Raw genomic sequence first — 56,781 nt, forward strand, 5'->3', positions numbered from 1 at the left:
CGTCGCCACTTACGAAGGCGCCGCTGCAACGTCCGATACCGACGAGACGATGCGCGCAATCGCGGTGCTGCTGGATCGCACCATCGAGACATTTGCGTTGGTGCGCGCGGCCGCCCCGAAGCGGCCGTTGATCATGAGTGCCGGCGGCTCGGCCTATTTCGATGTCGTCGCGCGGACGCTTGCGCCCGCGGCTCAGGCCGACGGCAACGCCAGTGTGATCCTGCGCTCGGGCGCACTGTTCTTCGCCGATCACGGCATCTATGCGCGCGCCTTCGCGGAAGTCGACCGGCGCGGCGGCCTCCTCATCGACGGCCTGCACCACTCGGCCGTGGAGAGCTTTCGGCCCACGCTGACGCTCTGGGCCGAGGTGCTGTCGCGGCCCGAAGACGGACTTGCGATCGCCGGCTTCGGCATGCGCGATGCCTCGTTCGACCAGGGCCTGCCCGTGCCGTTGCGCGTGTTCCGGGACGGCGTCGAGCAGCAAGGCCTTGCCGCGGCGCTCGCGGTGACCCGCCTCAACGACCAGCACGCGTTCCTCTCGGTCGCATCCGAAGCCGCGCTTGCGGTCGGCGACATCATCGCCTTCGGCATCTCGCATCCCTGCACCTGCCTCGACCGCTGGCGCGTGATCTTCGGCCTCGATGCCGACGGCGTCGTGGCGCGCGCCCTCCCCACCCAGTTCGGCTGAGAGCGGCGCGATGAACTTCCTGCCGCTCTGGCGCTATCAGAACCAGCTCATCGACGGCGCCATCGTCACGCTGGAGCTGACGGTGATCTCGGCGCTCGCCGGGCTCGTGATCGGCATCGCCGGTGCGGTCGCGCTGAAGGGGCGGATCACGTCGCTGCGCTGGCTGGTGCGCGGTTACATCGAGCTGTTCCGCAACACGCCCTCGCTGATCCAGATCTTCATCGTCTTCTTCGTGCTGCCGAACTTCGGCCTGAAGCTGCCCGCCTTCGAGGCCGCGGCCGTCGCGCTGTCGCTCTATTTCGGCGCTTATTCCGTCGAGATCATCCGCGCCGGTCTCGATTCCATTCCGCGCAGCCAGGTCGAGGCCGGCCAGTGCTTGGGGTTGTCGGGCTGGCAGGTGTTTCGCCACATCATCCTGCCGCCGGCGCTGCGCAACGCCTATCCGGCCGTGACCAGCCAGTTCGTGCTTTTGCTGCTCGGCACCTCGCTCGCCTCGCAGGTCGCCGCCGACGAGCTGTTCCACGTCGCCGGCTTCATCGAGAGCCGCACCTATCGCAGCTTCGAGGTCTATGCCGTGATCTGCACGGTCTATTTCGCGATGGCGATGTCGTTCAAGGCGCTGTTCGCCGTGATCGGCCTGGCGGCCTTCCGCTGGCCGCGGCGGCGCTGAGGGGCGAAGCGATGCGATCCTTCTCCCTCATCGATTTCGTCTCGCTGTTCGCGGCGCTGCGCTGGACCGTCACCCTCGTCGTGCTCGCGCTTGCCTTCGGTGCACCGCTTGCGCTCGGGCTTGCGCTCGGCCGCATCAGCCGGTTCGCAGGGCTGCGCTGGGCGATGGCGGCGTGCATCCAGGTGATCCAGAGCGTGCCGCTGCTCGGACTGTTGTTCTTCTTCTATTTCGGCATGCCGGTCTTCCTCGGCATCCAGGTGCCGGCGCTCATCGCCGTGACCGTCGCCTACACGCTCTACACCGCCGCCTTCCTCGGCGAGATCTGGCGCGGTGGCCTGGAGGCCGTAAAGCTGGCGCAATGGGAGGCCGGCGCCTGCCTCGGCCTCTCCGCCTGGCAGCAATTCCGCCACATCATCGCGCCGCAGGCGCTGCGGCTGTCGCTGCCGCCGACCGTCGGCTTTCTGGTGCAGCTCATCAAGGGCACCTCGCTCGCCTCGATCCTCGGCTTCGTCGAGCTCGCCCGCGCCGGACAGGTGGTGAGCGCGGCGACGTTCCAGCCGCTGCTCACCTACGCGCTGGTCGCCGCGATCTATTTCGCGCTGTGCCTGCCGCTCACGCTCTGGTCCCGCTCCCTGGAGGCCCGCCTCGATGGCTCTCGTTGAAATCCGCGACGTGCGCAAGACATTCGGCAAGGTCGAGGTGCTCAAGGGCGTCTCGCTCGACGTCGAGGAAGGCGAGATCGTCACCATCATCGGCCGCTCCGGCTCGGGCAAGTCGACGCTGCTCCGCTGCATCAACGCGCTGGAGAGCGTCGATTCCGGCGAGATCCGGGTCGAGGGCCAGAAGGTCCACGCCAAAATGCCAGACCTGAAGAAATTTCGTCAGCGCGTCGGCATCGTGTTCCAGGCCTTCAATTTGTTTCCGCATCTGAAGGTCGAGCGCAACATCACGCTCGCCCCGCTCCTCACCGGCCGCACCGACAAAGCGAAGGCGCGTGCGCTGGCCGAGGACGTGCTGACCCGCGTCGGGCTCGCCGACAAGATCGACGCCTGGCCCGAGCAGCTCTCCGGCGGCCAGCAGCAGCGCGTCGCCATCGCCCGCTGTCTCGCCATGGCGCCTCACCTCATGCTGTTCGACGAAGTGACCTCGGCGCTCGACCCCGAGCTCGTCGGCGAAGTCCTGAAAGTGATGGAAGCGATGGCGGAACAGGGCATGACCATGATCCTGGTCACCCACGAGATGGGCTTTGCCCGCAACGTCGCCGACCGCATCGTCTTCATGCATCAGGGCCGCGTCTGGGAACAGGGCCCACCGGCAAAACTGTTCGCCAGTCCTGAGACACCCGAGCTCGCAAGCTTCATCGCATCTGCCAAGTGAAAACCGTCCCCTTCAAGGAGAGAGTCATGAGAAAGTTGAAGTCCCTCTTCACCATTGCAGCTGCGGCCCTCGCCGTCCTCGCCGCACCCGGCCTTGCCAAGGCCGACAAGCTCCAGGACGTGCTCGGCGCCGGCAAGATTCGCGTCGGCATTCTCACTGATGCCGCGCCGTGGGGCTTCAAGGACGACAAGGGCGAGATTGCCGGCCTCGATGCCGATCTTGCAAAACTGATCGCCGCCGACATGGGCGTGAAGCTCGAACTGGTGCCGGTGACGGGTGCCGCGCGCATCCCGAGCCTGCTCTCGGACAAGCTCGACATTTTGATCGCCGGTCTCGGCGCCACGCCCGAGCGCGCCCAGCAGGTGATGTTCTCGCAGCCCTATGCGGTGGTGAATCTCGGCGTTTATGGCGCCAAGTCGCTCCCCTCCGCCACCGGCAAGAAGCCCGACAATCTGGAGGGCCGCACGGTTGCCGTCGCGAAAGGCACGACGCTCGACGTCTGGCTCACCGACAACGCGCCGAAGGTGAAGCTGGTGCGCTTCGAGGACACGCCGGCGGCGATTGCGGCCTATCTCGCCGGACAGGCCGACACGTTCGCGGAGAACAGCGCCATTGCGCTGAAGGTGCAGGACCAGAACCCGACCAAGGAGGTTGAGCTGAAATTCCTGATCCGCCAGTCGCCGGCCCATGTCGGCGTCCGCCAGGGCGAGCAGAACCTGCTCAACTGGATCAACACCGACATCTTCTTCAACAAGCTCAACGGCAAGCTCGGCGCACTTCAGCTGAAATGGTTCAAGGAAGAGCAGTCGTTGCCGACGCTGTGAACTCACCCGCGGCTCCCGCGTCATGCGGGAGCCGACCTTCCCGAGGAGAATTGAGATGATCAAGCGTTACGTCGTGGGATCGCGCATGAGCCAGGCCGTCGCCGCCGGCGGCATGGTGCACATCGCAGGCCAGGTTGCGGATGACCGCAAGGCCGGCATCGTGTCGCAGACGGAGCAGGTGCTCGCCAAGATCGACGCGCTGCTCAAGCAGGCCGGCTTCGACCGCTCCAAGCTGATCGCGGTCAACGTCTTCCTGCCGCATATCACCGACTTCGACACCATGAACTCGGTCTATGACGCCTGGATCGATCCGGCCAATCCGCCGGCGCGCGCCTGCGTCGAAGCCCGCCTCGCCGATCCCGATCTGCGCGTCGAGATGACCGCGGTCGCCTTGCTCTAGGCCGCCGCCTTTCTTTCAACCTTCGGCCGGCGCCGGCGACGGCGCGGCCACGAGGCCTCCCATGCACACCGGACTGTTTCACGAGATCGATTTCGAGAAGGACCAGAAATGGTCCGGCCATCTCGGCATTCCCTTCTCGATCGATCGCTCCCCCTACTATCAGCTCAAGATCCCGATCTTCCGGATCAAGAACGGCGCCGGACCGAAGCTGCTCCTGATGGCCGGCAATCACGGCGACGAATATGAGGGCGAGATCACGCTGACGCGGCTGTATCGCCGGCTCGATGCGCGCGCCATCAAGGGCGAGATCACCATCCTGCCCTTCGCCAATTTGCCCGCCGTGATGGCGGCACGGCGCCGCTCGCCGCTCGACGAAGGCAATCTCAACCGCGCCTTCCCGGGCGATGCCGCGGGCACGCCGACCTTCCGCCTGGCGCATTTCCTCGAGCACGAGCTGTTTCCGCGCCACGACGTCGTCTTCGACATCCACTCCGGCGGCACGTCGATGGCGCACGTGCCCTGCGCGCTGATCGAGCGACAGGGTCCGCCAGAAATGTTCGGCCACGCGCTGCGCCTGATGGAAGGGCTCGGGATGCCCTTCGCCTTCGTCGCCGAGAACGGCGCCACGGCGCCGACCTCGATGGCGGCGGCCGCGCGCGCCGGCGCGATCGGGCTCTCCGGTGAATTCGGCGGCGGCGGCACCGTCACGCCGCAGACCATGGCGTTCACCGCGCGCGCGGTCGACCGGCTGCTGCTCGCGCTCGGCCTCGTCCAGGCGCCCGTGCTCGGGCCGCATGCGCCGGTCGAGCGCGCGACCGAACTGCTGGCCCTGCAGAGCCATGCCCAGGCCGTGTTCGCGACGCGCCGTGGCTGGTTCGAGCCCGCTGTCACAGTCGGTGCGCGCGTGAAGGCGGGCGACATCGCTGGCTGGTATCACGACTTCGAGCGCCCCGAGCTTGCCGAAGAGGTGCTGCGCTTCCCCGCCGACGGCATCGTGATCTCGCAGCGCCTGCACACCGACAGCCAGAGCGGCGACTGCCTGGTGCAGGTCGGCCGCGCGCTGTCGCCCGAGGAGGTGATGGCGCGGTGACGTGAACAGGTGTCGCGGCCAACTCGCTGCACCTCTCCCGCTTGCGGGAGAGGTCGGATCGCGAAAGCGATCCGGGTGAGGGCTTTCTCCTCTAGGGGATTTCATCCGTAACATTGGAGAATCCCGACGTGGAGATACCCTCTCCCCAACCCTCCCCCGCAAGCGGGGGAGGGAGCGCACCGCCATCGTAGTTGCAATCCGATCCGATCTCTTCATGCTCTAACCTGACGTCTCTTCAGGGATTCCATGACCGATCCGGCCAAGCCGAGCTATGACGACGTCGTGCGCATTCCGGCGCCGCCCGGCCGCAGCAACGCGACCGGCCGGCCGCCGCGCATCGAGGAAGTCGCCGAGCGCGCCGGCGTCGCGCCGATCACGGTGTCGCGGGTGCTGCGCCACCCCGAGAAGGTCAATCGCAAGACCCGCGAGCGAATCCTCGAGGTGATCGAGGCCACGGGCTATGCCTCCAACCCGCATGCCCGCGCGCTGCGCTCGGGCCGCTCGAACGTGGTCGTCGCCTTCGTCTCCAACATCCTCAGCCAGCAGTTTGGCCTTGCGGTGCGCAGCTTTGCCGCGACGCTCGAGCCGGAGGGTTTCGAGGTGCTGGTCGGCCAGACCTCCTACTCCTATGCCAAGGAGGTCGCGATGATCCAGTCGCTGCGCGGCATCCGCCCCGCGGCGGTGATGTTCACCGGCGTCATCGAGCTCGAGGAGAACCGCACGGCGCTGGCCGAGCTCGGCATTCCCGTGATCGAAACCTGGGCGTTTCCGCGCGATCCCATCGACATGCTGGTCGGCCTGCCCAATGCGGATGCCGGCGCCATGGCGGCCCGCCGGCTGGCGCAGGCGGGACATCGCCGCATCGCCTTCATCGGCCGCAGCAGCGGCCGTGGCGCGCTCCGCCGCGACGGCTTTCGCACCGCCGCCGCACAGCTCGGCCTCACGATCGTTCACGAGATCCTCGTTGGAGAGGTGACGGGCCTCGTCGACGGCCGTGCCGCCTTCACCGCCCTGCTCGAGCGCAGCGGCGACGTTGACGCCGTGTTCTGCGCCAACGACCTGCTCGCGACCGGTGCGCTGATCGAGGCTCGCGCCCGCGGCCTGTCGGTGCCGCGCGATCTGGCCGTGCTCGGCTTTGGTGACAACGACGTCGCCGATCAGATCACGCCCGGCCTCACGACCATTTCGTTCGACGCCGCGGCCGTGGGACGTCTCGCGGGCGAACTGCTTTTGGCGCGGCTCTCTGGCACGCCGCGCGCCGAGCAGCGGCTCGCGGTCGATCTGTTCCTGGTCGAGCGCGGTAGCGTCTGAGCGTTGCGGCTTACGCGACGCTCTTGAGATCCTGCTGGATGGCAGCGAGTAGCGATTGCAGCGCGGCGCTGTTCACCGGCTTGGCCTCGGTGCCGACCGGCTGAACAGAGGCGGGCTGCGCAGCTTTCACCGGGCGCTTCGGGAATGGCGGTGGCGCAGGCCTTGCGGCCGGCATGAAATCGCCCTCATCCTCGGCGTGAACGAACTTGCCATGGATGACGTCGTCGCGACGGCCCATGATGAACATGGTCGCCCAATAGCCGGCGGCCAGGAGGATTACGCAGAAAATACCAATCTCTAACATCGCAGCACCTAAAATATCCGCGATGATTCAATGCCTTCCTCTGGCCGTCAATGAACAGGCGGTCACACCTGCGGCTTTTGCGGGCAGGTGTGACCATTTGGTGACTCTTTCTTAACTATCCCCACCCGGTGTGTGGCCGCGGGGCCACGTGAGTCCCATTCCCTGTCGCGCTAGGCCTTGTCCGGCCCGACCCGGACCAGCTGCTTGCCGAAATTGGCGCCCTTCAGCAGGCCCATGAAGGCGCCGGGGGCACTCTCCAGGCCCTCGGTGACGAACTCCTTGTACTTGACCTTGCCGTCGCGAACCCAGGAGGACATGTCGCGCAGGAAGTCGCCATGGCGGGCGGCGAAGTCTGACACGATGAAGCCACGGAAGGTCAGCCGCTTGGTGAGGGTCGCGCGCATCAGGGACGCAGCCCATTTCGGCGGCTTGGCCTCGGTGTCGTTGTAATGGGCGATCAGGCCGCAGACCGGAACGCGCGCGAACGGGTTGAGCAGCGGGAACACCGCCTCGAACACGGCACCGCCCACATTCTCGAAATAGACGTCGATGCCCTTCGGGCAGGCGTCCCTCAGCCTGGCGGCGAGATCGGGGTCGCGGTGATCGATGCAAGCATCGAAGCCGAGCTCCTTCACCACGTAGTCGCACTTGTCCTTGCCGCCAGCGATGCCGACCGCACGGGCGCCCTTGAGCTTCGCGATCTGCCCCACCGCCGAGCCGACCGCGCCGGACGCACCGGCAACGACGACGGTCTCGCCCGGCTGCGGCTTGCCGATGTCGAGCAGGCCCGTATAGGCGGTCATGCCGGGCATGCCGAGCACGCCGATCGAGGTCGAGATCGGACCGAGCTTGGGATCGACCTTGCTCAGGCCCTTGCCGTTCGAGATCGCGTGCGACTGCCAGCCGGTGCGGGCCCGCACGATCTCGCCGACCGTGAAATCGGGATTGTTGGAAGCCGCGACCTCGCTGACCGCCTCGCCTTCCATCACGCCGCCGACCGGCACCGGAGCTGCATAAGACGGCCCCTCGCTCATGCGCCCGCGCATATAGGGATCGAGCGACAGCCAGATCGTGCGCAGCAGGACTTCGCCCTGCCCTGGTGTCGGCACGGCGAATTCCTCCAGGCGAAAATCAGACGGCTTGGGTTCGCCGACGGGACGCGCGGCGAGAACGATGCGTTTGGCTTGGGCCATTGGCTTCCTCCACTTTTCTGTCATTGCGAGCGAAGCGAAGCAATCCAGCCGCGTCAAGACAAAAGGACTGGATTGCTTCGCTTCGCTCGCAATGACGAGCTTGTGGCAGGTGCCAACCACACACTCGCTGTCATCGTCCGCGAAGGCGGACGATCCAGTACTCCAAGGCGGTTGTGATTGAGTGGAGGGGCCGCGGCGTACTGGATGCCCCGCCTTCGCGGGGCATGACACCGTCATTTGGCACGAGCGAGTGACTAACCCCCGCCCGGATAATTCGGGCTCTCGCGCGTGATGGTGACGTCGTGGACGTGGCTTTCACGCAGGCCCGCGCCGGTGATGCGGACGAACTGGGCCTTGTCGTGCAGCTCCTTCATGTCGCGCGCGCCGACATAGCCCATCGCGGCGCGCAGGCCGCCGGCGAGCTGGTGCATAACGTTGCCGACCGGGCCCTTGTAGGGCACCTGGCCCTCGATGCCTTCAGGCACGAGCTTGAGCGTATCCTTGATGTCCTGCTGGAAGTAGCGGTCGGCCGAGCCGCGCGCCATCGCGCCGACCGAGCCCATGCCGCGATAGGCCTTGTAGGAGCGGCCCTGCCACAGGAACACTTCGCCGGGCGTCTCATCGGTGCCGGCGAGCAGCGAGCCGACCATGGCGATGTCGGCCCCGGCCGCGAGCGCCTTGGCGAGATCACCGGAATATTTGATGCCGCCGTCGGCGATGACGGGGACATCGGCCTTCTTCGCCGCGTCCACCGCATCCATGATCGCGGTGAGCTGGGGCACGCCGACGCCGGCAACGATGCGGGTGGTGCAGATCGAGCCCGGGCCGATGCCGACCTTGATGCAATCCGCGCCTGCGTCGATCAGCGCCTGGGCACCTTCCGTGGTGGCGACGTTCCCGGCAACCACCTGCACCGAGTTCGACAGACGCTTGATGCGGTTCACCGCCTGCAGCACGTGACGGGAATGACCGTGCGCGGTGTCGACGACGACGAGATCGACGCCGGCATCGATCAGCCGCTCGGTGCGCTCGAAGCCGGTGTCGCCGACCGTGGTGGCGGCAGCGACGCGCAGGCGGCCCTGCCCATCCTTGCAGGCGAGCGGATGGGCGACCGCCTTCTCCATGTCCTTCACGGTGATGAGACCGACGCAGCGATATTGATCGTCGACCACCAGCAGCTTCTCGATGCGGTGCTGGTGCAGCATCCGCCGCGCCTCGTCCTGGCTGACATTCTCGCGGACCGTGACGAGCCCTTCATGCGTCATCAGTTCGGAGACTTTTTGCCGGCGGTCGGTGGCAAAGCGCACGTCGCGGTTGGTGAGGATGCCGACCAGCTTGCCGGGCGTGTTCTTGCCGGCGCCGGTGACGACGGGAATGCCGGAGATGCCGTGATCGCTCATCAGCTTGAGCGCGTCGTCGAGCGTGGCGTCGGGGCTGATGGTGAGCGGGTTCACCACCATGCCGGACTCGTAGCGCTTGACCTGCCGCACCTGGGCGGCCTGCCCTTCGGGATCGAAGTTGCGGTGGATGACGCCGAGGCCGCCGGCCTGCGCCATGGCGATCGCCATGCGGGCCTCGGTGACGGTGTCCATGGCCGAGGCCATGATCGGGATGTTGAGCGGGATGGCGCGGGTGACGCGGGAGCGGATGTCGACCTCGCCCGGCATGACGTCCGACAGGCCCGGCTTCAACAGCACGTCGTCGAACGTAAAGGCTTCGCGGATGCCTTGAAGTTGCACCGTGGCCATCTGCCAACTCCTTCCTGCGGCCTTGCCGCAAATGCTAATGGATGAGCGCCGCCCTCGGCGTCCCTTGCGGCAACGCCTTGAGAATCGGAGCCCATCGGTGGGGTTGACGCGGGTCGATAGCACGGCCGCGTGACGAATCAAAGCAATTCGGGCCGCTGGCCAGCCATGCACAGGCTTATTTGGGCCGAAATCGGCGGGCGCAGCCCCATGCGCCAGCCCAACCCTGGCCGTCATTCCGGGGCGCGACGAAGTCGCGAACCCGGAATCCATCCGCCAGCGGTCTCTGCGGCTCAATGGATTCCGGGCTCGCGCCAAGGGGCGCGCCCCGGAATGACGGAGGCTGAGGGTCACACCGTTGTCACGCAGGATTTAGGTGCCATGCGTGGATCCGCAATGGTCGGCGGCGGACGGCGGTGATAAGCCGCAACTCCACCCCTCCTTCAGCTTTCATTAATTTCATGGTCGACAAGCAACGCGTCATTCCGCTGATCGTGGCCACGGCTCTGTTCATGGAGAACATGGATTCCACCGTGATCGCCACCTCGCTGCCGGCGATCGCGGCCGATATCGGCACCAGCCCGCTGACGCTGAAGCTCGCGATCACCTCCTATCTGCTGTCGCTCGCGGTGTTCATCCCGGCGAGCGGCTGGACGGCCGACCGGTTCGGCGCGCGGATGGTGTTCGCCATCGCGGTCGGCGTGTTCATGGTCGGCTCGGTCGGCTGCGCGCTCTCGACCTCGGTCACCGATTTCGTGTTCGCGCGCATTCTGCAAGGCATGGGCGGGGCGATGATGACGCCGGTCGGACGCCTCGTGCTGCTGCGCTCGGTCGACAAGAGCGCGCTGGTCAACGCCATGGCCTGGGTGACGGTCCCTGCCCTGATCGGTCCCGTGATCGGCCCGCCGCTCGGCGGTTTCATCACCACCTATGCGTCCTGGCACTGGATCTTCCTGATCAACATCCCGATCGGCCTGCTCGGCATCTTCATGGCGCTGCGCTTCATTGATCCCATCAAGAGCGAGGCGCAGGAGCCGTTCGATCTCTACGGCATGGTGCTCGCCGGCATCGGCCTTGCCGGCATCGCCTTCGGTCTCTCCGTGGCCGGGCTCAACCTCCTCCCCTGGAGCACGGTGGCCGCGCTGGTCGTGGGCGGTGCGATCGCGATGACGCTCTACGTCATCCACGCGCGGCGGACCGGATCGCCGGTCCTGGACTTCTCGCTGCTGAGGCTGCCGACGCTGCGCGCAGCCGTGTTCGGCGGCTTCCTGTTCCGGCTCGGCATCGGCGCGCTGCCGTTCCTGCTGCCGCTCCTGATGCAGATCGGCTTCGGCCTGTCGCCGTTCCATTCCGGCCTCGTCACCTTTGCCTCCTCGCTCGGGGCCATGGGCATGAAGACGCTGGCGGCGCGGATCATCCGCACGTTCGGCTTCCGCAACCTGATGACGGTGAACGCGATCATCAGCGCGTTCTTTCTCGCCGTCTGCGCGCTGTTCACGGTGACGACGCCGCTGCTCATCATCATGGTCATCCTGGTGGTCGGCGGCTTCTTCCGCTCGCTGGAGTTCACCGCGATCAACACGGTCGCCTATGCCGAGGTCGAGACCGCGCAGATGAGCCGCGCCACCACGCTCGTCAGCGTCAACCAGCAGCTCGCGATCTCGGCGGGCGTCGCCGTCGGCGCGGCCTGTGTCGAGACGACGATGTGGTTCAGCCATGTCAGCGAGCTCAACGCCACCGTGTTCGCGCCCGCCTTCGTCGTGGTCGCGCTGACCTCGGCGGCCTCGAGCTGGTTCTTCTGGCAGATGCCGGCCGATGCCGGCCACGAGATTTCGGGGCGCAAGGCGGTGGAGATCGCGAGCCGCAAGGGTGCCGGCAAGGGCGCAGAGAAGGCCGCGGTCAAGGCAGCGTCCGAGGATACGCAGGACGTGCGGGATCAGCGGCTGGGGTAGTCTCTCCTGCCGTCATTGCGAGCCAAGCGAAGCAATTTAGAATGCCTCTGCGGAGACAGCCTGGATTGCTTCGTCGCAAGAGCTCCTCGCAATGACGGGGTGCGAGGCTACGCCGTTCCCCCGCCGCGAAACCCCGTGGCCAGCACATAGCGCTCCGAGGAATCCTGCCGGCTCGCGGCGGGCTTGACGTGACGCACCGTTGCAAAGTCGCGCTTGAGCTGGGCGAGCAGCTCGGCGTCGGCGCCGCTCTGGAACGTTTTGGCCAGGAACGTGCCGCCGGGCTTGAGCACGTCGCAGGCAAACGCCGCCGCGGTCTCGACCAGGCCGACGATGCGCAGCTGATCGGTCTTGCGGTGGCCGGTGGTGTTGGCGGCCATGTCGGACATCACAACGTCGGCCTTGCCGCCGAGCATCGCGGTGAGCTTCTCGGGCGCGTCGTTGTCCATGAAGTCGAGCTGCGCGAAATCGACGCCGGGAATCTCCGGCATCTCCAACAGATCGATGGCGACGACCTTGCCCTTGCCTTCCGTCGAGCCGACGCGCTTGGCCGCGATCTGGCTCCAGCCGCCGGGTGCCGCGCCGAGATCGACCACGGCCATGCCCGGCTTCAACAGCCGGAACTTGTCGTCCATCTCCAGGAGCTTGAACGCGGCGCGCGAGCGATAGCCCGCGGCCTTGGCTTTCGAGACATAGGGATCGTTGAGCTGCCGCTCCAGCCACAGCTTCGACGACAATTTGCGCTTGCCGCCGGTCTTGACCTGGACGTGCAAGCGGCCGGTGGTGTCCTTGGCCATCTCACCAGCTCCTGAGCGCGCCGTCCTCGCGCATCATCTCGACCAGCATGCCTTCGCGCAGGCCCCGGTCGGCGACGCGCAGGCGCGGCAGCGGAAAGGCGCGGCGGATAGCATCGAGAATGGCGCAGCCGGCGAGCACGAGATCGGCACGCTCGACGCTGATGCAGCTGTTGTTCGCGCGCTCCTCGTAGCTCATGCCGAGCAGCTTGTTGATGGTCGCGGTGATATCGGCATCGTTCATCCAGATGCTATCGATGCGGCGGCGGTCATAGCGCGCCAGATTGAGATGGATCCCGGCCAGCGTCGTCACCGTGCCCGACGTGCCGAGCAGGTGCATGTCGGCGAGATCGCGGCCGTGCTCTTCCGCGAACGGCGCGACGTGGCTTGCGACCTCCTGCTCCATCGCAGCGTAGATCGCCGGCGTAACGTCGCGTCCGCCGAACTGCTCGGCGAGCGTGACCACGCCATAGGGGATCGACATCCAGGCTTTTATGCGCGGCTCCGGGTTTTCCGGGTCGCGCTCGATCCGCACCAGCTCGGTCGAGCCGCCGCCGATGTCGAACAGGATTGCGCCACGTCCCCTGGGGTCGACCAGCGGCGAGCAGCCCAGCACGGCGAGCGTGGCCTCGGTCTCGCGGTCGATCACCTCGAGCTCGATGCCGGTCTCCGCCGCAACGCGGCTGCGAAAACCTTCCGCGTTCGAAGCCGCGCGGCAGGCTTCGGTCGCGATCAGCCGCAGCCGCCGCGCCTTCCGCAAGTTGATCTTGTCCCGGCAGATGCTGAGCGCTGCGATGGCACGCTCGATCGCGGCGTCGCTGATGCAACCTGTCGCCGAGACGCCCTCCCCGAGCCGGATGATGCGCGAGAAGGAATCGACCACGCGAAAGCCGTCCTGGGTCGGACAGGCGATCAGCAGCCTGCAATTGTTGGTGCCGAGGTCCAGCGCCGCATAGACGCCGGTTCCCGGCGCCTGCGCGCCGACGGCCGGATCGGTGGCCAACGCCACCGCCGCCATCGACCCATTCAGCTCACCGTGCGGCCCATGTTGGCTAACATGGCCATCGCGGAGCCGCGTGTGGTCATTCATACAAACTGTCTTTCCGCGGCCGGTGGGGCCGGTCTGGAATTGATTATTCGCCTGAAACATTAGCAGCGCGGCAGGCCTGCGCAACAACGCATCACATGGGACCATGCCCAATCGTGCGTTGTCGTGAACGGGGGTGGTGGGTTATCTCAAGGGAGTCCGGTGCTCCGCTGCCGCGAAAATGCGCAAATGCCGGCTTTTCAGGTCAATTCCATGCAAGAACACACCAAATCGTCCACGCTCGAGAACGCTATTGCACTGCAAAAATATGGCGTCGGGCAACCGGTCCGCCGCAAGGAGGACGACACCCTGGTGCGCGGCAAGGGCCGCTACACCGACGATTTCAACCTGCCTGGCCAGGCCTATGCCGTGGTCGTCCGCTCGACCCATGCCCATGGCATCATCCGCGGCATTGGCCTCGATGCCGCCAAGGCGATGCCGGGCGTGCTGGGCGTGTGGACCGGCAAGGATCTCGATGCCGCCGGTTACGGCCCCTTCACCTGCGGCCTGCCGCTGAAGAGCCGCGACGGCTCGCCCCTGCTCCAGACCAACCGCCAGCCGCTGGCAACCGACAAAGTCCGCTTCGTCGGCGATCCCGTCGCCTTCGTGGTGGCGGAGACGCTGGCGCAGGCGCGCGACGCGGCCGAGGCGGTCGAGCTCGACATCGAGCCGCTGCCGGCGGTGACGGACCCCGAGGAAGCCGCCAAGCCCGGCGCGCCGCAGCTCTACGACCACATCCCGAACAACGTCGCGCTCGACTACCACTATGGCGACATGGACAAGGTCAACGCAGCCTTCGCCAGCGCCGCTCATGTGACCAGGCTCGACATCGAGAACACCCGCGTCGCCGTGGTCTCGATGGAGCCGCGCGTGGGGCTTGCCTCCTACGACAAGAAGACCGAGCGTTACACGCTTCAAGTGCCGACCCAGGGCGTCGCCGGCAACCGCGCCAACCTCGCCAAGAACCTGAAGGTGCCGAACGAGAAGGTGCGCATTCTCACCGCCAATGTCGGCGGCTCCTTCGGCATGAAGAACATCAACTATCCCGAATATATGTGCATCCTGTATGCGGCGAAGGCGCTGGGACGCCCGGTGAAGTGGCTGGACGAGCGCTCCACCAGCTTCCTCTCCGACAGCCATGGCCGCGCGCAGAAGATCCATGCCGAGCTCGCGCTCGATGCCGAGGGCCACTTCCTCGCCGCAAAGCTGTCCGGCTACGGCAATCTCGGCGCCTACATCACCGGCGTCGCGCCGGGCCCGCTTTCGCTCAACACCGGCAAGAACTTCTCCAGCGTCTATCGCACGCCGCTGATGGCGGTCGACATCAAGACGGTGCTCACCAACACCACGCTGATGGGCGCCTATCGCGGTGCCGGCCGGCCCGAGGCGAACTATTACATGGAGCGGCTGATCGACCGCGCCGCCGACGAGATGGGCATCAACCGGCTGACCTTGCGCAAGCGCAACTTCATCAAGCCGGACCAGATCCCGTTCGCGGCCTCCTCCGGCGTCACCTATGACAGCGGCGACTTCCAGGCCGTGTTCAATAAGGCGCTCGAAATCTCAGACCACGAGAACTTCGCCAAGCGCAAGAAGGAGAGCAAGAAGGCCGGCAAGCTCCGCGGCATTGCCGTCGGATCCTATCTCGAGGTCACGGCGCCGCCGAGCCCCGAGCTCGGCAAGATCGTGTTCGATGCTGACGGCACCGTGCAGCTCATCACCGGCACGCTCGATTACGGCCAGGGCCATGCCACGCCGTTCGCGCAGGTGCTGTGCGAGCAGCTCGGCGTCCCCTTCGAGAGCGTGAAGCTCGTGCAGGGCGACAGCGACATCGTCCACACCGGCAACGGCACCGGCGGCTCGCGCTCGATCACTGCGACCGGCCAGGCCATTGTGGGCGCCGCAAAGCTCGTCATCGAGAAAGGCAAGCGCGCCGCCGCACATATGCTGGAAGCGTCCGAGGCCGACATCGAGTTCGCCGATGGCAGCTTCACGATCGCCGGCACCGATCGCAGCATCGACATCATGGAGCTCGCCAAGCGCCTGCATGAGGGCAAGGTGCCGGAAGGCGTGCCTGATACGCTCGATGTCGACCACACCAGCGAACCGGTCGCCTCGGCGTTCCCGAATGGCTGCCACGTCGCCGAGGTCGAGATCGATCCGGACACCGGCGTGGTGCAGATCGTTCGCTATAGCGCGGTCAACGATTTCGGCACGGTAATCAACCCGATGCTGGTCGCGGGCCAGCTCCATGGCGGCGTGGTCCAGGGCATCGGCCAGGCGCTGATGGAGCACATCCGCTACGACGAGAGCGGCCAGCCGATCACGGGCTCGCTGATGGACTACGCCCTGCCGCGTGCCGAGGACGTGCCGAACATGATGGTGGGCGATCACCCGGTGCCCGCCACCACCAATCCGCTCGGCAGCAAGGGCTGCGGCGAAGCCGGCTGCGCCGGCAGTCTCTCGACGGTGGTGAACGCGGTGCTCGACGCGCTGTCGGATTACGGCATCAAGCACATCGACATGCCGCTGACCCCCGAGCGGGTGTGGCGCGCGATCGAGGACGCGAAGGGCAAGGCGGCGTAAGGCCGTCCTTCTTTTCGCAGACGGTCCAGTCGCCGTCTCCACACGCACACTGTCATCGCCCGACTTGATCGGGCGATCCAGTACTCCGAGACGGTAGTAGTTCAACGGATAGGCCGCGGCGTACTGGATGCCCCGGTCAAGCCGGGGCATGACACCGTTTTATGAGGCGACAGCCTCGAACCAAGCGGACACTTAGGCCTAAGCCGCCGCCTGCTCGCGCGGCTGGTAGATTGCGGTGTGCAGGCAGTGGGCGAGCGACGTCGTGCCGTTGGCAACGACGAGCGCTTCCAGCTCGACGAAACGGTGACCCTTCTTCTCGTAGTTCGCAGTGACTTTTGCACGCGCCGTGATCTCGTCGCCGGCGCGCGCGGCGGATAGCAGCTGCATGCGGCTGCCGACGTGGATCCAGGGGCCCAGAATGGTGTTGTCGACGAGGACGCGGTTCATGACCCGCTGGATCAGGCCGGGATGGCCGAGGCTCTCGCGCGCGAAGATCGGATCCTTCTCCCTGACATCCGTGAGATAGTCGGCCGCGTCCTGCCCGGCCCAGCGGCGCGGCGTCGTGCCCAGCCACTTGCCCAGCTCGAACGTCGCAGGACTGACCGGCTTCCGCTCGGCGACAGCGGGGACTTCAACATAGTCGCTCAGCGACACCGCGGGCGCCTCCGCCGGCAGCGACGCCGTCCCCGTGGCGCACAGCTCGGTGCGGCTGAACACCTCGATGGTCAGCAGGCCGTTGTGCTCGGTCGCGTCGACGTCGGCAGTCTCGCCGTCATAGACCGGCTTGATGAAGCGCGCCTCGACCAGCCCACGGGACAGGAAATCGCGGCCCCAGCGCGCGATCGGCACGTGCATCATGTAAGCGAAGACGTCGACGCCCGGGACCAGCCCGCCGGAAAAGCCGAAGCGGCGCGCCACATTGTCGTCGTGCATCTTGTTTTCGGATTGCTTGGCGGTGTTGTAGGCCTCGACGCGGTAGGTTTCGAGCCGGTTCGGCATGGCTTGGCTTTCCCATATTCTTATTGTTTCAGGAGCGATGGTAGGGCCTGAGGAACCAGGGTCAATCCCCTCGCCTTTGCCGCCCGAATGGGGTACCACGCGCGGAATGACCGACACCCCCACCCGCATCTATGTCGACGCCGACGCCTGCCCTGTGAAGGACGAGATCTACCGCGTTGCGATCCGGCACGGCGTGCCCGTGAGCGTGGTCGCGGGCAATTTCATCCGCGTGCCGCAGGATCCCCTGATCGAGCGCATTGCCGCAGGTAGCGGCATGGATGCGGCCGACGACTGGATCGCCGAGCGCGCCAGGCCTGGCGATGTGGTCGTGACCTCGGACATCCCGCTGGCGAGCCGCTGTGTGAAGGCGGGCGCCGACGTAATCGCACCGAACGGAAAGCCGTTCACCGAAGAGTCGATCGGGATGACGCTGGCGGTGCGCAATCTGATGACGGATCTGCGCTCGGCCGGCGAAGTCACCGGCGGCCCGCGCTCGTTCGCGCCGCGCGACCGCTCGGCCTTCCTGTCCGCGCTCGACCAGACGCTGCGGCGGATCGCGCGGCGTCGCACTGATGCGGCCGCAACGAGTCAGGGCTGACGATGGCGCCGCCGCTGATGCAACTCAAAGACATCCGGCTGACCTTCGGCGGCACGCCGCTGCTGTCAGGGATCGAGCTCAATGTCGCGCCATCCGAACGGGTCTGCCTGATCGGCCGCAACGGCTCCGGCAAGTCGACGCTGCTGAAGATCGCGGCCGGCCTGGTCGAGCCCGACTCCGGCACGCGTTTCGTGCAGCCGGGCGCAACAGTGCGCTACCTGCCGCAGGAGCCTGACTTCGGCGCGCACAAGACCACGCTCGCCTATGTCGAGTCCGGGCTCGCGCCCGGCGACGACCAGCACCAGGCGCGCTATCTCCTGGAGCAGCTCGGCCTCACCGGCGAGGAGAACCCGCACAACCTCTCCGGCGGCGAGGCGCGTCGCGCGGCATTGGCCTTCGTACTGGCGCCCTCGCCCGACATTCTGCTGCTGGACGAGCCGACCAACCATCTCGATCTCGCCACCATCGAATGGCTGGAACAGGAGCTCGACAGCCGCCGCAGTGCGCTCGTCATCATCAGCCACGACCGCCGCTTCCTCACCAATCTCTCGCGCTCAACCGCCTGGCTCGACCGCGGCAAGATCAAGCAGATCGACCGCGGCTTTGCCTCGTTCGAGAGCTGGCGCGACGAGGTACTGGCGGAGGAAGAACGCGACCAGCACAAGCTCGACCGCAAGATCGTCGACGAGGAGCACTGGCTGCGCCACGGCGTCTCCGGCCGCCGCAAGCGCAACGTCAAACGCCTTGCCAATCTGCATGCGTTGCGAGCCCAGCGCCGCAACTACCGCGGCACCGCTGGAAACGCCAATCTCGCAGCTAGCGAGGCCGAGCAGTCCGGCAAGCTGGTGATCGAAGCCAAGGGCATCTCCAAAGCTTACGGCGAGCGCAAGATCGTCGAGAATTTCTCGACCCGGATCCAGCGCGGCGACCGGCTCGGCATCATCGGCCCGAACGGCGCCGGCAAGACCACGCTGGTCAATCTGCTCACCGGCGGCGCAGAGCCTGACTCTGGCACCGTACGGTTAGGGGCCAATCTGGAGACAGCCACGCTCGACCAGCACCGCGAAAGCCTCGATCCCAAGTCGACGCTGGCGGAAGCATTGACCGGCGGCCGTGGCGATCAGATCATGGTCGGCGGCAAGCCGAAGCATGTGGTCGGCTACATGAAGGACTTCCTGTTCGGCCAGGAGCAGCGTGGCACGCCCGTGGAAGTACTCTCCGGCGGCGAGCGTGGTCGCCTGATGCTGGCGCGCGCGCTGGCAAAGCCGTCGAACCTGTTGGTGCTGGACGAGCCGACCAACGATCTCGATCTCGAAACGCTCGATGTGCTCGAGGAGATGCTGGGCGACTACGAGGGCACTGTCATCCTGATCAGCCACGACCGCGACTTCCTCGACCGCGTCGTCACCTCCGTGATCGCGCCCGAGGGGAGCGGCAAATGGATCGAATATGCCGGCGGCTACAGCGACATGCTGGCGCAGCGCGGCGCAGATCTCAAGCGCGAGACCGCGAAGCCGCAAGCGCCAGTGGAGAAGAAAGAGGAGCGCGCCGCTGCTCCGGCCGCGTCGGCGCCCAAGCGGAAGCTGAGCTTCAACGAGAAGCACGCGCTCGAAACGCTGCCGAAGAAGATGGAAACGTTGCACGCCGATATTGCAAAATTGCAGCGCGTGCTGGACGATCCCAATCTCTATGCGAAAGATCGGAAGAAATTCGACGATACGTCGGCCGCGATCGCCAAGGCGCACGAAGAGCTGTCTGCCGCCGAAGAGCGCTGGCTCGAACTTGAAATGCTCCGTGAAGAGATCGAGGAGGCATAGCTTGTAGGATGGGTAGAGCGCAGCGAAACCCATCGCGTAACGGGAATTTCTTCTGATGGGTTTCGCTGCGCTCTACCCATCCTACGGGTCCGAAAATAGAGAGATCATATGACCACTCCCCTCGCCGCAAAAATCGCCCGCGAATATGGCACGCCCTGCGCCGTCATCGACATGGACAGGGTCGAGCGCAACATCGCGCGGATCCAGAAAGCCTGCGACGATGCCGGCATCGCCAACCGCCCCCATATCAAGACGCACAAGAACCCGACGATTGCCAAAATGCAGGTCGCGGCCGGCGCCAAGGGCATCACCTGCCAGAAGCTCGGCGAAGCCGAGATCATGGCCAATGCCGGCATCGACGACATCCTGATCAGCTACAATCTCCTCGGCGACGAGAAGATGGCGCGGCTCGGCGCGCTGCAGGCGAAGGCGAACATGACGGTCGCCGCCGACAACTCGACCGTCGTCGCGGGCCTGCCCAAGGCCGCCGCGGTGTCCGGCCGTCCGCTCTCGGTCGTGGTCGAGTGCGACACGGGCCGCAAGCGTGCGGGTGTCGAGACGCCAGCCGAGGCGATCGCGCTGGCGCGCGAGATCGCCGCGTCCAAGGGGCTCCAATTCGCCGGCTTCATGCTCTACCCGACCGAGACCGGCTGGGCTGACGCGCAGAAATTCTATGACGAGGCGCTGGCCGGCGTGCGCGCGCATGGGCTCGATGCCAAAATCGTCTCGACCGGCGGCACCCCGAACCTCGTCAACATCGGCAAGCTCAAGGGCGGCACCGAGCATCGCTTCGGCACCTACATCTACAACGATCGCATGCAGGTCGCCGCGGGTTCGGCGACCTGGGACGACTGCGCGCTGCACATCTATTCGACAGTGGTGAGCCGCGCCGCGCCCGAGCGCGGTATTTTGGACGCCGGCTCGAAGACGCTGACCACGGATACCGGCGGGCTCGACGGTCACGGCCTGATCCTGGAGCATCCCGAGGCGAAGATCGCCAAGTTCGCCGAGGAGCACGGCTTCCTCGATCTCTCCCGCAGCAACACAAGGCCGAATGTCGGCGACGTCGTCCGCATCGTGCCGAACCACGTCTGCGTCGTCGTCAACATGATGGACGAGGTCGTAATGGTCCGCGGCGAGGAGATCATCGGCACGCTGCCGGTCGCGGCGCGGGGGAAGCTGCGGTAGGCGTTCGCGCGCCGTTCCCACGGCCGTCATTGCGAGGAGCTCTTGCGACGAAGCAATCCAGACTACGTCCGAGGAGGGATTCTGGATTGCTTCGCTGCGCTCGCAATGACCGTTGGTTAGTCTAGCGACTGAGCCACTCCAGCACGCCCCTGCCCGCGGCCGCCCCGGTCGCGAACGAAGCCTGCAGCAGATACCCGCCGGTCGGTGCTTCCCAATCGAGCATCTCGCCGGCGGCGAACACTCCGGGCAGCTTGCGCAGCATGAAGTGTGCGTCGAGCTCGTCGAAGGTGATCCCGCCCGCCGTCGAGATCGCCCGATCGATCGGAGCGACGCCGGTGAGCTGAAGCGGAATGGCGTTGACCAGCTGCGCCAGCTCTGCCGGCGAGAACGCGGCCAGCGGGCGGCCGGAGGCGATGGCCGCTTCCTGCATCAGGCCGATGCCGGCCGGCGACAATTGCGCGGCCTTGCGCAGGAAGTTCGCCAGCGATTGCTTGCCGCGCACGCCTGACAACCGCGTGGTCAGCGCCGCGGAGTCGAGGTCGGGCCGCAACGCGATCATCAGCGTCGCCTGCCCGAGATTCAGCACGGCTACGCGCAGCTCGGCCGACAGCGCATAGATCGAGCCGCCTTCGATTCCGCTGCGGGTGATCATGGCTTCTCCGCGCACCGTGTGTGCGCCGATCGTCAGCGCCACGCCCTTGAGCGGCTGGCCCTCGAAGCGGTCGCGGAATACTTTGGACCAAGCGACCGTGAAGCCCGAATTGGCGGGCCGCAGCTTCGAGACGGCAACGCCTCTTGCGGCGAGGACGTCGACCCAGCTTCCGTCCGATCCGAGCCGCGGCCAGCTTGCGCCGCCGAGGGCGAGCAGCGTGGCGTTCGCTTCGATGGCGGAGACGCCTTTCGGCGTCTGAAAGATCAGCCGCCCCTCGCGGTCCCAGCCGATCCAGCGATGGCGAAAAGCGAAGCGGACACCGGCCTCATCGAGCCGCCGCAGCCAGGCGCGCAGCAAGGGCGAAGCCTTGAAGGCCCTTGGAAACACGCGTCCGCTGCTGCCGACGAAGGTCGGCTCGCCCAGCGCTTCACACCAGGCCCGGAGCGCATCGGGTGAAAACGCGTCGATCGCCGCTTGCAGCTTCGCTGCGGCCTCCCGGTAGCGCGCCATGAACTGCGGCAGCGGTTCGCTGTGGGTGAGATTGAGCCCACCCCGGCCCGCCATCAGGAACTTGCGCCCCGCGGACGGCATGGCGTCGTAGACGGTGACGCGGGCGCCGCCTTGCGCCAGCACTCCCGCCGCCATCAGCCCGGCGGGACCTGCGCCGATGACGGCGATGTGGGTGTCGGTCGAGGTCATGGTGAGAGTTTAAAGCAGATTTTCGCGCCTAGCGTCATTCCGGGGCGCGCCACTTGGCGCGAGCCCGGAATCCATCGGACGGCAGAGATGGTGGCGCGATGGATTCCGGGCTCGTCGCTTTGCGACGCCCCGGAATGACAGCGCGCCTAAAGCTTGATCCCCGCCCGCGCCGCGGCCTGCGCGACGTATTTCTGCGTCTGCTCGAACGCGCCCTGCAGCGCCTTGGCCTTCGACATGTCGCTGATCTCGGCGAAATGCGCGGCAATCGCATCGGGCGTCCACTCGCTCTCCGGCAGGTTGATGCCTTCGCTCTCCAAAATCTTGATCACCGCAAACGAGCCGGCACCGGCGCCCATGATGGTGCGGGTCGGTGCGTCCTCGCTCAGCATATACTCGACCGCGGGCGTGATCGCGTTCGGCTTCATCAGCTGCAACGCCTGCGGCGGCAGCAGCTCTTCGGTCATGCGCGTCGCCGCCGTCGGCGAGATGATGTTGACGCGAATGTCGTTCTTGCGACCTTCCTCGGCGAGCACGTTCATCAGGCCAACCATGCCGGTTTTGGCGGCGCCGTAATTGGCCTGGCCGAAATTGCCGTAGAGGCCGGAGGACGACGTCGTCAGCACGATGCGACCGTAATTGCGGTCACGCATGCCGGCCCAGGCCGCCTTGCAGCAATAGAAGGTGCCAACGAGATGCACGTCGAGCACCTTCTGGAAATCGGCGACCTCCATCTTGCCGAACGACTTGTCGCGGAGGATGCCGGCATTGGCGCACAGAAGATCGACGCTGCCCCACTCCCTGGTGGCGCGCTCGACCATGGCGGTGACCTGCTCGAAATTGGAGACGTCGGCGCCGTCGGCCATCGCGGTGCCGCCGGCTTTGCGGATCTCCTCGACCACCGCTTCGGCCGGCGACAGCGAGCCGCCGGTGCCGTCGCGCGCGCCTCCGAAATCGTTGACCACGACCTTGGCGCCGCGGCTGGCCAACCCCAGCGCATGCGCCTTGCCGAGACCATTGCCCGCGCCGGTGACGATGGCGACGCGTCCGTCGAACCTGATTGCCATGAGTGCGTTTCCCAGATGTTAATCGTCATGGCTGGGCTTGCCCCGGCCATCCATCAAAATCGACAGGCTTTTGAGCAGCGATGGGATGCCGGGTCAAGCCCGGCAAAGATCAAGCGAAATAGATCAGGCCGAGCCAGTCGGCGACCAGCGCCGGCTTGTCCTCGCCCTCGATCTCAACCGTGACGTTGGTGCGGGACTGCAATTCGTTCGGCTTGCGGAGCTTGGCTTCCGCCAGCACGAAGCGGCCGCGCACGCGCTTGCCTGACCGCACCGGCGAGATGAAGCGCAGCTTGTCGAAGCCGTAATTCACGCCCATCGTGGTGCCGGCGATGACAGGCATCACCTCGTATGACATGATCGACAGCAGCGACATCGTGAGAAAGCCGTGCGCGATGGTGGTGCCGAAGGCGGTCTCCTTCTTCGCGCGTTCCGGATCGACGTGGATGAACTGGCGATCCTCGATCACGTCGGCATAGGTGTCGATGCGGGGCTGATCGATCAGATGCCATGACGACACGCCGATCTCCTTGCCGACCATGGCCTGATAGGCTTCGAGCGTTACAGGCGGCTTCTTCCAGACTTCGTTCACTTAGGTCTCACTCCGTGTCTTCGCCAGCTCCGGAAAATCCTCCTCACGGAATTCCCGGCCGCGCAAGGGATCGCTCCGATCATCGTCGCGTTCGAGCCGTCGTAGCTGGACGCGGCGAATCTTTCCAGAGATCGTCTTCGGCAGCTCGGTGACGATTTCGAGGCGGCGGATGCGCTTGAACGGCGCCAGACGCGCGTGCAGGTGCTTGAAGATCGACAGCGCGGTCTCCGGCGTCCGCTCCGCGCCCGCGGTCAGCAGCACGAAGGCCTTGGGGATCGCGAGCCGGATCGGGTCCGGGCTCGGCACCACCGCAGCTTCCGCGACCAACTCGTGCTCGAGCAACACGCTCTCCAGCTCGAACGGGCTGATGCGGTAGTCGGAGGATTTGAACACGTCATCGGAACGGCCGACGAAGGTGAGATAGCCGTCCTCATCCGCAAACACCACGTCGCCGCTGCGATAGAGCGCGCCTTCGGCGCCGGACAATTTGCCGTCGTCGCCCTGATAGCCTTGCATCAGGCCCGCGGGGCGGTCGGCGTCCAACACCAGCGTCACCTCGCCCTCTTTCGCCGGGTTGCCGTCGGCATCGCTGATCTGCACGCGATAGCCCGGCAGCGGCCGGCCCATCGAGCCGATCTTGATGGGCTGGCCCGGCGAGTTGCCGGCGAGCGCCGTGGTCTCGGTCTGGCCATAGCCGTCGCGGATGGTGAGGCGCCAGGCGGCCTGCACCTGGTCGATCACCTCAGGATTGAGCGGCTCACCGGCGCCGCAGACCTCGCGAAGCGCCACCTTGAAGGAAGCCAGGTTCTCCTGGATGAACAGCCGCCACACCGTCGGCGGCGCGCACAGCGTGGTGACGCCGCAGCGGCCGATGGTGGCGAGCAGCGCTTTGGCGTCGAAGCGCGGCTGGTTGACCACGAACACGGTCGCACCGGCATTCCACGGCGCGAAGAAGCAGCTCCAGGCATGCTTGGCCCAGCCGGGCGAGGAGATGTTGAGGTGGACGTCGCCGGGCTTCAGCCCGATCCAGTACATCGTCGAGAGATGGCCGACGGGATAGCTGCGCTGGCTGTGCCGGACGAGCTTTGGTTTTGCTGTCGTACCCGAGGTGAAATAGAGCAGCATCGGGTCGTCGGCATTGGTCGGACCATCAGGCGCAAAACTTTCGGAAGCCTTGGCCGCCTCGTCATAGGCAAGCCAACCGTCGGAGGCCGCGCCGACGACGATGCGGACAACATTCTCGGCGCCCAAGCTCGCGAATTTTGCGACCTGGTCCTGCGCCGCGATCACCGCCCTCGCCTTGCCGCGATCGAGCCGGTCGCGCAGCTCGTCGGCGGTCAGCAGCGTCGTGGCGGGAATGACGACCACGCCGAGCTTCATCGCGGCGAGCATGGTCTCCCACAGCGGTACCACGTTGCCGAGCAGCAGCAGGAGATGATCGCCGCGCCTCAGGCCCTGCGCGCGGAGGAAGTTCGCGACCTGGTTGGAGCGACGCGACAGCGCCGCGAAAGACAGCTTTGTCTGCTTGTCCAGGGCGGCGTCGACGATCCAGAGCGCAGGCCGATCCCTGCTGTCCGCATTGGCCGCGAGCTCAGCGTCGAACCAGTCGAGCGCCCAGTTGAAAGGAACCGGATCGGGCCAGCGGAAACCTTTGGCCGCGGCCTCGTAATCCGTGCGGTATTGCAGAAGGAACGCGCGTGCTTCCTGGAATGTGGTCATCAAGCTTTCCCGGCCAAGCTCCTAACGTGCTTGATAATTCCGGAAAAATCCACCCCGCCCTGCCCGGCTGCGTCGAAAGACTGATAGATCTCCTGCGCATGCTTGCCGAGCGGCGTCGCCGCGCCCGCAGCCTTCGCCGCGTCCTGTGCCAGGGTCAGGTCCTTCACCATCAGCGCCGAGGCAAAGCCCGGCTTGTAATCGTTGTTGGCCGGCGAGGTCGGCACCGGGCCGGGCACCGGGCAATAGGTCGTCAGCGACCAGCACTGGCCGGACGAGGTCGAGGCGACGTCGAACAGCGCCTGATGCGAGAGCCCGAGCTTCTCACCGAGCGCAAAGGCCTCGCTCACCGCGATCATGGAAATGCCGAGGATCATGTTGTTGCAGATTTTCGCGGCCTGGCCCGCACCGGCACCGCCGCAATGCACGATCTTCTTGCCCATGTTCTCGAGCACGGGCTTTGCCGCGGCAAATGCCTTCTCCTCGCCGCCGCACATGAAGGTGAGCGTTGCGCCCTTGGCACCGCCGGTGCCGCCGGAGACCGGCGCATCGACCGAGAGCACGCCGTGCTTGGCGGCGAGCGCATGCGCGGCCCGCGCGCTTTCGACGTCGATGGTGGAGCTGTCGATGATCAGCGTCCCCTTGGTCATGACAGGCACGACCTCGTTCCAGACGCCGAGCACGTGCTTGCCCGCGGGAAGCATGGTGACCACGACATCGGCGCCCTTCACCGCGGCGGGCGCGCTGTCGGCAATGCTGGCGCCATCGGCCTTGGCCTGATTGCGCGAGGCTTCGACGAGATCGAATGCCACCACCTTGTGGCCGGCCTTGACGAGGTTGGCCGCCATCGGGCCGCCCATGTTGCCGAGACCGATGAATGCGATCGTGGCCATTGTCGTTTCCTCCGCTGTCGCGTTGTTAATTGAACTTCAATTCGTCCGCGCCGATCTCGGCGAGATAGGGCGCAAGCATCTCCGGCGTCACATCCTCGATCCGAGGCGGCGACCAGGTCGGGTTGCGATCCTTGTCGATCACGGCGGCGCGCACGCCTTCGCGAAAATCATCGCTCCGAAACACCTCCAGTGCGGCGCGGTATTCGCGCACCAGGCACTCTTCCAGGCTCGATCTGCGCGCAAGCCGCAGCAGTTTGAGCGTCACCACCATGCCACGCGGTGATTTTTCGTTCAGCGTCTTCAGCGTGGCCAGCGCGAACTCGGAACCATCGCGCTTCAGCGCAGCGAAAATGTCCTCCATGCGGTCGAAGCCGAACAACGCATCGATGATCGGCTCCCTGGCGGCGACCGGCCCCGCGGTCTCGCCCGTCGCAAAGCCGCTGATGAGCTTGCCGACATCGTCAGCGGTCGCACCAAGACGCAGCTTGGTCAGCGCCTCGCGCAGTTCCGGCAATCGCGCCGCCGCCACGACCCAATCGGCAAACTTCGCATGGATCGCGTCAGGCCCGTTCATGGTCTGGCCGGTCAGCCCGAAATAGGTGCCGATCTCGCCCGGCGCATGCGACAGCAAATAGGTGCCGCCGACATCGGGAAAGAAACCGAGGCCAACCTCGGGCATCGCCAGCTTGGTGCGATCCGTGACGACGCGATGGCTGGCATGCGCGGAGAGCCCGACGCCGCCGCCCATGACGATGCCGTCCATGAAGGCGACATAGGGCTTTGGAAACTTCTTGATCCGGGCATTGAGGATGTACTCCTCCCGCCACAGGATCTTGCCGAGGTCGCCGTTGACCTTGGAGCTCTCCCAGAGCGTGCGGATGTCTCCGCCGGCGCAGAGGCCGCGCTCGCCGGCGCCTTCCAGCAGGATCACGGCAACGGCAGGATCAGCTTCGAAGCGGTCGAGCGCCTTGTCGATGTCGCGAAACATCTCCAGCGTGACGGCGTTGATCGCCTTGGGACGATTGAGCCTGATGATGCCGGCCGCGCCTTCGACGCGCGCGACCAGGTCGCCCTCTTCCGCTCCGCTCATCGCGCGCCCTCGATCAATTTGCGCGCCACGATGAGCCGCATGATTTCATTGGTGCCTTCGAGAATCTGGTGCACGCGTAAGTCGCGCACGATCTTCTCGATACCGTACTCGCTGAGGTAACCGTAGCCGCCGTGAAGCTGCAGCGCATGGTTGGCGACCTCGAACCCGACATCGGTGCCGAAGCGTTTCGCCATGGCGCAGAGCATGGTGGCGTCGGGGTCCTTGCGGTCGAGCGCCGCAGCAGCACGCCACAGGAAGGTGCGCGCGGCCTCGAGCTCGATCGCCATGTCGGCGAGACGGAATTGCAGCGCCTGGAATTCGTCCAGCCGCTTTCCGAACGCCTTGCGCTCCTTCATGTAGGCGCGCGCCTTGTCGAGCGCGGCCTGCGCGCCGCCGAGCGAGCACGCCGTAATGTTGAGACGGCCGCCGTCGAGGCCGGCCATCGCGATCTTGAAGCCGACACCCTCTTCGCTCAGGCGATTGGCCACAGGCACGCGGGCGTTCTCGAATATTACCGCGCGGGTCGGCTGTGCATTCCACCCCATCTTGCGCTCATTGGCGCCGAAGGAGACGCCGGGTGTCTTGCCGTCGATGACGAGGGTCGAGATGCCGCCGGGACCATCGCCGCCCGTCCTGACCATCGCGACCAGAACGTCGGTACCGCCGGCGCCGGAGATGAACTGCTTCTGGCCGTTGAGGACGTAATGATCGCCGTCGCGTACCGCGCGGGTGCGTAAGGCGGCCGCGTCCGAGCCGGCGCCCGGCTCGGTCAGGCAGTAGCTCGCGATCAGCTCCATGGTGCAGAGTTTTGGCAGCCATTGATGGCGCTGCGTGTCGCTGCCGAAGGCATCGATCATCCAACTCGCCATGTTGTGGATGGAGATGAAGGCGGAGGTGGTCGGACAGCCCGTCGCCAGGGCCTCGAAGATCAGCGCCGCGTCGAACCGCGTCATGGCGGAGCCGCCGACATCCTCGCGGATGTAGATGCCGCCCATGCCGAGGGTAGCGGCCTCGCGCATCACGTCGACGGGGAAATGCTTCTCCTCGTCCCAGCGCAGCGCATGCGGCGCGATCTTCTCCGCCGCAAACGCCATCGCCATGTCGCGAAGGACGACCTGATCCTCGTTCAGAGCGAATTGCATGCTGGGCTCCTCACCTTCCTCGTCATTGCGAGGAGCGGAGCGACGAAGCAATCCAGACTGTCTCTGCGGAAAGATTCTGGATTGCTTCGCTGCGCTCGCAATGACGGGCTGGGCTACAGCCTTACTTCATCAGCGGGATCGAGAACTCCGCACCCTCCTTGACGCCGGACGGCCAGCGCGAGGTCACCGTCTTGGTCTTGGTGTAGAAGCGGACCGAATCCGGACCGTGCTGGTTGAGATCGCCGAAGCCCGACTTCTTCCAGCCGCCGAAGGTGTAATAGGCGATCGGCACCGGGATCGGCACGTTGATGCCGACCATGCCGACATTGACCCTGGCCGCGAAGTCGCGCGCGGCATCGCCGTCGCGGGTGAAGATGGCAACGCCGTTGCCGTAGTCGTGGTCGGACGGCAGCGCCAGCGCTTCCTTGTAGTCATGCGCGCGCACGACCGAGAGCACCGGGCCGAAGATCTCTTCCTTGTAGATCCGCATGTCCTTAGTGACGTTGTCGAACAGCGAACCGCCGAGATAGAAGCCGTTCTCGTAGCCCTGCATCTTGAAGCCGCGGCCGTCGACGGCGAGGGTCGCACCTTCCTTGAGGCCGATGTCGATGTAGCCCTTGACCTTCTCGACCGCCTCGCGCGTCACCAGCGGACCGTAATCGGCCGACGGATCGATCGAGGTGCCGATCTTGAGGCTCTCGACACGCGGGACCAGCTTTTCCATCAGGCGGTCGGCGGTGGATTTGCCGACGGGCACCGCGACGGAGACGGCCATGCAGCGCTCGCCGGCCGAGCCGTAGCCCGCGCCGATCAGCGCGTCGACGGCCTGGTCCATGTCGGCGTCGGGCATGATGATGGCGTGGTTCTTGGCGCCGCCGAAGCACTGGCAGCGCTTGCCGGTCTGGGCCGCGCGCTCATAGATGTACTGCGCGATCGGCGTGGAGCCGACGAAGCCGACGGCCTTGATATCGGGATCGTCGAGGATGGCGTCGACCGCTTCCTTGTCACCATTGACGACATTGAGGATGCCGGCCGGCAGGCCCGCCTCGATCATCAGCTCGGCGAGCAGCATCGGCACGCCGGGATCGCGCTCCGACGGCTTCAGGATGAAGGCGTTGCCGCAGGCGATCGCGGGGGCGAACTTCCACATCGGGATCATCGCCGGGAAGTTGAACGGCGTGATGCCGGCGACGACGCCGAGCGGCTGGCGCATCGAATAGATGTCGATGCCGGGACCGGCGCCTTCGGTGTATTCGCCCTTCATCAGATGCGGAATGCCGCAGGCGAATTCCGCGACTTCGAGGCCGCGCTGAATGTCGCCCTTGGCGTCCGGCACGGTCTTGCCATGCTCACGCGCCAGCAGCTCGGCGAGCTTGTCGTAGTCGCGCTGCACCAGCTCGACGAACTTCGACATGACGCGGGCGCGGCGCTGCGGGTTGGTCGCGGCCCATTCCGGCTGCGCGGCGCGCGCGTTCTCGACGGCGGCGCGGACCTCGGCCTTGGACGCCAGCGCGACCTTGGCCTGTACGTCGCCGGTCATCGGCTCGAAGACGTCGGCAGTGCGGCCCGAGGTGCCCTTAACTTCCTTGCCACCGATGAAATGTCCGACTGAACGCATGGAATGATCTCCTTGAGGTCGAGCTTGAACGCTTTGACAAATCCTATCGACCTGCATTTATTGGGATTCAAGTCTGAGATAATGCACCATAGATGTGCGAAAATGCTGGATCAAGGTACCATCGACTGGGACGACTTTCGCTTCGTGCTGGCCATCGTGCGGGGCGGCTCGGTGTCGGCTGCGGCAAAACAGCTGGGGGTCGACCATGCCACCGTCATCCGCCGCGTCGACCGGCTGGAGAAGCACCTCTCGGCCAAGCTGTTTGACCGGCGCAAGACCGGCTATCTCCTCACCGAGGCCGGCCAGCGCGTCGCCGACAGCGCCGAGGCCATGGAATCCACCATCGTCGCCAACCAGGAGCAGGTCGGTGGCTCGGTCGCGCGGCTGACCGGAACGGTGCGGATCGGCGCACCCGACGGGTTCGGCACCGCCTTCCTGGCGCCGCGGCTGGCGCCGTTCGCGGACCGCTATCCCGATCTGGATCTGCAACTTGTGGCCACGGCGCGGCTGTTCAGCCTCTCCAAGCGCGAGGCCGATATCGCCATCAGCCTGACCATGCCGAAGGAAGGCCGCATCGTCGGGCGCAAGCTGCTGGATTACCGTCTCGGCCTCTATGCCGCGCCCACCTATCTCGACCGCTTCCCTGAGATCACCTCGCGGCAGGACCTGACGCAGCACCGCTTCGTCGGCTATATCGAGGAACTCTTGTTCACGCCGGAGCTCGATTATCTGCCGCAGGTGTCGCCGCGGATCTCGGCGCGCTTTCGCAGCGCCAATCTGATCGCGCAGCTCAACGCCACGCTCTCAGGCTTCGGCATCGCCGTGCTGCCCCACTTCATGGCGAGCGATTATCCGCAGCTGGTGGCTGTGCTGCCGGAGGAGATCTCGATCACGCGGACATTCTGGATGCTGATGCACGCCGACAGCAAGGACCTGGCGCGGATCAGGGCCGTGGCGGATTACATCAGCGAGATCGTGGAGCGCGAGCGGGCGTTGTTTGCAGGGCGGTAGCACCGGTCTCGTAGGGTGGGCAAAGCGAAGCGTGCCCACCAAATCTTTGCAATCATGGAAAGAACGTGGGCACGGCGCTTACGCGGCTTTGCCCACCCTACGGCTTCTCGCCTAGTTCTGCTTCTTCTTCAGCGTCGCCGCCCCCTTCGGCTCACGCTTCGCGCCCTCGAGCGCGTGGTCCCGACCCGCCTTCAGCACCTCGTCGGACAATTCGCTCGAGCCGGCGATGCGCGCCAGCAGCATGGTACCGGCCATCGTCGCCAGCGTCGCGATCGCCTGCTTGCGGGCTGCCTTGCGCGGCGCGTTCGGAATGTAGTCGGTCATCAGCTCGATCATCTCGTCGAGCTTGCCGGCGAAAGCCTTTCTGGTCTTCGGGCTCTCACGAGCGATCTCGGCGCCGAGCGAAGGGATCGAACAGCCGTGGCCGGGATTGTCGCGGTGCAGCGCCGAGAGATAGGCCTCGGCGATCAGCGCCAGCCGCTTCTCCGGCGAGGCCTCGCCGGTGAGCTTGCGCCAGTGTTCCATTGAGCGGTCCATGGCGTAGGCAAAGGCTTCGATCACCAGCGCCTCACGAGAGTCGAAATGAGCGTAAAAGCCGCCGTGGGTCAGGCCCGCCTCCTTCATGAGGTCGGCGACGCCGATGCCATGGGCACCCTTCTCCCGCAGCCGCACCGAGGCCTTCTTCACGATGCGGTCGTGGGTTTCCTGCTTGTGTTCCCGGGAATAGCGCATGCGGAGCTCATTGGATGTCGGAGATCATCTCATAACACGCAAATGACGAAATGGGTGCATTAATTCATGTTAAGTTGCTTCCGATCATGGAGAACGTTGCAGTTGCGTGCACCGCGAGGGCCCCCTTGCCGTCCCGGACGAAGCCTTCGGCATAGCTGGTCTGGCGCCCGAGCTTGATGATCTTGCCCTCGGCCGACATCAGCCCCGAGCGAACCGATAGCGCGCGCAGATAGGTCAGCTTCAGATCGAGGGTCACCGAGCTTTGTCCGGCCTCGAGTCGGGTCGAGATGGCACATCCCATGGCGGTATCGAGCAGCGCCGCGGCGGTCGCACCATGCAGAAGACCGATGGTGTTTTCCAGATCCTCCCGCGGCGCCAGTTCCATGACGATCCGGCCCGGCTCGACCACGGCCACGGTGAACCCGATCAGCTTTGCGAAGGGCGGCGGCGGCAGCCGGCCGTCACGGATGCCCAGCATGGCGTCCATGCCCGACAGCCCCATGGCCACCTTGGCGACCGGCGCAGGCACCTGCCAGTCCACCACGCGTTCGCGCCGCTGCTCCGGCGAAAACAGGTCGAGTCGATCATTACCGGTCATGGCAGCCTCTTTAGATGATATTCATCATACTATGCTACGGACTTCACGCTGGCAACTCCGCTGCCCTGCCCGCTTGACAAGCCGGGGGTTTCGGCCCGGAAGTGATCCCGACCGGCGCGCCTTGCGCATGTCCACGAAACCTCGAGACTCCACGATGGAAATGCTCAACAACCACTGCGGCGTGACGCGCGATGCGCGCGGCATCGTTCACGTCGCCATCTGCAACGCCGGCCCGCTCAACATTCTCGGCTCGCCGGTGACCGACGCCGTGCGCGAAGGCCTGCAGCAACTAAGCTCCGACCGCAGCATCCGCGTCGTGGTGCTGCGCGGCCAGAGCGAGAAGAGCCTGATCGGCGGGGCCGACATCAAGGAGATGGCCAAGCTCGACCAGACATCCGCGGAAGCCTTCATCAGCCGCCTGCGCGATCTCTGCGAGGCGGTGCGCCAGTTCCCTGCTCCGGTCATCGCACGCATGCCGGGGTGGTGCCTCGGCGGCGGGCTCGAAGTGGCAGCGGCCTGCGACTTCCGCATCGCCGCGCATGATGCCCATTTCGGCATGCCCGAGGTGCGTGTCGGCATCCCCTCGGTGATTCACGCCGCGCTGTTGCCGCGCCTGATCGGCTGGGCCCGCGCGCGCTGGCTGGTGATGACGGCGGAGAACATAGATGCAGCCACTGCGCTCGCCTGGGGGCTGATCGACAAGGTTGCGCCGGAGGGCGGGCTGGATGCGGAGATCGAGCACCTGGTGAAGGCCTTGCTCGAATGCGGCCCCGAGGCGCTGCGGTCGCAGAAGGCGCTGCTGCGGCAGTGGGAAGAGCTGCTTCTGACCGAGTCGGTGAATTTGAGCGTGAAAGTGTTCGGCGAGTCGTTCCTGACGGATGAGCCAACGCGGTTGATGGGCGCGTTTGTGAACCGGAAGCGGTAAACGCTTCGATACCGGTGTCATGCCCCGCGAAGGCGGGGCATCCAGTACGCCGCGCCTTCTCGGTTCTAACCGCGTCGTCTCTGGAATACTGGATCACCCGCCTTCGCGGGTGATGACAGTGTACGGTCGATTGGTACCTCCCCGATCGAACGATCAAATCTCATCCGACCCACGACATTTTCTCATCCCTGCCGCGGTTGCAATTTTTGCGTCGCATCATATGATGATCGTCATCTTACCTATATTGCCAGGGAGCTCCATCATGGCCGAAGCCGCCGATCCCGTCGTCATCGTCTCCGCCGCACGTACCCCGCTCGGCCGCTTCATGGGCGAATTGTCGCCGCTCCCCGCGCACAAGCTCGGCTCACACGTGATCGGTGCGGCGCTGGAGCGCGCCAGGCTTGCGCCCGAGAAGGTCGACGAGGTCTTCATGGGCTGCGTGCTGCCGGCCGGTCAGGGCCAGGCGCCGGCGCGGCAGGCGGCGCGGAGCGCCGGACTACCGGACGCCACCGGTGCCACCACCGTCAACAAGGTCTGCGGTTCCGGCATGAAAGCGACCATGCTGGCGCACGACATCATCCGCGCCGGCTCGGCCGACATCGTCGTCTCCGGCGGCATGGAGAGCATGAGCAACGCGCCCTACCTGCTCGCCAAGGCGCGCGGCGGCTACCGTGTCGGTCATGACCGCATCATCGACCACATGATGATGGACGGGCTGGAGGACGCCTACGAGACCGGCCGTTCCATGGGCGATTTCGGCGAAGCCACGGCGGAGGCTTACCAGTTCACCCGCAAGGACCAGGACGCCTATGCGATGGAGACGCTGAGCCGCGCCCGCAACGCCGTCGAGGGCGGCGCGTTCAAGGCCGAGATCGCGCCGATCACGCTGACCGAAAAGGCCGGACCGCGCGTGATCGCCAACGACGAGCATCCGCTGAAGGTCGACCCCGCCAAGATCCCCGGATTGAAGCCGGCGTTCCGCGCCAACGGCACCATCACGCCGGCCGCCTCCTCCGCCAATGCCGACGGCGCCGCCGCGCTGGTTCTGACCAAGCGCTCGCTTGCTGACCGGGGCGGCCTGCCCGTTCTCGCCGAGATCAAGGGCCACGCCACCCACAGCCAGGAGCCGCAATGGTTCACCACGGCGCCGATCCCGGCGATCCGCAAGCTGCTCGACAAGGTCGGCTGGGCTGCGTCCGATGTCGACCTGTTCGAGATCAACGAGGCGTTCGCCGTGGTGGCGATGGCGGCGCAGCGCGATCTCGGCATTCCCCGCGAGAAGCTCAACATCAACGGCGGCGCCTGCGCGCTGGGCCACCCGATCGGCGCCACCGGGGCGCGGCTGATCGTGACGCTGCTGCATGCGCTGGAGGCCAACAACCTCAAGCGCGGTATCGCGGCGCTGTGCATTGGCGGCGGCGAAGCCACCGCAATCGCAGTCGAACGGTCAGCGCGCTGACACCAATGTCCGAAATTGAGGGAAGTCTGGCATTTTAGACTTTCCTTGTTTGTGCCAGATTGCAACGATGATGCGGGTCTCTCTGGGGCCCGCCAACCAAATTGAGGCCCGATGATCTCGAACTGGCTCGCGGCAGCACTGTCCCGCCGCAATATCCATTACGGCTGGGTGATGGTCGGCGTGACCTTCCTTGCCGCGCTGATCAGCGCCGGCACGGTGGGTGCGCCCGGCGTGTTCATCGTGCCCCTGCAGAAGGAGTTCGGCTGGAGCACGGCGGAGATTTCCTCCGCGCTGTCGATCCGCTTCATCCTGTTCGGGCTGATGGCGCCGTTCGCGGCCGCCCTGCTCAACCGCTATGGCCTGCGCAACGTCACGCTGGCCGCTCAGCTGATCGTGGTCTCGGCGCTCGTGCTCTCGCTCGGCATGACCGAGGTCTGGCAGCTCATTGCTCTCTGGGGCGTGGTGATCGGGATCGGCACCGGCATGACGGCCTTGGTGCTCGGCGCGACCATCGCCACGCGCTGGTTCGCGGCCAGGCGCGGCCTCGTCGTCGGCATCATGACCGCGAGCGTCGCCACCGGCCAGCTCGTGTTCCTGCCGCTGCTCGCAAGCCTCACCGAACGTTTCGGCTGGCGGCTCGCGCTCGGCTTCGTCTGTATCATGCTCGGCGTATCCGCCCTGGCCGTGCTGCTCGCGATGCGCGACCGCCCCAGCGACGTCGGGCTGCGGCCGTTCGGCGATGAGGGCACCGAGCCGCTGCCCGCACCGCCGGTCAGCCACGGCTCGATCACGGGCGTTGCGCTCGGCACGCTGCGCGACGCCTCGACGTCGATGGCGTTCTGGATCCTGTTCGCAACCTTCTTCGTCTGCGGCGCCTCCACCAACGGCCTCGTGCAAGTGCACCTGATCCCGATGTGCCTCGATTTCGGCATCCCACAGGTGCAGGCGGCGAGCCTACTCGCAGCGATGGGCATCTTCGACTTCTTCGGCACGATCATGTCGGGCTGGCTGTCGGACCGTTACGACAATCGCTGGCTCCTGTTCTGGTACTACGGCCTGCGCGGGCTCTCGCTGATCTTCCTGCCGTTCAGCGATTTCTCGTTCTACGGCCTCTCGGTCTTCGCGATGTTCTATGGTCTCGACTGGATCGCGACGGTGCCGCCGACGGTGCGGCTCACCGCGCAAAAGTTCGGGCCCGAGCGCGCCAATCTGGTGTTCGGCTGGATCTTCGCCGGCCATCAGCTCGGCGCCGGCACCGCGGCGTTCGGTGCAGGCTTCTCGCGCACGGTCTACCAGAGCTACCTGCCCGCCTTCTTCATCGCCGGTGCGCTCTGCGTGTTCGCGGCCTTGATCGTGCTGGCGCTGTCGCGGCAGCCGAAGCTGCAGCCGGCGACGGCCTGAAGCCGGCTGACGACCGATCGTGATGGTGACGCCGGACCCGGCGGCGTCACCGTCCGCAAGACGCGCCCGGCCACATTCCCGTTAGACTCCTCACGCCAAACGTGGACAATGCCCTCTGCACGTCACGTGCGCAGTGCACACCAAGATGCGCCAGAGGAAACAAATGCCGGCTGCCTTCCCGTCGTCCCCACCCGTGATCCCAACCGCGCCTTTAACGGCCGAGATGCGCGATGCGTTGCGCGCGATCGTCGGCGAGAAGGGCCTGATCGAGAACGAGCACGGCAAGCAGCCGTTCGTGACGGATTGGCGGGGATTGCTGGTCGGCAGCGCCGGCGCCGTCGTTCGCCCCGGGAGCACCGAGGAGGTCTCGAAAGTGGTGCAGCTGTGCCATGAGCATGGCATCGCGATCGTGCCGCAGGGCGGCAACACCGGCCTCATGGGCGGGGCGACGCCCTGGCCTGCGCACACCGGCATCGTGCTGTCGCTCGGCCGCATGAATCGTGTGCTGGAGGTCGATCCCGTCGGCTATTCGATGACGGTCGAGGCCGGCTGCGTGTTGCAGACGCTTCAGGAGACCGCAAGCCAGCACGACCGCTTCCTGCCGCTCAGCCTCGGTGCCCAGGGCTCCTGCATGATCGGCGGCAATCTCTCCACCAACGCCGGCGGCGTGCAGGTGCTGCGCTACGGCAATGCCCGCAATCTCGTGCTGGGGCTCGAGGTCGTGCTGCCGAGCGGCGAGGTCTGGGACGGATTGCGCGCGCTCAAGAAGGACAACACCGGCTACGACCTCAAGCATCTGTTCATGGGCGCCGAGGGGACGCTGGGCATCATCACCAAGGCTGTGCTCAAGCTGTGGCCGGCGCCCAAGGACGTCTGCACGGCGTGGCTGGCGGTCCGCGATCCCCGCGCGGCGCTGGAGATCCTGTCGGAGGCGCACGCGGCGTCCGAGGACAATGTCGGCTCCTGCGAGCTGCTCAGCCGGGCCGCCATCGACCTTTCCCTGCGCCACATTCCCGGCACGCAGGATCCGCTGAAGGCGGACACGCCCTGGTATCTGCTGCTGGAATGGTCGTCGGCGCGCCCGCGCCAGGACGGTACCGAGGGCATGTCCGGCAAGATGGAGCAGTTTCTCGCCGATCAACTCGAAGCCGGCCGCGTGCTGGATGCGACGATCGCGCACACATTCGCTCAATCGCGCAACATGTGGCGCATCCGCGAAGCCATGGCGGAGGCCTCCCGCGCCGAAGGACCGGGGATCAGTTTCGACGTGTCGGTTGCGATCTCCAGGATTCCGGAGTTCATCGACAAGGGCCTCAGGGCCGTGCTCGACATTCTCCCGACCATCCGGCCCTATCCGCTCGGGCACATCGGCGACGGCAATCTGCACTTTTCGTTCATGGGGCCGAAGGGCATGGACCAGCAGACGCTGAACCAATACACGGCCGCCATCACGCGGGCCGTGAACGATCTCGTCACCTCCATGGGCGGCTCGATCTCGGCGGAGCACGGCATCGGGATCGACAAGCTCGACGAGCTCAGCCACTACCGCTCCAAGACCGAGCTCGACATCATGCGCAGCATCAAACGCGCGCTCGATCCTGAGAACATCATGAATCCCGGCAAAGTGCTCCGGCTGTGATCGACTGCGAGGCCGGCGCCAACGATTGGTTCGGCGTTGGCGGGTCGCAAAGATGTTGCGACCCGCCCGCGATTCCTAGAATGCTATCCGCTGCCCTCAAGCCACCGAGCCGCCGCGCGGATTGACAACCGTATACCCTCGCAACGAGCGCGCGTGGATCCGCGTCGTGCGCCCGCCCGAGTTGGCGTCATAGGCCATCCAGACGTCGCCTCCGAGGTGCTGCTCAAGGACGAAAACGTGTCCTCGTCGCGCAGCAACCATTCCCGGTGCGGGTGATGTCCTGGGAAAGCGGAGCCAGTTGGACGCAAGATTCAATTCCGGCACGATGCGCCCAAACACGCGCAGAGCCGCGCCGCAGCCGCAGAACGAGGAAGGGCAACCGGCCGGACGGCCACCGACGACGCGAGCGCCGTGAGCGCCGGAGACCGTCGCCGGCGTGGTCGTGCCCCCAGCATCCGTCACTGTCAGTTGCGCGGAGCGGTACGCTTGCAGCGTGGAGCTGGAAACCGGCGAAGATCCGGAAGCCAGTGAGGGCCTGGAAGCCCGCTCGCGTCGCGTCTGCGAATACGAGAAGTCGCAGGGCATGGTGACGTTGCATTCAGGAGCTTGATGAGTTCGATAAGGGCGCGCTTCCGAAGCGACAGAACCCAAGGCAACGAAGACGCACGCAGAAAATACTCGCTTGAACATTGCAGGACTCCAAATGAGAGACCCTGCCCCGGGCAACGAGAAACCAATAACAGTTTGGCTGAAATGGGCCTAAACAGCGGCTGAAAGTGGCTGCGCTTGCGCGCAACAACTGCAAGATTTCATAGCCTACACGTAGCGCTGGAGATGATTAACTCGCAGCGCACGAATGCTCGATCAGCGCGTCAAGCTCGCGACATGCAACCAATTCGGATCAATGCTACGGCCTGATCGTCATGTTCTCCGGCGGCCCTGGCCTTCGCAGCGGCTCCGCCAGCCGGGCGAACTCGCACAGGAGCGAGCGCGTCTTCCTGGGATCGATGATCTCCTCGACCCAGAATTTTTCGGCCGAGCGGAACGGCGAGCGGAGCTTGTTGAGGCGCTCCTCGATCTCCTTCAGCTTGGCCGCCTTGTCGTCCGCCGCGTCGATGTCGGCGCGGTAGGCGGCTTCGATGCCACCTTCGAGCGGGAGCGAGCCCCAATAGGCCGACGGCCAGGCGTAGCGGATCGAGAAGCGGTCGGCCGGCTGATGCACGACGCCGGCAACGCCGAAGGCATTGCGCAGGATCACGGTGCACCAGGGCACGGTGGTCTGGTTCACCGCGGCCATGGCGCGCACGCCGTGGCGGATGGTGGCCGCCTTCTCCGCATCGAGACCGATCATGAAGCCGGGGCAGTCCATGAGATAGACGATCGGCAGGTGGAAGGTCTCGGCGAAGTCGACCCAGCGCACCACCTTCTGGCAGGCATCCGCCGTCCAGGAGCCGCCATAGTGGAAGCTGTCGCTGGCGAGCAGCAGCACCGCCCGGCCCTCGAGCCGCGCGAGACCGACAATGATCGGCTTGCCGAAGTTCTTCCCGACCTCGAAGAACGAGCCCTTGTCGACGACGGACTCGATGATGGGTCGCATCTTGTAGACCTGCTTGCGGTTGCGCGGCACCGCGTTCATCAGCGCTTCGTCGCCACGCTCGGGGTTGTCGGTGCAGGGCAAGGTCGGCGGCAGCTCGTAGACCGACGACGGCAGATAGGACAGGAAACGCCGCGCGCAGGCGAACGCTTCTTCTTCCGTGTCGACGGCGTGATCGATCGCGCCGGCGCGGGTCTGGATGTCGGCGCCGCCGAGCTCCTCCTTGGTAAGATCCTGTCCCAGCGCCTTCACCACCGGCGGCCCCGCGACGAACATCGCGGACTTCCGTGTCATGATGGAATAGTGGCTGGCGGCAAGTCGCGCGGCACCCAGGCCCGCGACCGAGCCGAGGCCGAGCGCGACCACCGGCACGCGCGAGAGGTTCTCCGTCGTGAAGCGATACCAGCGCGTGCCGCCAATGCCGCCCGGCAGATTGGCCGCGCCCTTGGTCTCGATGGTCTTGACCGAGCCGCCGCCGCCGGAGCCCTCGATGATGCGGACGATGGGCAAGCGGAAATCGTGCGCCATCTCCTCCGCCATGAGCGGCTTGGCCGAGATCGACGCATCGGCCGAGCCGCCGCGCACGGTGAAATCGTCGCCGACCACGACCACAGTGCGGCCGTCGACGCGCGCGCGGCCGAACACGCAATTGGCCGGCGTGAGCTTCTTCAGATCGCCGCTGGAATCGTACTCGCCGATACCGGAGACGGCACCGATCTCGTGAAAGCTGCCTTTGTCGATCAGCTTGTCGATACGCTCCCGAACAGTCAGCCGGCCCTGGTCATGCTGTCGCTTGACCTTGTCAACGCCGCCCATCTCCCGCGCGAAGGCTTCGCGCCGGGCGAGCTCGTCGAGTTCCGGCTTCCAGTTCATTCACTCCCTCCGAATGGATCGGCTTGTTATTGTTGTGCACGGCCATGGCGACCGGCTTACGCGAGATACGGTTGTTGAAGGCGTCGCCTTCCGCCCCTTCCATCAGGCTGCCGAGCGAGCGGCCAAGCTGGAGCATCAGCGGCGCGACTTCGTCGTGCAGACGATGCTCGTCATACATCGCCGACAGAAGACCGATCGTGATGACGACGAAGGTCTGGTACTGCGGCGACCAGATCGGCACCGCGAGGCCGTTGATGTGCGGGCTCCAGAGGCCGCAGGCCACGACATAGCCGCGCTCACGCAGCATCTGCCGGTTGCCCTCGATGCGGGGCTTGAGAATCTTGGCAGCCTCGGGGGCTTCGCGCTCCATGTCTGCGACGAAGGCATCGCCGACTTCCGGCGCCAGGGCCGCGGTGTAGGCCGCGCCCGCGGCGGTCGAGGCCATCGAGATGCGGCTGCCGGTGCCTTCGTGCAAGCCGAGCGCGGTCGGCGAACGCGCGAATTGGAGATAGACGAGATGGAAGCGGTCGGGGACGACGAATCCGACCGTGCCCGGCAGCTGCTCGGCGACTTCCTGCAGCCGCTGGCGAATCATGCTGCGCAGCTGCGCGCCCTTCATCATCGATGCGCTCATCGCCACCGCGCTCGGGCCGATGCGATACTTCTGATCGCGCGGCAGATACACGAGCTGACCCATGCGGGTCAGCGTGTGCGTCAGCCGCGATACCGTCGAGCGCGGCAGACCGCAGCGATTTGAAATCTCGAGATTGCCGAGTCGCGCCTCGTGGCCCTCGAAGCATCGCAACACGTCGAACGCGCGCGACACCACCTGGATCACATCACCCTCACCGGCTTCACCAGCGAGTGCACCTTGCCTGCTCAACCGCTCCGAACGTCGTCCCATGATCCCTACCGTTATGTTCCGCTCTGCGGAATTAAATTCCACTTGCAGACGACGCTACCTCAGGCATTTTGCGACGACAACAAAAAGGCGATGGCATGCCAGAAATTAAGATCGTCACGGAGGTCGCGGGACGCATCTGCGCAACTCCCGTGCAAGTTGGAGGAACCGTCGCGGATGGCGATGACGTTGTGGTGGTCGAAGCGATGAAGATGGAGATCCCGGTGCCCTCGCCCGCGAACGGCACGATCACATCGCTTCTGGTCAAGGTCGACGACGTCGTTGCCGAGGGACAGGCGATCGCGATCGTCGCGAGTTGAGTGTTTCATCCGTTTGTTTCCGCGACGATCTGTCAGCTGCATTCCTGCGTGCGCCGTACGGCGTTGCCATCGCTTGATCGCGGTGACATGATCGGTTTCAAACAAAACCTTGTTTCAAACAAAGAATGAAAATCCTCGCGCCAAAGCGAGGATCATTGGAGGGAAACATGCTTCGTGGGCTGCTCGTGCTCGCACCTGCCTTGGCGGCGGGCATTTCTTTTGCGTCTACACGCTATTCGTTTGCCGAAGACACCAAGCTGCCGGCGACATTGACGTTCACCGCCTATGACACCGGCACCGCCGGCTTCAACATCGCGGTCGGTGTCGGCAAGATGATGAAGGACAAATACGGCACCGACGTGCGCGTGCTGCCCGCAGGCAACGACGTTGCCCGCCTCGCGCCGCTGCGCGCCAAGCGCGCGGCTTCCGCAGCGATGGGATCGGGCACCTATTTCGCGCAGGAAGGCGTGTTCGAGTTCGGCTCGAAGGAATGGGGTCCGCAGCCGCTGCAGATCCTGCTCTCGTCCGTCGACTGCAATTGCGGCTCGCTCGCGGTCGCCGCCGACACCGGCGTGAAGGAGCTGAAGGACCTCAAGGGCAAGCGCGTCGGCTTCGTGGTCGGCTCGCCCGCGCTGAACCAGAACTCGCTCGCAGTGCTCGCCTTCGCCGGGCTGACCAAGAACGACGTCAAGGCCGTCGAGTTCGCGAGCTATGGGGCGATGTGGAAGGGCCTGATCAACAACGACGTCGATGCCGCCTTCGGAACCACCATCACCGGTCCGGCCAAGGAGGCCGAGACCTCGCCGCGCGGGCTGATCTGGCCGCCGCTGCCCGCCAAGGACAAGGAAGGCTGGGCGCGGATGCAGAAGGTCGGCTCGTTCTTCTTCCCGCAGCTTGCGACTTGCGGCGCCGGCATCTCGCCGGAGAAGCCGGTCGAGCTCGGCAATTATCCCTACCCGATCTTCGTCGCCTATGCCTCGCAACCGGCCGACCAGGTCTACGCCATCACCAAGGCGATGATCGTCAACTACGACGCCTACAAGGATTCCGCGCCCGGCGCCGGCGGGCTCGCGGCCGACCGCCAGACCAAGAACTGGGTGGTGCCGGTGCATCCCGGCGCGGTGAAAGCGCTGAAGGAAGTCGGACAATGGAGCGATGCGCAGGAGGCGCACAACAACCAGCTGATCAAGCGCCAGGAAGTGCTCGGCGCAGCCTGGACCGAATACGGCAAGTCCAATCCGCCGTCGGACGACAAGGCGTTCCTCGACGGCTGGATGAAGGCCCGCGCCGCGGCGCTGGCGAAAGCCGGCATGCCGAATGGGTTCGAGGAATAGAGCGAGATGCTCTCGGGCTTGATCGCTGCCCCGCGAGAAGTGCGCCCCTTCTCCCGCGTGCGAGAGAGGGTTTGGGAAAGGGTGTCTCCACGGTGGGATTCCCCCAGAGGAGAAAGCCCTCACCCGGCGCTGCGCGCCAACCTCTCCCGCACGCGGGAGAGGTTGAGGAGCCTGCGGCGCGACCGCTTCAACCAACAATCGTTCGCCTAGTCGCGACTTTGCAGCCCACGTCCGGGATCGATCATGTCTGCTTCAATCTCCAGCGGCCCCCAGGACGAAGCCAGGCGCGTCGAATTCGCAGATCCGCATCTCGGCGCCGCCGCTGACTTGCAGGAGGCTGAGGTCACGCGCGTGCGCACCCTGAAGGGCGCGTGGCGCTGGGTGCTGATGGCGGCCACGGCGGCCACCATTCTGTTGTGTGTGAACCAGCAATTCTCGCTGCGGTTCTTCATCGACTACACCCAGCTCAACACCGAATATTTCTATCTGTTGATCGCGTTGATGCTGCCGTTCACCTTCCTGATCTTCCCGGGGTCGGACAAGGCGCCGCTCGACCGCATCCCCTGGCATGACCTTGCGCTGTTCGCGGCGACCTTCGGCTCGGCGATCTGGCTGATGCTCAATATCCGCAAGGCGGCGCAGCTCGGCTGGGAGTTCGACGGCGCGCCCACCAACGTCATCGCCGCCGGGCTCGTGATGTGGTTCGCGCTGATGGAGGCGCTGCGGCGCACCGGCGGCTGGAGCCTGCTGCTCAGCGTGCTGCCCTTCACGCTCTATCCGCTGTTTGCGGATTCGAGCTGGCTCGGGCCGTTCCGCGGCACGCAATCGACGCTGCAGCAGACGACCTCCTATCACATGCTCTCCGGCGAGAGCCTGCTCGGCATTCCCATTCAGGCCTTCGCCGACACCGTGATCGGCTTTTTGGTGTTCGGCACCGCGCTGATGATGACGGGCGCCGGAAAATTCTTCATCAATATCGCGTTCGCGATGTGCGGCACCTTCCGCGGCGGCGCGGCAAAGGTCTGTGTGTTCGCATCCGGCCTGCTCGGCACCGTCGGCGGCAGCATCGTCTCCAACGTGCTGACCGCCGGCACGATGACGATCCCCGCGATGAAGAAGACCGGCTTCACGCCGTCCTATTCCGGCGCGATCGAGGCCTGCGCCTCGACCGGCGCGGTGCTGGCGCCGCCGGTGCTGGGCGCCACCGCGTTCGTGATGGCGCAGTTCATGAACACGGGCTATGCCGACGTCGCGCTGGCCGCGACCATTCCCTCGATCCTCTATTATGTCGGCCTGTTCGCGCAGGTCGACGCCTATGCCGCCCGCCACAAGCTGAAGGGCCTGCCGCGCGCCGAGCTGCCGCGGTTCTGGGATGCGTTCAAGGACGGCTGGTACTATCTCTTCGTGATCGTCGTGCTCGTGGTGATGCTGCTCTACTTCAAGCGCGAGAGCCATGCGCCGTTCTATGCCTCCGTGCTGCTGGTGATCCTGCACCAATGGTCGGGTCCGGCGCGCTGGAAGCTTGGAAACACGCTCGTCCTTGCCGGCTCGATCGCGGCGACGGCCGCAATGTTCTGGTATGGCGTGCTCAACGCTGCGCTGTGGGGCATGTGCCTGCTGGCGGCGCTGAACGAATTCTTCCCCGGCAAGAATTGGGGCCGCGCGCGCTGGTTGCAATTCCTCGAGCTCAACGGCAAGACGTTCGTCGAGCTGATCGCGATCCTCGCCGGCTGCGGCCTGTTGATCGGCGCCTTCTCGCTGACCGGTGTGATCTCGAGCCTTGCCAACGATTTGCTCAGCATCGCGGGCGGCGATGCCTTCCTGCTGCTGATCATGTGCGCAATCACCAGCCTGATCCTCGGGCTCGGGCTGACCACGACCTCCTGCTACATCTTCCTCGCCATCCTGGTCGCGCCGGCACTGGAGAAGCTCGGGCTGAACAAGATGGCGGTGCACATGTTCATCTTCTACTGGGGCATGCTGTCCTCGATCACCCCGCCGGTGGCGATCGCCTCTTTCGCAGCGGCCGGCATCGCCGGTGCGCCGGCGATGAAGACGGGCTGGGAGAGCATGTGGGTGGGCAGCATCATCTACTTCATCCCGTTCTTCTTCGTGCTCAACCCGGCGCTGCTGCTCCAGGGCAGCAATCCTTATCTGGAGGCGCTTGGACTCACGGGACTTGCCTGTTTCGGCATCCTCTTCATCTGCGGCGGCATCCAGGGCTACCAATCCTTCGTCGGCGACTTGCGCCGCGCCGGGATGCTGGAATGGCCGATCCGCGTGCTGCTCGTGATCGGCGGCTTCGTGGTCGCCACCCCCGGCGGCGGCATCATGCCGTTGTCGCAGATGCAGGTGACGCTGCTGGGCCTTGGCATCCTGCTGCCGACGATCCTGATCGCGCTTCTTCTGGTCCGGCGCCAGCCTGTGATGCCGGACGGGTTGCGCGTACCCTGATTGCGTTGCACAAGGGGGGCGATGAAACCGCTCTCGCCTCTCGCCACCGCCTGGACCCGTTCGAAGCCGCCCCTGCTGCGGTTTCTGGACAATTGCCTTAGCGAATTCTCGGCCGAGACGTCAGGCCACGTCGCCGATTACATCCCCGAGCTCGGCAAGGCCGATCCTGCCTATTTCGGCATCAGCCTGGCGACGCTGGACGGCCATGTCTATGAAGTCGGCGACAGCCGGGTGCCCTTCACCATCCAGTCGATGTCGAAGCCCTTCGTGTTCGCGCTGGCGCTGGACCTGCTCGGCGCCGGCAAGGTCGAAGGCGCGATCGGCGTCGAGCCCTCCGGCGATCCCTTCAACTCGATCCGGCTGAATTCCGAGAACCATCCGTTCAATCCGATGGTCAATGCCGGCGCGATCGCCTGCACCGGGCTGATCTACGACAGCAAGGGCGCGGAGGCCTTCGAGCAGATCCGCCTTGCGCTCAGCCGTTTTGCAGGACGCGATCTCTCTGTCGACGAGGCGGTCTATGCCTCCGAGAGCCAGACCGGCGACCGCAACCGCGCCATCGGCTATCTGCTTAAGACCAACGCGGTGATCTCGGACAATGTCGCCGGCGTGCTCGACGTCTATTTCCGCCAATGCGCCGTGCTGGTCACCGCGCGCGACATCGCGGTGATGGCGGCGACGCTCGCCAATCGCGGCATCAATCCGGTCACCGGCGAGCAGGTGCTGAGCGCTTACGCGATCTCGCGTACCCTTTCCGTGATGACGTCCTCGGGCATGTACGACTATGCCGGCGAATGGATCTACCGCATCGGCATCCCCGCCAAGAGCGGCGTCGGCGGCGGCATCCTGGCGGCGCTCCCTGCCCGCCTCGGCCTCGGCAGCTATTCACCAAGGCTCGACAAGCACGGCAACAGCGTGCGCGGCATCAAGGTCTGCGAGGCGCTGTCATCGCACTACGACCTGCACATGCTCAACCGCAGCGACGACGCGCGCAACGCCGTCATCGCGGACTACGATATCGGCAGGAGCCCCTCTCGCCGCGTGCGCCGCCCGCAGGAGCGCGAGATCCTGGCGGCCCACGAGCAGGAGGTGCGGATCATCGAGCTGGTCGGCACGCTCTCGCTGTCGGCGGTCGATTACGTCTCGCGCCGGCTTGCCGGACGGCCGCGGCCGCAATTCGTGATCTTCGATCTTCACCGCGTGACATCGACCACGCGCGCCGGCGCGCGGCTGGTGGCAGAAGCCTTCGAGGAGCTCGCCGCACTGAACGTGACCGTCGTGCTGTCGGGCGTCCGGCGCGCCTCCAAGGAATGGAACAGCTTGCGCGAATGGACCGCCGAGCTGAAGAACGTCCGCGACTTCTATTTGCTCGACACGGCGATCGAATGGGCCGAAGACCAGATCGTCTATCGCTACGGGGGCTCGATCGATTTTCACGAGACCACCGAGCTTGCCGAGCAGCCCCTGCTCACCGGGCTGAGCGAGGAAGAGCTGACCGATCTCGCCTCGCTCTGCACCATCAGGACCTATCAATCCGGCGCGAAGATTCTCACGGCCGGCGACCCCGCCGATGCGCTGTACTTCCTGCGCAGCGGCGCCGTGCATGTCACGCTGCCCGACGGCGTCAGGCTGGCGACGCTCACCGCCGGCATGGCGTTCGGCGAGATGGCGCTGCTGGAGCAGACCCGCTCCGCCGACGTGTTCGCCGACATGGCCGCGACGGCATGCGAGGTGCCGCTGAAGGATTTCGAGCGTTTCCGCAAGCAGCACCCCCGCGCCAGCGAATGTATCATGCGCAACCTGGCCCAGCTCCTGGCCGACCGCCTGATCGTCGCCAATGCCAAGGTGGATATTCTGACCTCGACGTAATTAACGCCGACGTTGCCCCCCAAGAAGTCGTCATGCCCGGGCTTGTCCAGGCTTGTCCCGGGCATCCACGTTCTTCGTACCGCTTGGCAAGACGTGGATGGCCGGGACAAGCCCGGCCATGACGCCGGAGTTCCCAGCTCACGCTTACCGGCTCGCCGCTTCGCTGATACGTCGCTTGATCTTGGCGGCGCTGGCATCGAGCAGCGCCGATGGCTGCTGGCCGGTGGCGGCGCACAGGCAGGCCCAGTAGTAGACGACATCGCCGAGCTCTTCGACGAGACCCGCCTTATCGAGCCAATCGTCGCGCAAGAGCTTCTTGATGTGCTCGGCGACTTCGCCCGCCTCACCGGCAAGGCCGAGGCCGAGGTAGGACAGCCGCTCGTTGGACGGATGCTCTTCGACTTTGGCAATGGTTGCAGCCCAGGCCGCATATTCATCGATCGTCATCGGCATTCCCCGCCGCTTGCGTCGATTCAGCCCACCACTTCGGTGACGGGCTGGAGATCGATCTCGAAGGTCTCCAGGAACTTTGACGTCATGATGTAGAAGCCGACCGAGAGCTGGAGCTCGACCAGCGCGGCCGGCGTCAGCTTCGACGCGATCGCCTTGAAGGTCGCATCCGTCGGTTTCTTCAGATTCACGATCTCGTCGGTGAAGGCGAGCGCGGCGCGCTGCACCTCGTTGAAGCAGGATGCGGCCTGCCAGTTCTCGAGCGCCTCGTTCTGCTCGTCGGTGACGCCGACATTCTTGCCGATGCGCTTGTGCGCGACGATCTCATAGGGTGCCTCGCACAGGATGCCGGTGCGGGTGATCGCAAGCTCGCGCACGATCGGATCGAGCTCGCCCTTGTGGCGGATGGCGCCGCCGAGGCGGCAGTATTGCTCAAAGTAGCTCGGCGAATGCGCCATCATCCGGAAGATGTTGGCATGACGGTTCTTGTCGAGGATTTCGCGGGTGCGGTCGGATGCCTTGGACGGGTCGCTGTACTGAATGCGGGCCATGATTTTCCTGAAGTTTTCCCTGATCTTTTGATGCTTCTTGTCGCCACCGGCGCAGGTTTCCGCAGACTCTATTCGCGGGTGGACGCAGGAGCAACATCATCGAGTCAAATTGCCGCCGCATTGCTGATCGACCCTGACACAGTCGATATTCGCCGCGTGGGGACAAATCGCGGCGGATACTCGCAAGGGGTGTTCCGAGTAAAAACAATTGGCCGTCGTGTGCGCTAACCGCGCAACGATGAGTCACGCCCAAGTCTAGGGAGAAAACGGCATGAAGGAAGCCACCAAGGGGGCGGCCTCGGGAGCGCTCGCGCATATGCTGGCGGTGACGGCGATGCTCGTCATCGCCAGCATCTTGTTCTACGGGCGTTAGTTCGCGTTTTAAGAGTTTTCGTCATTCCGGGGTGGCCCTCGCACAGGCCAAGCCCAGAATACCCGTTCCAGGCTCGGTCCTATGACCGCCCCCGAATGACGGATCCCACTATTTGGCCTTGTCCTTGGCAAAGTACGGCACGAGCTTTCCGGCGAACGGCTTAAAGCTCGCGACAACCGAATCGCCGATGGCGATTCCGTTGTCACCATGCGCCATCATGCGAAAACCCTCGGCGCAATCGACCAGCACAATGTTGTAGGGCACATGCGCGCGCGTCTCGGGCGTGGCGGCGCGGCAGACCAATGAGGTCGCGTAGACCCTGCCCTTGCCGCTGGCGCGCGCTTGGTGCGGATCGGACGCGCCGCAGGCCGCGCAGAAGGTGCGATGGAAATACTGGACATGGCCGCACGAGGTGCAGGTCTGGTAGGTGATCGCCTGCTCGCCCTTAGTCCAGTCCGCGATTCGTTCGCTCATCGAACCCGCTCCAGAAACATGCTGACATGGGACGACAGCACGCCGCCGTCGCCATGCAGCAGCGCGATCGAGGCATCGCGCACCTGGCGGGTCGCCGCCCGCCCCGTCATCTGCAAATGCGCCTCGACCAGGTGCGCCATGGCGCCGCCGACCCCGCAATGGCCGTAACTGAGCAGGCCGCCATGGGTATTCAGCGGCATCGCGCCGTCGCGGCCGAAATGGCCGGCGCGCACGCGCGCGGCCGCCTCGCCGCGGCCGGCGAGCCCGAGGTCTTCCAGCAGCATCGCGAGCGTGATCGTAAAGCTGTCGTAGATCGCGGCATAACGCACGTCGGAGATCGCCAGACCCGTGACCTGCTTCGCGCGGGCGATGGAAATCTCGGCGCCGAGCTCGCTGAGGGCGGGCGCTGCCGTGACATGCTGATGCGTGTGGGCCTGGGCGCAGCCGCGGATGTGCACGCCGACTTCCCCCGTCCACTCGCGGCTGACGACGAAGGCCGCGCCGCCGTCGGAGACCGGGCAGCAATCGAGCAGCTTGAGCGGCAGCGCCACCGGTTTCGAGGCCATGACGTCGGCGACCGTGATGGGATCATGGAATTGCGCGCCGGAATGGGTGCAAGCGTGAGCACGCATCAGCACCGCAAACTCCGCGAGGTCCTCTTCGGTCACGCCGTATTCGTGCATGTATCGGCTGGCAACGAGGCCGTAATAGGCCGGGATGGTCGGTCCCAGCGGCACCTCGTAGTCGGGATGACCAACCTGCGCCAGCGCCTGGATCGAAGCATCGCGGCTCTGCCCGGTGAGCCGGTTCTCGCCGGCGACGACGAGCACGTGTTTTGCGACGCCTGCTTCCACGAGATGATGGGCGAGCATGGTCATGGCGAGGCCGGTGGCGCCACCGACCTGCACGGCATGGGCATAAGACGGGCGGATGCCAAAATGCTCGGCGAAGACGGTGGCGAGCATGATGTGCGGGGAAACGGTGGAATAGCCGCAGAGGATGCCGTCAATGTCGGCGCGCTTGAGACCGGCGTCGTCGAGCGCGGCTTGCGCCGCTTGGGTCATCAGGTCAAGCGAGGAGCAGCCCTCGTGCTTGCCGAAAGATGTGAGGCCGACGCCGGTGATGAAGCTCATGGCGCGCTCTCCTCCTCGTCATTCCGGGGCGGCCCGAAGGGCCGAGCCCGGAATCCATAACCACCATCGTGAGTATGGATTCCGGGCTCGCGCCAAGAGGCGCGCCCCGGAATGACGGATGAGAGAGCTTGCGCCATACCTTCCCCCTACTCCGGCGCTCCGCGCGTAACGCCGTCGCGCACCATGACGGCGACCTCGTCGGCCGAGTATCCGATCTCGCGCAAGATCTCGGCGCCGTGCTCGTTGAGCCGCGGCGCCAGGCGTACCGGCTCAGCCGCCGTCTCCGACCAGGTCGCCGTCACCTTCATGCTGCGGATCGGGCCTTCGGTCGGATGGGTGACCACCGGGAAGAAGCCGGTGGCCTCCAGATGCTCGTCGTGCAGGATCGAGGCGAGATCGTGCATCGGCATGACGGGTACGTCGGCCTTCGTCAGCAGATCGATCCACTCCGCGGTGGTACGCGTCTCGAAGATGCGGGCGAGCTCGGCATAGATGATGTCGATATTGGCGGCGCGGCCGGCAAAGGTTGCAAACTTGGGATCGGCGCGCAGGTCGTCGCGTCCCGTGGCCTTGAAAAAATTCTCCCATTGCTTGTCGTTGTAGACGATGACGCTGAGATAGCCGTCAGAGGTCTTGTAGGGCCTGCGGTCGCGCGAGAGATGGCGGGCATAGCCGCCCTTGTCGAGCGGCGGCTCATAGGTCAGCCCGCCCATGTGATCGCCCATGACGAAGCCGGCCATGGTCTCGAACATCGGAATGTCGACGCGCTGGCCACGGCCGGTGCGGTCGCGGTGCACGAGGCTGGCGCAGATCGCGCCGACCGCGGTGATGCCAACGATGCGGTCCACGAGCGCGTTCGGCACATAGCGCGGCACGCCGTCCCCGGTCTGCGCCATCAGCGCCGGAAGCGCGGTGGCGCCCTGGATCAGGTCGTCGTAAGCGGGTTTTGCAGCATAAGGGCCGTCCTGGCCGAAGCCGAACACGCCGGCATAGACCAGGCGCGGGTTGATTGCGGAGACGACGTCGTATCCGAGCTGCAGCCGCGCCATGGCCTGCGGGCGGACGTTGTAGACCAAGACGTCGGCGTCTTTCAGAAGCCGCAGCACGGCTTCGCGGCCCGCCGGCTTCTTCAGATCGAGGCAGATCGAGCGCTTGCTGCGGTTGGTGTTGAGAAACACCGGACCCATGCCGGCGTGACGCATCGGTCCGATCAGGCGGGTGACGTCGCCATCCAGCGACTCCACCTTGATGACGTCGGCACCGTAATCGCCGAGCATCTGGGTCGCATAGGGCCCCATCAGCACGGTGGTCATGTCGATGACCTTGATGCCCTTCAGCGGCCCCATCGTTCGCTCCCGATTGCGCCGGGCTCAAATGCCCGGCGATTTCGGTCCAGCTAAGGACAGTGGCGCCGCGCGCGCAAGGGCGGCCGGCGTATGGCGGCATGCGCCGCGGGGCGACATCGGCCGCTATTTCTTCTGACGGGATTCCCGGATCTTCAGGAGCCGCTCGAGCTCGTCGTTCTGCTGGTTGATGCGGTCGGCGATGCGCGACTCGTTCTGCTCGCCGGAGGCGGCAGCGGCCTGCTCGATGAGCTGGCGGATATTGTCCTCGAGGATCGCGATACGATCGTTGAGTGCTTCGAGGGAGAGAGAGTCTTCGTAGGCATTGCTCATGATGCGCGTCTCGTCTTTCAATCAGGAGCCGGAGGGTGGGCAAAGCGCAGCGTGCCCACCATGATCTAGCGCAAGGAAAAAGGTGGGCATGGCGCTTTCGCGCCCTTGCCCACCCCACGAGAGCCTACTTGAGTGGCTCGAGCACCGAAACATAGTTGGCGACGGCTGCCCCGCCCATGTTGAAGATGCCGCCGAGCTTGGCGTTCTTGAGCTGCATGCCCTCGGGCGCCTGGCCTGCGAGCTGCATCGCGGTCATCACATGCATGGAGACGCCGGTGGCGCCGATCGGATGGCCCTTGGCCTTCAGGCCGCCGGACGGATTGACCGGCAGCTTGCCGTCCTTCAGCGTCCAGCCTTCCTTGATGGCACGGGCACCCTGCCCCTTCGGCGTCAGGCCCATGGCTTCGTACTCGATCAGCTCGGCAACCGTGAAGCAATCATGGGTCTCGACGAAGGAGAGATCGGACAGCGTGACACCGGCCTTCTCCAGCGCGCGCTGCCAGGCGACCGTGCAGCCTTCGAACTGCAGGATGTCGCGCTTACTCATCGGCAGGAAGTCCTGGGCGTGCGCAGTGGCGCGGAAGCCGATCGACTTGGTCATGCCCTTGGCCGTCTCGGCATCGGCCAGCACCAGGGCAGCGGCTCCGTCGGAGACCAGCGAGCAGTCGGTGCGCTTCAGGGGACCGGCGACGTAAGGGTTCTTCTCGCTCTCGGCGCGGCAGAAGTCGAAGCCGAAGTCCTTGCGCATCTGGGCGAAGGGATTGGCGACGCCGTTCTTGTGGTTCTTGGCTGCGATCAGCGCCAGCGCATCGGACTGGTCGCCGTATTTCTGGAAATAGGAGCTGGCGATCTTGCCGAACACGCCGGCGAAGCCGCCGACCGTGTCGCCGTCCTCAGGCAGATAGGACGCCTTGAGCAGGTTCTTGCCGATCTCCGGGCCCGGCGTGCGCGTCATCTGCTCGACGCCGACGACCAGGACGATTTTAGCGGCCCCTGCGGCAATCGCGCGCAGGCCCTGGTGCACGGCGGCAGATCCCGTGGCGCAGGCGTTCTCGACACGCGTCGCCGGCTTGAAGCGCAGCTTGGGGTCGGCCTGCAGCACCAGCGAGGCGGTGAAATCCTGAGGCGAGAAGCCGGCATTGAAATGGCCGAGCACGATCTCGTCGACGTCACCGGCCGAAATGCCGGCGTCCGCCAGCGCCTCGTTGGCGACGCGGCTAACGAGGCTTTCGACGGTTTCGGTGTCGAACTTGCCGAACGGCGTATGCGCCCATCCGACGATGCTGGCGGTCATGGTCGTCTCTCCCTGCAGGTCTTGTCCTGAGCTAATTCTTAGCCCAGGGATGGCAAGACTTCACGCGGCTTTCAGGGCCTTGATGGTCCGCTCGCAGATGGCAGTTATGCCGGCCCAGTTCCCGGCCCGGATCTCCGCCGTCGGGCACAGCCAGGACCCGCCGACCGCAACGACATTGGGTTCGGCCAACCAGGTCGCGGCATTGGCCTCGCCCACCCCACCGGTCGGGCAGAACCGTACGTTCGGGAACGGTCCGGCCAGGGCGCGCAGGCCCTTAATGCCGCCGGCCTGCTCCGCCGGGAAGAACTTTGCGACGTCGAAACCGTAGGACAGCGCCATCATCAGCTCGGACGCCGTGGCGATGCCCGGCGCGAACGGCAAGGAGCTGTCGGTCGCGGCCTTGAGGAGATCGGGGGTCAGGCCCGGGCTGATGCCGAACGCGACGCCGAGCTTCTCGACCCGGCTGAAGTCGGCCGGATTGAGAATGGTGCCGATGCCGACAACCGCCTCGGGAACCTCGGCCATCACCGCGCGCGCCGCCTCGATCGCAACGGGGGTGCGCAAGGTCACCTCCAACGTGCGGACACCGCCGGCAACCAGCGCGCGCGCCAGCGGCACGGCATCCTGGATGCGCTCGATGGTGAGGACCGGAATGACGGTCGCAGCCTTGAACAGCGCGACGAGGTGGTTCTGTTGGGCAGCCGTGGTCATAGGTCTCGATTCTTTTGATCGCTGTTTACTTGTTGGCCTGGCGGGAGGCCGCCGGCCGGTGCCGCTTCTTCGGCGGCATGGCATAGCCCGGAATGATGGCGCCGGGATAGCAGATCACGAGGCTGGCGAGGCGATGTCCGGCCTCGGCCGCCTCGACCGGCTCGGCGCCGGCGAGCCGGGCCGCGATATAGGCCGCGGCGAAGCTATCGCCGGCGGCGGTGGTATCGACCACGGGCTTGGTCATGGGCTCGGCGCGGACCTCGCTGGCGCCGCCGGGGTAGCGCAACAGGCTCACCGGCTCGGGCAGACGGAACACCAGCTCCGTGGTCGGGATGCGCGCCATCAGCTGGTCGTGACTTTCGCCGGGATGGAGCGCGAGCAGGTCCTCGGTCGAGGTCAGCACGATGTCGGCGGCCGCGAAGGCGGTCGCAAACACCTCCCGCGCGATATCGCGGTCCGGCCAGCCGCGCGCGCGGAAATTGGTGTCGAACACGAAGCGGGTGCCGAGCAGGCGCGCGCGCTTGATCGCGCCGAACAGCCGATCGCGCCCCGCCGCGTCGTAGATCGAGAGCGTGATGGCGGAGAGATAGACGATGTCGTAGCTCATCAGCGAGTTGAGCAACTCGTCCGTCTCCGGCAAGCCCATCAGCTGGCGCGCGGCCGCACTGTCGCGCCAGTGGAAGAACTGGCGCTCGCCCTTGCCATCCGTCTGGATCATATAGAGGCCGGGCAGCTTGCCCGCGAGCCGCACGACACGCCGCGTGCCGACGCCTTCCGCATTCCAGGCCGCGACCATCTCATCGCTCAGGGCATCGTCGCCAAGCGCGGTGAGATAGTCGACCTTGACGTCCAGCCGCGCCAGATACACGGCGGTATTGAGGGTGTCGCCGCCGAAGCCGCGTGAATAGAGACCACCGCCCTGCCCCGCAGACGCGCCGCCTTGGGCCTGCCGGAGCTCGACCATGCATTCACCGATGCAAGCAACGCTCGCCATCATCAGGACCCGCTCTGTCGGAGATCAGGCGACGAAACTGCCGCCGAGCTCGTCTTCGATGTGAATGCGGATGATATCGTCGAACGTCTTCTCGGCGGTGGTGAAGCCGAGCTCGCGCGACCGCCTGGCGTCGAAATTGCGTGGCCAGCCGCCGACGATGCCGACGATGAAGGGATCGGGCTCGCGCTTGATGCGCGCGGCGACCTTCTCGCCCGCGACCCGCTTCAAGGCGGCGATCTGCTCGCCGACCGTGGCGGACAGGCCGGGCATGGTCAGATTGCGGCGCGGGCCGACGGTGGCGAGATCCATGGTGCCGGCGTGAAGCAGGAAGCCGACGGCCGAGCGCGGCGTGGCGTGCCAGTGGCGGACGTCCTCGGAGACCGGGAGGATCGCTTCCTTGCCGGCCAGCGGCTCACGCAGGATGTTGGAGAAGAAGCCCGAGGCCGCCTTGTTGGGCAGGCCCGGCCGGATGCAGATGGTCGGCAGACGGATGCCGATGCCGTCGAGGAAGCCGCGGCGGGAATAGTCGGCGAGCAGCAACTCTCCGATCGCCTTCTGGGTGCCGTAGCTGAGCAGTGGGGTATGGAAGAACTCGTCGCCGATCGCATCGGGAAACGGCGCGCCGAACACCGCGATCGAGGACGTGAACACCACGCGCGGCTTGTAGCCGCCGCCCGCTAGGCGGATCGCATCGAGCAGCATCCGCGTGCCGTCGAGATTGATGCGATAGCCCTTGTCGAAATCGAGCTCGGCCTCGCCGGAGACGATGGCGGCGAGATGGAAGATCACGTCGGGGCGGCCTGCGATCAGCTTCTCGGCGGCGCCCGGGACGGCGAAATCGCCCGACACGGTCTCGACCGGGAAACCGGCCTTCTCCGGCTTCTTCGGCTCGACCACGTCGTGCATGGTCAATTTCGTGATGTCGCTCTTGCCGAGCCGGCCGTCGCGCAGCAGCCGTTCACAGAGTTTGCGGCCAACCATGCCGGCGGCGCCGAGAACCAGAATGTGCAAGAGCTCAACTCCTTCTTATTGGCCGGAGCGCGCCGCTCTTGAATCCATTGGCGCGCCCCCAGCAGGCCCCGCGATCATTCCTTCACGGCGCCGGTCATGGCCGACACATAATGCTCCACGAAGAAGGCGTAAAGGATCACGAGCGGCAGCGAGCCGGCCAGTGCGCCCGCCATCAGCGAGCCCCAGCGGTAGATGTCGCCGTCCACGAACTCGTTGACGATCGCGACCGGCACCGTCTTGTTGCTGGTCGATTGCAGGAACGTCAGGGCGTAGATGAACTCGTTCCAGCACAGCGTGAAGCAGAAGATGAAGGCCGAGATCAGGCCGGGAATCGCCAGCGGCACGACGATCTTGGTCAGGATCTGCCAGCGGCTCGCCCCGTCGATCAGCGCGCATTCCTCGAGCTCGAACGGGATGGTCTTGAAATAGCCCATCAGCAGCCAGGTCGAGAACGGGATCAGGATGGTCGGATAGGTCAGGATCAGCGCCAGCGGCGAATCGAACAGGCCGTACTGGAACACGACTGTCGCGAGCGGAATGAACAGGATCGACGGTGGCACCAGATAAGCGAGGAAGATCAGGCCGCCGACAAGATTGGCGCCCTTGTAACGCAAGCGCACGATGGCGTAGGCCGCGAACACCGAGGCGATGATCGAGAGCACCGTGGCGCAGACCGCCACATACATCGTGTTCCAGAGCCAGTACGGATAGTAGCTCTCGAACAGCAGCTTGTGGAAGTGCTTGAAGGTCGGATTCCAGGTCCAGAACGGATTGTACTTGTCGAGATCGAGCAGCTGCTCGTCGGGCTTCACCGAGGTCAGCGCCATCCAGTAGAACGGGAACAGCAGGACGACGACGATGATCGTGAGCGGCAGGTACAGCGTCACGAGCCTGCGCGGCACCGACTGCAGATAGCTCATG

At 65.6% G+C, this 56,781-nt stretch carries 52 protein-coding genes (2 of these 52 only partly in view); 22 read left to right on the forward strand and 30 right to left on the reverse strand.

The features are described from left to right. From XI05_RS29815 to XI05_RS29850, 8 genes are all read left to right on the forward strand, one after another. Nucleotides 1–688 carry the 3' portion of an amino acid deaminase gene (locus XI05_RS29815; protein WP_333940038.1) on the forward strand. The gene continues 608 nt to the left of window position 1, outside the view, so the window shows 688 of its 1,296 coding nt (coding positions 609–1,296); its start codon lies off the left edge, out of view; its stop codon occupies nucleotides 686–688. A 10-nt stretch (nucleotides 689–698) separates the two neighbouring features. Next, nucleotides 699–1,358 (forward strand): amino acid ABC transporter permease, encoded by a 660-nt coding sequence (locus tag XI05_RS29820; RefSeq protein ID WP_271508413.1) that lies wholly within the window; start codon nucleotides 699–701, stop codon nucleotides 1,356–1,358. Between the two features lie 11 nt (nucleotides 1,359–1,369). Next, nucleotides 1,370–2,020, forward strand: coding sequence for an amino acid ABC transporter permease (locus XI05_RS29825; protein WP_271508414.1), 651 nt, complete (start codon nucleotides 1,370–1,372; stop codon nucleotides 2,018–2,020). Then, nucleotides 2,007–2,735, forward strand: coding sequence for an amino acid ABC transporter ATP-binding protein (locus tag XI05_RS29830; protein ID WP_271508415.1), 729 nt, complete (start codon nucleotides 2,007–2,009; stop codon nucleotides 2,733–2,735). The genes XI05_RS29825 and XI05_RS29830 overlap by 14 nt, the downstream gene beginning before the upstream one ends. A 26-nt stretch (nucleotides 2,736–2,761) precedes the next feature. Further along, entirely contained in the window at nucleotides 2,762–3,559 is a 798-nt protein-coding gene (locus tag XI05_RS29835) for a transporter substrate-binding domain-containing protein (protein ID WP_212257474.1), read from the forward strand. A 55-nt stretch (nucleotides 3,560–3,614) separates the two neighbouring features. Beyond that, nucleotides 3,615–3,959: a RidA family protein gene (locus XI05_RS29840; protein WP_271508417.1), complete on the forward strand. Its 345-nt coding sequence runs from the start codon at nucleotides 3,615–3,617 to the stop codon at nucleotides 3,957–3,959. 61 nt (nucleotides 3,960–4,020) lie between these two features. Continuing rightward, a complete protein-coding gene (locus tag XI05_RS29845) occupies nucleotides 4,021–5,049 on the forward strand; it encodes a succinylglutamate desuccinylase/aspartoacylase family protein (RefSeq protein ID WP_271508419.1) in 1,029 nt (342 codons plus the stop codon). A 246-nt stretch (nucleotides 5,050–5,295) separates the two neighbouring features. Next, entirely contained in the window at nucleotides 5,296–6,360 is a 1,065-nt protein-coding gene (locus XI05_RS29850; protein WP_271508420.1) for a LacI family DNA-binding transcriptional regulator, read from the forward strand. 10 nt (nucleotides 6,361–6,370) lie between these two features. Here XI05_RS29850 and XI05_RS29855 read toward each other — a convergent pair whose 3' ends face one another. The 3 genes from XI05_RS29855 to guaB all read right to left on the reverse strand — a co-directional run bounded on the left by XI05_RS29855 (nucleotide 6,371) and on the right by guaB (nucleotide 9,605). Then, nucleotides 6,371–6,664: a hypothetical protein gene (locus XI05_RS29855; protein ID WP_271508422.1), complete on the reverse strand. Its 294-nt coding sequence runs from the start codon at nucleotides 6,662–6,664 to the stop codon at nucleotides 6,371–6,373. Between the two features lie 170 nt (nucleotides 6,665–6,834). Next, nucleotides 6,835–7,857, reverse strand: a complete 1,023-nt coding sequence (locus XI05_RS29860) for an NADP-dependent oxidoreductase (protein WP_271508424.1) — start codon at nucleotides 7,855–7,857, stop codon at nucleotides 6,835–6,837. Nucleotides 7,858–8,111: 254 nt separating this feature from the next. Beyond that, the gene (guaB, locus tag XI05_RS29865) at nucleotides 8,112–9,605 is read right to left on the reverse strand and encodes an IMP dehydrogenase (protein WP_172786362.1); all 1,494 of its coding nucleotides are present in this window, start codon (nucleotides 9,603–9,605) and stop codon (nucleotides 8,112–8,114) included. Between the two features lie 458 nt (nucleotides 9,606–10,063). On the opposite strand from guaB, the gene XI05_RS29870 reads away from it, so the two are divergent. Further along, on the forward strand, nucleotides 10,064–11,554 hold the full coding sequence (locus XI05_RS29870; protein ID WP_271508426.1) for an MFS transporter: 1,491 nt from the start codon (nucleotides 10,064–10,066) through the stop codon (nucleotides 11,552–11,554). A 107-nt stretch (nucleotides 11,555–11,661) separates the two neighbouring features. Here the strand turns inward: XI05_RS29870 and XI05_RS29875 are convergent, their stop codons facing one another. Beyond that, nucleotides 11,662–12,348 carry an RlmE family RNA methyltransferase gene (locus XI05_RS29875; RefSeq protein WP_271508428.1) on the reverse strand — a complete coding sequence of 229 codons (687 nt, stop codon included), beginning with the start codon at nucleotides 12,346–12,348 and terminating at the stop codon, nucleotides 11,662–11,664. Between the two features lies 1 nt (nucleotide 12,349). After that, a complete protein-coding gene (locus XI05_RS29880) occupies nucleotides 12,350–13,435 on the reverse strand; it encodes a Ppx/GppA phosphatase family protein (RefSeq protein ID WP_271508430.1) in 1,086 nt (361 codons plus the stop codon). Nucleotides 13,436–13,645: 210 nt separating this feature from the next. On the opposite strand from XI05_RS29880, the gene XI05_RS29885 reads away from it, so the two are divergent. Next, complete coding sequence (locus XI05_RS29885) at nucleotides 13,646–16,018, forward strand: xanthine dehydrogenase family protein molybdopterin-binding subunit (RefSeq protein WP_271508431.1); 2,373 nt, start codon at nucleotides 13,646–13,648, stop codon at nucleotides 16,016–16,018. Nucleotides 16,019–16,216: 198 nt separating this feature from the next. Here the strand turns inward: XI05_RS29885 and XI05_RS29890 are convergent, their stop codons facing one another. Further along, a complete protein-coding gene (locus tag XI05_RS29890) occupies nucleotides 16,217–17,017 on the reverse strand; it encodes a hypothetical protein (RefSeq protein ID WP_271508433.1) in 801 nt (266 codons plus the stop codon). A gap of 106 nt (nucleotides 17,018–17,123) precedes the next feature. Between XI05_RS29890 and XI05_RS29895 the strand changes: the two genes are divergently transcribed. The 3 genes from XI05_RS29895 (at nucleotide 17,124) to XI05_RS29905 (ending at nucleotide 20,620) form a co-directional block, all read left to right on the forward strand. Further along, complete coding sequence (locus XI05_RS29895) at nucleotides 17,124–17,615, forward strand: YaiI/YqxD family protein (protein ID WP_172786356.1); 492 nt, start codon at nucleotides 17,124–17,126, stop codon at nucleotides 17,613–17,615. Nucleotides 17,616–17,617: 2 nt separating this feature from the next. Beyond that, nucleotides 17,618–19,432: an ABC-F family ATP-binding cassette domain-containing protein gene (locus XI05_RS29900; RefSeq protein WP_271508435.1), complete on the forward strand. Its 1,815-nt coding sequence runs from the start codon at nucleotides 17,618–17,620 to the stop codon at nucleotides 19,430–19,432. Between the two features lie 108 nt (nucleotides 19,433–19,540). Then, the gene (locus XI05_RS29905; RefSeq protein WP_271508437.1) at nucleotides 19,541–20,620 is read left to right on the forward strand and encodes a D-TA family PLP-dependent enzyme; all 1,080 of its coding nucleotides are present in this window, start codon (nucleotides 19,541–19,543) and stop codon (nucleotides 20,618–20,620) included. 121 nt (nucleotides 20,621–20,741) lie between these two features. Here XI05_RS29905 and XI05_RS29910 read toward each other — a convergent pair whose 3' ends face one another. The 8 genes from XI05_RS29910 to XI05_RS29945 all read right to left on the reverse strand — a co-directional run bounded on the left by XI05_RS29910 (nucleotide 20,742) and on the right by XI05_RS29945 (nucleotide 30,083). Continuing rightward, on the reverse strand, nucleotides 20,742–21,971 hold the full coding sequence (locus XI05_RS29910; protein WP_271508439.1) for an NAD(P)/FAD-dependent oxidoreductase: 1,230 nt from the start codon (nucleotides 21,969–21,971) through the stop codon (nucleotides 20,742–20,744). Nucleotides 21,972–22,117: 146 nt separating this feature from the next. Further along, nucleotides 22,118–23,035 (reverse strand): SDR family NAD(P)-dependent oxidoreductase, encoded by a 918-nt coding sequence (locus tag XI05_RS29915; protein WP_271508443.1) that lies wholly within the window; start codon nucleotides 23,033–23,035, stop codon nucleotides 22,118–22,120. A 109-nt stretch (nucleotides 23,036–23,144) separates the two neighbouring features. Further along, the gene (locus XI05_RS29920) at nucleotides 23,145–23,624 is read right to left on the reverse strand and encodes a MaoC family dehydratase (protein ID WP_271508445.1); all 480 of its coding nucleotides are present in this window, start codon (nucleotides 23,622–23,624) and stop codon (nucleotides 23,145–23,147) included. Further along, nucleotides 23,625–25,343 (reverse strand): AMP-binding protein, encoded by a 1,719-nt coding sequence (locus XI05_RS29925; protein WP_271508448.1) that lies wholly within the window; start codon nucleotides 25,341–25,343, stop codon nucleotides 23,625–23,627. It abuts the gene before it with no gap. Then, on the reverse strand, nucleotides 25,343–26,263 hold the full coding sequence (gene mmsB / locus XI05_RS29930) for a 3-hydroxyisobutyrate dehydrogenase (RefSeq protein WP_271508562.1): 921 nt from the start codon (nucleotides 26,261–26,263) through the stop codon (nucleotides 25,343–25,345). Before mmsB ends, XI05_RS29925 begins: the two co-directional genes overlap by 1 nt. Beyond that, nucleotides 26,259–27,323: an enoyl-CoA hydratase/isomerase family protein gene (locus tag XI05_RS29935; RefSeq protein WP_271508451.1), complete on the reverse strand. Its 1,065-nt coding sequence runs from the start codon at nucleotides 27,321–27,323 to the stop codon at nucleotides 26,259–26,261. Before XI05_RS29935 ends, mmsB begins: the two co-directional genes overlap by 5 nt. Continuing rightward, nucleotides 27,320–28,465, reverse strand: a complete 1,146-nt coding sequence (locus XI05_RS29940) for an isobutyryl-CoA dehydrogenase (protein ID WP_271508455.1) — start codon at nucleotides 28,463–28,465, stop codon at nucleotides 27,320–27,322. The genes XI05_RS29935 and XI05_RS29940 overlap by 4 nt, the downstream gene beginning before the upstream one ends. Nucleotides 28,466–28,586: 121 nt before the next feature. Continuing rightward, entirely contained in the window at nucleotides 28,587–30,083 is a 1,497-nt protein-coding gene (locus tag XI05_RS29945; RefSeq protein ID WP_271508458.1) for a CoA-acylating methylmalonate-semialdehyde dehydrogenase, read from the reverse strand. A 102-nt stretch (nucleotides 30,084–30,185) separates the two neighbouring features. On the opposite strand from XI05_RS29945, the gene XI05_RS29950 reads away from it, so the two are divergent. Further along, nucleotides 30,186–31,094 carry a LysR family transcriptional regulator gene (locus XI05_RS29950; RefSeq protein ID WP_271508460.1) on the forward strand — a complete coding sequence of 303 codons (909 nt, stop codon included), beginning with the start codon at nucleotides 30,186–30,188 and terminating at the stop codon, nucleotides 31,092–31,094. 111 nt (nucleotides 31,095–31,205) lie between these two features. On the opposite strand, the gene XI05_RS29955 is transcribed toward XI05_RS29950, so the two are convergent. Together XI05_RS29955 and XI05_RS29960 are read right to left on the reverse strand one after the other, a co-directional pair. Further along, nucleotides 31,206–31,826, reverse strand: coding sequence for a TetR/AcrR family transcriptional regulator (locus XI05_RS29955; protein ID WP_271508463.1), 621 nt, complete (start codon nucleotides 31,824–31,826; stop codon nucleotides 31,206–31,208). Nucleotides 31,827–31,890: 64 nt separating this feature from the next. Continuing rightward, entirely contained in the window at nucleotides 31,891–32,424 is a 534-nt protein-coding gene (locus XI05_RS29960; protein WP_271508465.1) for a PaaI family thioesterase, read from the reverse strand. A 154-nt stretch (nucleotides 32,425–32,578) separates the two neighbouring features. On the opposite strand from XI05_RS29960, the gene XI05_RS29965 reads away from it, so the two are divergent. The 4 genes from XI05_RS29965 to XI05_RS29980 all read left to right on the forward strand — a co-directional run bounded on the left by XI05_RS29965 (nucleotide 32,579) and on the right by XI05_RS29980 (nucleotide 37,848). Then, nucleotides 32,579–33,349: an enoyl-CoA hydratase gene (locus tag XI05_RS29965; protein ID WP_271508467.1), complete on the forward strand. Its 771-nt coding sequence runs from the start codon at nucleotides 32,579–32,581 to the stop codon at nucleotides 33,347–33,349. Nucleotides 33,350–33,611: 262 nt separating this feature from the next. Next, the gene (locus XI05_RS29970) at nucleotides 33,612–34,808 is read left to right on the forward strand and encodes an acetyl-CoA C-acyltransferase (protein WP_271508469.1); all 1,197 of its coding nucleotides are present in this window, start codon (nucleotides 33,612–33,614) and stop codon (nucleotides 34,806–34,808) included. A 111-nt stretch (nucleotides 34,809–34,919) separates the two neighbouring features. Then, nucleotides 34,920–36,209 carry an MFS transporter gene (locus XI05_RS29975; protein WP_271508471.1) on the forward strand — a complete coding sequence of 430 codons (1,290 nt, stop codon included), beginning with the start codon at nucleotides 34,920–34,922 and terminating at the stop codon, nucleotides 36,207–36,209. A gap of 163 nt (nucleotides 36,210–36,372) precedes the next feature. Beyond that, complete coding sequence (locus XI05_RS29980) at nucleotides 36,373–37,848, forward strand: FAD-binding oxidoreductase (protein WP_271508476.1); 1,476 nt, start codon at nucleotides 36,373–36,375, stop codon at nucleotides 37,846–37,848. Between the two features lie 96 nt (nucleotides 37,849–37,944). Here the strand turns inward: XI05_RS29980 and XI05_RS29985 are convergent, their stop codons facing one another. The 3 genes from XI05_RS29985 to XI05_RS29995 form a co-directional block, all read right to left on the reverse strand. Further along, a complete protein-coding gene (locus tag XI05_RS29985; RefSeq protein WP_271508478.1) occupies nucleotides 37,945–38,538 on the reverse strand; it encodes a hypothetical protein in 594 nt (197 codons plus the stop codon). 217 nt (nucleotides 38,539–38,755) lie between these two features. After that, a complete protein-coding gene (locus XI05_RS29990) occupies nucleotides 38,756–40,315 on the reverse strand; it encodes an acyl-CoA carboxylase subunit beta (RefSeq protein WP_271508480.1) in 1,560 nt (519 codons plus the stop codon). After that, entirely contained in the window at nucleotides 40,245–41,219 is a 975-nt protein-coding gene (locus XI05_RS29995; RefSeq protein WP_271508483.1) for an IclR family transcriptional regulator, read from the reverse strand. The genes XI05_RS29990 and XI05_RS29995 overlap by 71 nt, the downstream gene beginning before the upstream one ends. 95 nt (nucleotides 41,220–41,314) lie before the next feature. On the opposite strand from XI05_RS29995, the gene XI05_RS30000 reads away from it, so the two are divergent. From XI05_RS30000 to glsA, 4 genes are all read left to right on the forward strand, one after another. After that, entirely contained in the window at nucleotides 41,315–41,536 is a 222-nt protein-coding gene (locus XI05_RS30000; protein ID WP_036001120.1) for a biotin/lipoyl-containing protein, read from the forward strand. Nucleotides 41,537–41,703: 167 nt separating this feature from the next. Further along, nucleotides 41,704–42,870: a TAXI family TRAP transporter solute-binding subunit gene (locus XI05_RS30005; RefSeq protein ID WP_271508486.1), complete on the forward strand. Its 1,167-nt coding sequence runs from the start codon at nucleotides 41,704–41,706 to the stop codon at nucleotides 42,868–42,870. 243 nt (nucleotides 42,871–43,113) lie between these two features. Then, complete coding sequence (locus XI05_RS30010) at nucleotides 43,114–45,324, forward strand: TRAP transporter permease (protein ID WP_271508489.1); 2,211 nt, start codon at nucleotides 43,114–43,116, stop codon at nucleotides 45,322–45,324. Nucleotides 45,325–45,345: 21 nt separating this feature from the next. After that, complete coding sequence (gene glsA, locus XI05_RS30015; RefSeq protein ID WP_271508491.1) at nucleotides 45,346–47,193, forward strand: glutaminase A; 1,848 nt, start codon at nucleotides 45,346–45,348, stop codon at nucleotides 47,191–47,193. A 144-nt stretch (nucleotides 47,194–47,337) separates the two neighbouring features. Here glsA and XI05_RS30020 read toward each other — a convergent pair whose 3' ends face one another. The 11 genes from XI05_RS30020 to XI05_RS30070 form a co-directional block, all read right to left on the reverse strand. Then, nucleotides 47,338–47,640, reverse strand: coding sequence for a nucleoside triphosphate pyrophosphohydrolase family protein (locus XI05_RS30020; RefSeq protein WP_172786333.1), 303 nt, complete (start codon nucleotides 47,638–47,640; stop codon nucleotides 47,338–47,340). 26 nt (nucleotides 47,641–47,666) lie between these two features. Beyond that, nucleotides 47,667–48,194, reverse strand: a complete 528-nt coding sequence (locus XI05_RS30025) for a carboxymuconolactone decarboxylase family protein (RefSeq protein WP_271508494.1) — start codon at nucleotides 48,192–48,194, stop codon at nucleotides 47,667–47,669. Nucleotides 48,195–48,675: 481 nt separating this feature from the next. Then, entirely contained in the window at nucleotides 48,676–49,041 is a 366-nt protein-coding gene (locus tag XI05_RS30030; RefSeq protein ID WP_271508499.1) for a Zn-ribbon domain-containing OB-fold protein, read from the reverse strand. Next, complete coding sequence (locus XI05_RS30035) at nucleotides 49,038–50,174, reverse strand: thiolase family protein (RefSeq protein WP_271508502.1); 1,137 nt, start codon at nucleotides 50,172–50,174, stop codon at nucleotides 49,038–49,040. The genes XI05_RS30030 and XI05_RS30035 overlap by 4 nt, the downstream gene beginning before the upstream one ends. A gap of 146 nt (nucleotides 50,175–50,320) precedes the next feature. Continuing rightward, nucleotides 50,321–51,520, reverse strand: a complete 1,200-nt coding sequence (locus XI05_RS30040) for a CaiB/BaiF CoA transferase family protein (RefSeq protein ID WP_271508505.1) — start codon at nucleotides 51,518–51,520, stop codon at nucleotides 50,321–50,323. A 123-nt stretch (nucleotides 51,521–51,643) separates the two neighbouring features. After that, nucleotides 51,644–51,850 carry a hypothetical protein gene (locus XI05_RS30045; protein WP_018645722.1) on the reverse strand — a complete coding sequence of 69 codons (207 nt, stop codon included), beginning with the start codon at nucleotides 51,848–51,850 and terminating at the stop codon, nucleotides 51,644–51,646. A gap of 124 nt (nucleotides 51,851–51,974) precedes the next feature. Further along, nucleotides 51,975–53,144 (reverse strand): acetyl-CoA acetyltransferase, encoded by a 1,170-nt coding sequence (locus tag XI05_RS30050; protein ID WP_271508507.1) that lies wholly within the window; start codon nucleotides 53,142–53,144, stop codon nucleotides 51,975–51,977. Nucleotides 53,145–53,204: 60 nt separating this feature from the next. Continuing rightward, a complete protein-coding gene (eda, locus tag XI05_RS30055; protein WP_271508508.1) occupies nucleotides 53,205–53,855 on the reverse strand; it encodes a bifunctional 4-hydroxy-2-oxoglutarate aldolase/2-dehydro-3-deoxy-phosphogluconate aldolase in 651 nt (216 codons plus the stop codon). Between the two features lie 25 nt (nucleotides 53,856–53,880). Then, entirely contained in the window at nucleotides 53,881–54,849 is a 969-nt protein-coding gene (locus XI05_RS30060; protein ID WP_271508565.1) for a sugar kinase, read from the reverse strand. Nucleotides 54,850–54,873: 24 nt separating this feature from the next. Further along, nucleotides 54,874–55,860: a D-erythronate dehydrogenase gene (denD, locus tag XI05_RS30065; RefSeq protein WP_271508510.1), complete on the reverse strand. Its 987-nt coding sequence runs from the start codon at nucleotides 55,858–55,860 to the stop codon at nucleotides 54,874–54,876. 74 nt (nucleotides 55,861–55,934) lie between these two features. Beyond that, nucleotides 55,935–56,781, reverse strand: partial view of a carbohydrate ABC transporter permease gene (locus tag XI05_RS30070; protein ID WP_271508512.1) — the 3' portion only. Its footprint extends 80 nt past the window's final position; only the last 847 of its 927 coding nucleotides appear in the window; its start codon lies beyond the right edge, outside the window; the stop codon is at nucleotides 55,935–55,937.

It is taken from the genome of Bradyrhizobium sp. CCBAU 11357, from assembly GCF_028128865.1.
Classification (GTDB): domain Bacteria; phylum Pseudomonadota; class Alphaproteobacteria; order Rhizobiales; family Xanthobacteraceae; genus Bradyrhizobium.

Coding starts and splice junctions, on each gene's coding strand:
- XI05_RS29990 (WP_271508480.1), bottom strand. CDS start 40,315: ATGAACTGGAAGCCGGAACTCGACGAGCTCGCCCGGCGCGAAGCCTTC.
- XI05_RS29820 (WP_271508413.1), top strand. CDS start 699: ATGAACTTCCTGCCGCTCTGGCGCTATCAGAACCAGCTCATCGACGGC.
- XI05_RS30000 (WP_036001120.1), top strand. CDS start 41,315: ATGCCAGAAATTAAGATCGTCACGGAGGTCGCGGGACGCATCTGCGCA.
- XI05_RS29980 (WP_271508476.1), top strand. CDS start 36,373: ATGCCGGCTGCCTTCCCGTCGTCCCCACCCGTGATCCCAACCGCGCCT.
- XI05_RS29890 (WP_271508433.1), bottom strand. CDS start 17,017: ATGCCGAACCGGCTCGAAACCTACCGCGTCGAGGCCTACAACACCGCC.
- XI05_RS29960 (WP_271508465.1), bottom strand. CDS start 32,424: ATGACCGGTAATGATCGACTCGACCTGTTTTCGCCGGAGCAGCGGCGC.
- XI05_RS29945 (WP_271508458.1), bottom strand. CDS start 30,083: ATGCGTTCAGTCGGACATTTCATCGGTGGCAAGGAAGTTAAGGGCACC.
- XI05_RS29885 (WP_271508431.1), top strand. CDS start 13,646: ATGCAAGAACACACCAAATCGTCCACGCTCGAGAACGCTATTGCACTG.
- guaB (WP_172786362.1), bottom strand. CDS start 9,605: ATGGCCACGGTGCAACTTCAAGGCATCCGCGAAGCCTTTACGTTCGAC.
- XI05_RS30050 (WP_271508507.1), bottom strand. CDS start 53,144: ATGACCGCCAGCATCGTCGGATGGGCGCATACGCCGTTCGGCAAGTTC.
- XI05_RS29940 (WP_271508455.1), bottom strand. CDS start 28,465: ATGCAATTCGCTCTGAACGAGGATCAGGTCGTCCTTCGCGACATGGCG.
- XI05_RS30035 (WP_271508502.1), bottom strand. CDS start 50,174: ATGAGCTTCATCACCGGCGTCGGCCTCACATCTTTCGGCAAGCACGAG.
- XI05_RS29905 (WP_271508437.1), top strand. CDS start 19,541: ATGACCACTCCCCTCGCCGCAAAAATCGCCCGCGAATATGGCACGCCC.
- XI05_RS29970 (WP_271508469.1), top strand. CDS start 33,612: ATGGCCGAAGCCGCCGATCCCGTCGTCATCGTCTCCGCCGCACGTACC.
- XI05_RS29925 (WP_271508448.1), bottom strand. CDS start 25,343: ATGACCACATTCCAGGAAGCACGCGCGTTCCTTCTGCAATACCGCACG.
- XI05_RS29835 (WP_212257474.1), top strand. CDS start 2,762: ATGAGAAAGTTGAAGTCCCTCTTCACCATTGCAGCTGCGGCCCTCGCC.
- XI05_RS29845 (WP_271508419.1), top strand. CDS start 4,021: ATGCACACCGGACTGTTTCACGAGATCGATTTCGAGAAGGACCAGAAA.
- XI05_RS30060 (WP_271508565.1), bottom strand. CDS start 54,849: ATGGCGAGCGTTGCTTGCATCGGTGAATGCATGGTCGAGCTCCGGCAG.
- XI05_RS29895 (WP_172786356.1), top strand. CDS start 17,124: ATGACCGACACCCCCACCCGCATCTATGTCGACGCCGACGCCTGCCCT.
- XI05_RS30005 (WP_271508486.1), top strand. CDS start 41,704: ATGCTTCGTGGGCTGCTCGTGCTCGCACCTGCCTTGGCGGCGGGCATT.
- XI05_RS29825 (WP_271508414.1), top strand. CDS start 1,370: ATGCGATCCTTCTCCCTCATCGATTTCGTCTCGCTGTTCGCGGCGCTG.
- XI05_RS29965 (WP_271508467.1), top strand. CDS start 32,579: ATGGAAATGCTCAACAACCACTGCGGCGTGACGCGCGATGCGCGCGGC.
- XI05_RS29985 (WP_271508478.1), bottom strand. CDS start 38,538: ATGTTCAAGCGAGTATTTTCTGCGTGCGTCTTCGTTGCCTTGGGTTCT.
- XI05_RS29840 (WP_271508417.1), top strand. CDS start 3,615: ATGATCAAGCGTTACGTCGTGGGATCGCGCATGAGCCAGGCCGTCGCC.
- XI05_RS29830 (WP_271508415.1), top strand. CDS start 2,007: ATGGCTCTCGTTGAAATCCGCGACGTGCGCAAGACATTCGGCAAGGTC.
- XI05_RS29995 (WP_271508483.1), bottom strand. CDS start 41,219: ATGGGACGACGTTCGGAGCGGTTGAGCAGGCAAGGTGCACTCGCTGGT.
- XI05_RS29855 (WP_271508422.1), bottom strand. CDS start 6,664: ATGTTAGAGATTGGTATTTTCTGCGTAATCCTCCTGGCCGCCGGCTAT.
- XI05_RS30040 (WP_271508505.1), bottom strand. CDS start 51,520: ATGGGGCCGCTGAAGGGCATCAAGGTCATCGACATGACCACCGTGCTG.
- XI05_RS29955 (WP_271508463.1), bottom strand. CDS start 31,826: ATGCGCTATTCCCGGGAACACAAGCAGGAAACCCACGACCGCATCGTG.
- XI05_RS29875 (WP_271508428.1), bottom strand. CDS start 12,348: ATGGCCAAGGACACCACCGGCCGCTTGCACGTCCAGGTCAAGACCGGC.
- XI05_RS29915 (WP_271508443.1), bottom strand. CDS start 23,035: ATGGCAATCAGGTTCGACGGACGCGTCGCCATCGTCACCGGCGCGGGC.
- XI05_RS30045 (WP_018645722.1), bottom strand. CDS start 51,850: ATGAGCAATGCCTACGAAGACTCTCTCTCCCTCGAAGCACTCAACGAT.
- XI05_RS30025 (WP_271508494.1), bottom strand. CDS start 48,194: ATGGCCCGCATTCAGTACAGCGACCCGTCCAAGGCATCCGACCGCACC.
- XI05_RS29950 (WP_271508460.1), top strand. CDS start 30,186: ATGCTGGATCAAGGTACCATCGACTGGGACGACTTTCGCTTCGTGCTG.
- XI05_RS29860 (WP_271508424.1), bottom strand. CDS start 7,857: ATGGCCCAAGCCAAACGCATCGTTCTCGCCGCGCGTCCCGTCGGCGAA.
- XI05_RS29910 (WP_271508439.1), bottom strand. CDS start 21,971: ATGACCTCGACCGACACCCACATCGCCGTCATCGGCGCAGGTCCCGCC.
- XI05_RS30010 (WP_271508489.1), top strand. CDS start 43,114: ATGTCTGCTTCAATCTCCAGCGGCCCCCAGGACGAAGCCAGGCGCGTC.
- XI05_RS30030 (WP_271508499.1), bottom strand. CDS start 49,041: ATGAGCGAACGAATCGCGGACTGGACTAAGGGCGAGCAGGCGATCACC.
- XI05_RS29900 (WP_271508435.1), top strand. CDS start 17,618: ATGGCGCCGCCGCTGATGCAACTCAAAGACATCCGGCTGACCTTCGGC.
- XI05_RS29935 (WP_271508451.1), bottom strand. CDS start 27,323: ATGAGCGGAGCGGAAGAGGGCGACCTGGTCGCGCGCGTCGAAGGCGCG.
- eda (WP_271508508.1), bottom strand. CDS start 53,855: ATGACCACGGCTGCCCAACAGAACCACCTCGTCGCGCTGTTCAAGGCT.
- XI05_RS29975 (WP_271508471.1), top strand. CDS start 34,920: ATGATCTCGAACTGGCTCGCGGCAGCACTGTCCCGCCGCAATATCCAT.
- glsA (WP_271508491.1), top strand. CDS start 45,346: ATGAAACCGCTCTCGCCTCTCGCCACCGCCTGGACCCGTTCGAAGCCG.
- XI05_RS30020 (WP_172786333.1), bottom strand. CDS start 47,640: ATGACGATCGATGAATATGCGGCCTGGGCTGCAACCATTGCCAAAGTC.
- XI05_RS29870 (WP_271508426.1), top strand. CDS start 10,064: ATGGTCGACAAGCAACGCGTCATTCCGCTGATCGTGGCCACGGCTCTG.
- XI05_RS29880 (WP_271508430.1), bottom strand. CDS start 13,435: ATGAATGACCACACGCGGCTCCGCGATGGCCATGTTAGCCAACATGGG.
- XI05_RS29850 (WP_271508420.1), top strand. CDS start 5,296: ATGACCGATCCGGCCAAGCCGAGCTATGACGACGTCGTGCGCATTCCG.